This window comes from Halalkalibacter hemicellulosilyticusJCM 9152, from assembly GCF_000513115.1.
Classification (GTDB): domain Bacteria; phylum Bacillota; class Bacilli; order Bacillales; family Bacillaceae_D; genus Halalkalibacter; species Halalkalibacter hemicellulosilyticus.
The window spans coordinates 1-57,671 of the sequence record NZ_BAUU01000005.1 but is presented as its reverse complement, the minus strand read 5'-3'; the positions used below and the strand labels follow the sequence as shown (position 1 = coordinate 57,671).

48 protein-coding genes, 5 pseudogenes and 2 riboswitches (1 of these 55 running past the window's edge) are annotated in these 57,671 nt (G+C 40.7%); of the genes and pseudogenes, 4 read left to right on the top strand and 49 right to left on the bottom strand.

What is annotated here, in order from left to right; genetic code table 11:
- Window positions 1-1,573, top strand: partial view of a methyl-accepting chemotaxis protein gene (locus JCM9152_RS04060; RefSeq protein WP_052015546.1) — the 3' portion only. It extends 125 nt beyond the left edge of the window; 1,573 of the gene's 1,698 nt are visible here — the last part of the coding sequence; its start codon lies beyond the left edge, outside the window; it ends in the stop codon at window positions 1,571-1,573.
- A 70-nt stretch (window positions 1,574-1,643) separates the two neighbouring features.
- On the opposite strand, the gene JCM9152_RS04055 is transcribed toward JCM9152_RS04060, so the two are convergent.
- The 34 genes and pseudogenes from JCM9152_RS04055 to JCM9152_RS03895 form a co-directional block, all read right to left on the bottom strand.
- Window positions 1,644-2,945 (bottom strand): alpha-glucosidase/alpha-galactosidase, encoded by a 1,302-nt coding sequence (locus JCM9152_RS04055; RefSeq protein WP_035341256.1) that lies wholly within the window; start codon window positions 2,943-2,945, stop codon window positions 1,644-1,646.
- A 624-nt stretch (window positions 2,946-3,569) separates the two neighbouring features.
- A complete protein-coding gene (locus JCM9152_RS04050; RefSeq protein ID WP_035341459.1) occupies window positions 3,570-4,577 on the bottom strand; it encodes a LacI family DNA-binding transcriptional regulator in 1,008 nt (335 codons plus the stop codon).
- A gap of 207 nt (window positions 4,578-4,784) precedes the next feature.
- On the bottom strand, window positions 4,785-5,678 hold the full coding sequence (locus JCM9152_RS04045) for a diacylglycerol kinase (protein WP_035341254.1): 894 nt from the start codon (window positions 5,676-5,678) through the stop codon (window positions 4,785-4,787).
- Between the two features lie 342 nt (window positions 5,679-6,020).
- The gene (gene gatB / locus JCM9152_RS04040) at window positions 6,021-7,454 is read right to left on the bottom strand and encodes an Asp-tRNA(Asn)/Glu-tRNA(Gln) amidotransferase subunit GatB (RefSeq protein ID WP_035341251.1); all 1,434 of its coding nucleotides are present in this window, start codon (window positions 7,452-7,454) and stop codon (window positions 6,021-6,023) included.
- A gap of 16 nt (window positions 7,455-7,470) precedes the next feature.
- On the bottom strand, window positions 7,471-8,928 hold the full coding sequence (gatA, locus tag JCM9152_RS04035; RefSeq protein WP_035341248.1) for an Asp-tRNA(Asn)/Glu-tRNA(Gln) amidotransferase subunit GatA: 1,458 nt from the start codon (window positions 8,926-8,928) through the stop codon (window positions 7,471-7,473).
- 16 nt (window positions 8,929-8,944) lie between these two features.
- Window positions 8,945-9,235 carry an Asp-tRNA(Asn)/Glu-tRNA(Gln) amidotransferase subunit GatC gene (gene gatC, locus JCM9152_RS04030; RefSeq protein ID WP_035341245.1) on the bottom strand — a complete coding sequence of 97 codons (291 nt, stop codon included), beginning with the start codon at window positions 9,233-9,235 and terminating at the stop codon, window positions 8,945-8,947.
- Between the two features lie 330 nt (window positions 9,236-9,565).
- Window positions 9,566-10,780, bottom strand: coding sequence for a glycoside hydrolase domain-containing protein (locus tag JCM9152_RS04025; RefSeq protein WP_235715616.1), 1,215 nt, complete (start codon window positions 10,778-10,780; stop codon window positions 9,566-9,568).
- Window positions 10,781-11,026: 246 nt separating this feature from the next.
- A complete protein-coding gene (locus JCM9152_RS04020) occupies window positions 11,027-11,341 on the bottom strand; it encodes a nucleotidyltransferase family protein (protein ID WP_035341244.1) in 315 nt (104 codons plus the stop codon).
- Window position 11,342: 1 nt separating this feature from the next.
- Complete coding sequence (locus tag JCM9152_RS04015; RefSeq protein ID WP_035341242.1) at window positions 11,343-11,744, bottom strand: nucleotidyltransferase substrate binding protein; 402 nt, start codon at window positions 11,742-11,744, stop codon at window positions 11,343-11,345.
- 267 nt (window positions 11,745-12,011) lie between these two features.
- On the bottom strand, window positions 12,012-12,389 hold the full coding sequence (locus JCM9152_RS04010; RefSeq protein WP_035341240.1) for a DUF4234 domain-containing protein: 378 nt from the start codon (window positions 12,387-12,389) through the stop codon (window positions 12,012-12,014).
- A 15-nt stretch (window positions 12,390-12,404) separates the two neighbouring features.
- A complete protein-coding gene (locus JCM9152_RS22555; RefSeq protein ID WP_156314976.1) occupies window positions 12,405-12,575 on the bottom strand; it encodes a hypothetical protein in 171 nt (56 codons plus the stop codon).
- Window positions 12,576-12,790: 215 nt separating this feature from the next.
- On the bottom strand, window positions 12,791-13,333 hold the full coding sequence (locus JCM9152_RS04005; RefSeq protein ID WP_035341238.1) for a T6SS immunity protein Tdi1 domain-containing protein: 543 nt from the start codon (window positions 13,331-13,333) through the stop codon (window positions 12,791-12,793).
- Window positions 13,334-13,347: 14 nt separating this feature from the next.
- Complete coding sequence (locus tag JCM9152_RS04000) at window positions 13,348-13,980, bottom strand: polymorphic toxin type 15 domain-containing protein (protein WP_235715615.1); 633 nt, start codon at window positions 13,978-13,980, stop codon at window positions 13,348-13,350.
- Window positions 13,981-14,066: 86 nt separating this feature from the next.
- Window positions 14,067-14,249: pseudogene (locus JCM9152_RS23120) on the bottom strand (recombinase family protein); the annotation flags it as partial.
- Window positions 14,250-14,395: 146 nt separating this feature from the next.
- Window positions 14,396-14,869, bottom strand: coding sequence for an SMI1/KNR4 family protein (locus JCM9152_RS03995; protein ID WP_035341235.1), 474 nt, complete (start codon window positions 14,867-14,869; stop codon window positions 14,396-14,398).
- Window positions 14,870-14,890: 21 nt separating this feature from the next.
- Window positions 14,891-16,684, bottom strand: a complete 1,794-nt coding sequence (locus JCM9152_RS21725) for an HNH endonuclease signature motif containing protein (RefSeq protein ID WP_235715614.1) — start codon at window positions 16,682-16,684, stop codon at window positions 14,891-14,893.
- A gap of 2 nt (window positions 16,685-16,686) precedes the next feature.
- Complete coding sequence (locus tag JCM9152_RS03980; RefSeq protein WP_035341232.1) at window positions 16,687-17,013, bottom strand: hypothetical protein; 327 nt, start codon at window positions 17,011-17,013, stop codon at window positions 16,687-16,689.
- Window positions 17,014-17,721 (bottom strand): DUF5081 family protein, encoded by a 708-nt coding sequence (locus JCM9152_RS03975; protein WP_235715613.1) that lies wholly within the window; start codon window positions 17,719-17,721, stop codon window positions 17,014-17,016.
- Window positions 17,718-18,020 carry a hypothetical protein gene (locus JCM9152_RS03970; protein WP_035341229.1) on the bottom strand — a complete coding sequence of 101 codons (303 nt, stop codon included), beginning with the start codon at window positions 18,018-18,020 and terminating at the stop codon, window positions 17,718-17,720. The genes JCM9152_RS03975 and JCM9152_RS03970 overlap by 4 nt, the downstream gene beginning before the upstream one ends.
- A gap of 29 nt (window positions 18,021-18,049) precedes the next feature.
- Window positions 18,050-18,391 (bottom strand): EsxC family T7SS substrate, encoded by a 342-nt coding sequence (locus JCM9152_RS03965; protein ID WP_035341226.1) that lies wholly within the window; start codon window positions 18,389-18,391, stop codon window positions 18,050-18,052.
- Between the two features lie 490 nt (window positions 18,392-18,881).
- Window positions 18,882-19,844 (bottom strand): ABC transporter permease, encoded by a 963-nt coding sequence (locus JCM9152_RS03960; protein ID WP_035341223.1) that lies wholly within the window; start codon window positions 19,842-19,844, stop codon window positions 18,882-18,884.
- A pseudogene (locus JCM9152_RS03955) lies at window positions 19,845-20,902 on the bottom strand (ABC transporter permease).
- A complete protein-coding gene (locus JCM9152_RS03950) occupies window positions 20,895-22,412 on the bottom strand; it encodes an ABC transporter ATP-binding protein (RefSeq protein WP_035341447.1) in 1,518 nt (505 codons plus the stop codon). Before JCM9152_RS03950 ends, JCM9152_RS03955 begins: the two are co-directional and overlap by 8 nt.
- Before the next feature lie 114 nt (window positions 22,413-22,526).
- A complete protein-coding gene (locus tag JCM9152_RS03945) occupies window positions 22,527-23,654 on the bottom strand; it encodes a BMP family lipoprotein (RefSeq protein WP_035341220.1) in 1,128 nt (375 codons plus the stop codon).
- A 764-nt stretch (window positions 23,655-24,418) separates the two neighbouring features.
- The gene (locus tag JCM9152_RS03940) at window positions 24,419-25,597 is read right to left on the bottom strand and encodes a CamS family sex pheromone protein (protein ID WP_035341217.1); all 1,179 of its coding nucleotides are present in this window, start codon (window positions 25,595-25,597) and stop codon (window positions 24,419-24,421) included.
- A 23-nt stretch (window positions 25,598-25,620) separates the two neighbouring features.
- Entirely contained in the window at window positions 25,621-27,630 is a 2,010-nt protein-coding gene (gene ligA / locus JCM9152_RS03935; RefSeq protein WP_035341214.1) for an NAD-dependent DNA ligase LigA, read from the bottom strand.
- A 14-nt stretch (window positions 27,631-27,644) separates the two neighbouring features.
- Window positions 27,645-29,870 (bottom strand): DNA helicase PcrA, encoded by a 2,226-nt coding sequence (pcrA, locus tag JCM9152_RS03930; RefSeq protein ID WP_035341212.1) that lies wholly within the window; start codon window positions 29,868-29,870, stop codon window positions 27,645-27,647.
- Between the two features lie 61 nt (window positions 29,871-29,931).
- Window positions 29,932-30,618 carry a heptaprenylglyceryl phosphate synthase gene (pcrB, locus tag JCM9152_RS03925; RefSeq protein WP_035341210.1) on the bottom strand — a complete coding sequence of 229 codons (687 nt, stop codon included), beginning with the start codon at window positions 30,616-30,618 and terminating at the stop codon, window positions 29,932-29,934.
- Between the two features lie 263 nt (window positions 30,619-30,881).
- Entirely contained in the window at window positions 30,882-31,922 is a 1,041-nt protein-coding gene (locus JCM9152_RS03920; protein ID WP_035341208.1) for a ribonucleotide-diphosphate reductase subunit beta, read from the bottom strand.
- An 18-nt stretch (window positions 31,923-31,940) separates the two neighbouring features.
- Window positions 31,941-34,124, bottom strand: a complete 2,184-nt coding sequence (locus tag JCM9152_RS03915) for a ribonucleoside-diphosphate reductase subunit alpha (protein ID WP_035341205.1) — start codon at window positions 34,122-34,124, stop codon at window positions 31,941-31,943.
- A 166-nt stretch (window positions 34,125-34,290) separates the two neighbouring features.
- Window positions 34,291-34,489, bottom strand: a riboswitch (cobalamin riboswitch).
- A gap of 144 nt (window positions 34,490-34,633) precedes the next feature.
- Window positions 34,634-36,370 carry an adenine deaminase gene (gene ade / locus JCM9152_RS03910; RefSeq protein ID WP_035341203.1) on the bottom strand — a complete coding sequence of 579 codons (1,737 nt, stop codon included), beginning with the start codon at window positions 36,368-36,370 and terminating at the stop codon, window positions 34,634-34,636.
- A 581-nt stretch (window positions 36,371-36,951) separates the two neighbouring features.
- Entirely contained in the window at window positions 36,952-37,263 is a 312-nt protein-coding gene (locus tag JCM9152_RS03905) for a YerC/YecD family TrpR-related protein (protein ID WP_035341200.1), read from the bottom strand.
- 28 nt (window positions 37,264-37,291) lie between these two features.
- The gene (locus JCM9152_RS03900) at window positions 37,292-38,332 is read right to left on the bottom strand and encodes a DUF3048 domain-containing protein (protein WP_035341197.1); all 1,041 of its coding nucleotides are present in this window, start codon (window positions 38,330-38,332) and stop codon (window positions 37,292-37,294) included.
- Between the two features lie 54 nt (window positions 38,333-38,386).
- Entirely contained in the window at window positions 38,387-40,126 is a 1,740-nt protein-coding gene (locus JCM9152_RS03895; protein ID WP_035341445.1) for an adenine deaminase C-terminal domain-containing protein, read from the bottom strand.
- Window positions 40,127-40,254: 128 nt separating this feature from the next.
- On the opposite strand from JCM9152_RS03895, the gene JCM9152_RS03890 reads away from it, so the two are divergent.
- On the top strand, window positions 40,255-40,536 hold the full coding sequence (locus JCM9152_RS03890) for a YgaP family membrane protein (protein WP_035341194.1): 282 nt from the start codon (window positions 40,255-40,257) through the stop codon (window positions 40,534-40,536).
- 290 nt (window positions 40,537-40,826) lie between these two features.
- Window positions 40,827-40,937: an EYxxD motif small membrane protein gene (locus JCM9152_RS23910; RefSeq protein ID WP_369384516.1), complete on the top strand. Its 111-nt coding sequence runs from the start codon at window positions 40,827-40,829 to the stop codon at window positions 40,935-40,937.
- On the opposite strand, the gene purD is transcribed toward JCM9152_RS23910, so the two are convergent.
- The 15 genes and pseudogenes from purD to JCM9152_RS03815 form a co-directional block, all read right to left on the bottom strand.
- A complete protein-coding gene (purD, locus tag JCM9152_RS03885; protein WP_035341191.1) occupies window positions 40,912-42,183 on the bottom strand; it encodes a phosphoribosylamine--glycine ligase in 1,272 nt (423 codons plus the stop codon). The genes JCM9152_RS23910 and purD overlap by 26 nt on opposite strands.
- Before the next feature lie 24 nt (window positions 42,184-42,207).
- Complete coding sequence (gene purH / locus JCM9152_RS03880; RefSeq protein WP_035341188.1) at window positions 42,208-43,743, bottom strand: bifunctional phosphoribosylaminoimidazolecarboxamide formyltransferase/IMP cyclohydrolase; 1,536 nt, start codon at window positions 43,741-43,743, stop codon at window positions 42,208-42,210.
- Between the two features lie 36 nt (window positions 43,744-43,779).
- Window positions 43,780-44,355 carry a phosphoribosylglycinamide formyltransferase gene (gene purN / locus JCM9152_RS03875; protein WP_035341185.1) on the bottom strand — a complete coding sequence of 192 codons (576 nt, stop codon included), beginning with the start codon at window positions 44,353-44,355 and terminating at the stop codon, window positions 43,780-43,782.
- Window positions 44,352-45,389 carry a phosphoribosylformylglycinamidine cyclo-ligase gene (purM, locus tag JCM9152_RS03870; RefSeq protein ID WP_035341182.1) on the bottom strand — a complete coding sequence of 346 codons (1,038 nt, stop codon included), beginning with the start codon at window positions 45,387-45,389 and terminating at the stop codon, window positions 44,352-44,354. Before purM ends, purN begins: the two co-directional genes overlap by 4 nt.
- A gap of 21 nt (window positions 45,390-45,410) precedes the next feature.
- A pseudogene (gene purF / locus JCM9152_RS03865) lies at window positions 45,411-46,822 on the bottom strand (amidophosphoribosyltransferase).
- Window positions 46,798-49,022, bottom strand: a pseudogene (purL, locus tag JCM9152_RS03860) (phosphoribosylformylglycinamidine synthase subunit PurL). Before purL ends, purF begins: the two co-directional pseudogenes overlap by 25 nt.
- Window positions 49,006-49,689, bottom strand: coding sequence for a phosphoribosylformylglycinamidine synthase subunit PurQ (gene purQ / locus JCM9152_RS03855; protein ID WP_035341172.1), 684 nt, complete (start codon window positions 49,687-49,689; stop codon window positions 49,006-49,008). Before purQ ends, purL begins: the two are co-directional and overlap by 17 nt.
- Window positions 49,686-49,937, bottom strand: a complete 252-nt coding sequence (gene purS, locus JCM9152_RS03850; RefSeq protein ID WP_035341169.1) for a phosphoribosylformylglycinamidine synthase subunit PurS — start codon at window positions 49,935-49,937, stop codon at window positions 49,686-49,688. The genes purQ and purS overlap by 4 nt, the downstream gene beginning before the upstream one ends.
- A complete protein-coding gene (gene purC, locus JCM9152_RS03845) occupies window positions 49,925-50,647 on the bottom strand; it encodes a phosphoribosylaminoimidazolesuccinocarboxamide synthase (RefSeq protein ID WP_035341166.1) in 723 nt (240 codons plus the stop codon). Before purC ends, purS begins: the two co-directional genes overlap by 13 nt.
- Window positions 50,648-50,668: 21 nt before the next feature.
- Window positions 50,669-51,964 (bottom strand): annotated as a pseudogene (gene purB / locus JCM9152_RS03840) (adenylosuccinate lyase).
- 124 nt (window positions 51,965-52,088) lie between these two features.
- The gene (purK, locus tag JCM9152_RS03835; RefSeq protein WP_035341163.1) at window positions 52,089-53,210 is read right to left on the bottom strand and encodes a 5-(carboxyamino)imidazole ribonucleotide synthase; all 1,122 of its coding nucleotides are present in this window, start codon (window positions 53,208-53,210) and stop codon (window positions 52,089-52,091) included.
- Entirely contained in the window at window positions 53,207-53,692 is a 486-nt protein-coding gene (purE, locus tag JCM9152_RS03830; RefSeq protein WP_035341160.1) for a 5-(carboxyamino)imidazole ribonucleotide mutase, read from the bottom strand. The genes purK and purE overlap by 4 nt, the downstream gene beginning before the upstream one ends.
- 142 nt (window positions 53,693-53,834) lie before the next feature.
- Window positions 53,835-53,936, bottom strand: a riboswitch (purine riboswitch).
- Between the two features lie 75 nt (window positions 53,937-54,011).
- On the bottom strand, window positions 54,012-54,221 hold the full coding sequence (locus JCM9152_RS03825) for an NETI motif-containing protein (RefSeq protein ID WP_035341156.1): 210 nt from the start codon (window positions 54,219-54,221) through the stop codon (window positions 54,012-54,014).
- Between the two features lie 135 nt (window positions 54,222-54,356).
- Complete coding sequence (locus tag JCM9152_RS03820; RefSeq protein ID WP_035341153.1) at window positions 54,357-54,914, bottom strand: isoprenylcysteine carboxyl methyltransferase family protein; 558 nt, start codon at window positions 54,912-54,914, stop codon at window positions 54,357-54,359.
- Window positions 54,911-56,014, bottom strand: coding sequence for a type III polyketide synthase (locus JCM9152_RS03815; RefSeq protein WP_035341151.1), 1,104 nt, complete (start codon window positions 56,012-56,014; stop codon window positions 54,911-54,913). The genes JCM9152_RS03820 and JCM9152_RS03815 overlap by 4 nt, the downstream gene beginning before the upstream one ends.
- 196 nt (window positions 56,015-56,210) lie before the next feature.
- On the opposite strand from JCM9152_RS03815, the gene JCM9152_RS03810 reads away from it, so the two are divergent.
- Window positions 56,211-57,155 (top strand): agmatinase family protein, encoded by a 945-nt coding sequence (locus JCM9152_RS03810; RefSeq protein ID WP_035341148.1) that lies wholly within the window; start codon window positions 56,211-56,213, stop codon window positions 57,153-57,155.
- The last annotated feature ends 516 nt before the right edge of the window (window positions 57,156-57,671 follow it).

The following is a 57,671-nucleotide window of genomic DNA, read 5'->3' as shown; positions in this document are numbered from 1 at the left end:
CGCCATTGAGAAGGCGCGTGGTGACCTTCAACTTTCCTATCGGTACATCGATACAAAATATCCTGGCGAATGGGAGATCCGTGATGGTCAATTATACAAAGGAGATATATCATTAGAAGAAAACTTTGAAATTGTTGATGAAATCGGCGATGATACCGGTGATACTGTCACTATTTTCAGAGAGGATACTCGTGTTTCAACAAATGTCGTGGTTGATGGAGAGCGAGCAATCGGGACCAAAGTATCTGATGAGGTTGCACAAGTTGTTTTAGAACAAGGTGAGTATTATTTCGGTGAAGCGAACGTTGTTGGTCAAACGTATCAAACAGCCTATATGCCTCTTTACAATAGTCAAAATGAGCCTATTGGTATTTATTACGTAGGTGCTTCCCAAGAAACTATTCATGTGATTTTAACTGAGATATTGATTAAATTTATCATTGTACTCGTAATCGTAGTATTGCTTGCAATTACGTGTACGATGTTATTTACTCGACGATTAAAGTCACGTCTTTCCCATTTATCTACTTCATTAGAGGCAGCAGGCAATGGTGATTTTACATCAACTGTTACCGATGAAACTGGGGATGAGTTAACATCCTTAGCTACGAGCTTCAATAAGATGACAGCCAACTTAAAAGACATGATGGAGGAAGTCAAACAAACATCAGAGCACCTTGCTACATCATCAGAACAATTAACGGCAAGTGCTGCACAAACGAGTACAGCCACTGAAACCATTACAGAATCTATTCAGCATGTAGCAAGCGGGGCTGAATCCTCTACCGCTTCAATGGAAGAAGGCGTTAATACGTTGACAGAAGTCAACAAAGGTGTTCAGAACATAGCTGAAAATGCATCTCACATTTCGGAGGCGACGCTCGTGGCAAGTAAGAAAGCCAAGTCGGGTGAAAGCTATGTGAAAGAAACGGTACGTCAAATGGAGAAAATTAGTGAGTCCGTTGCAGAAAGTGGTCACGTCATTCAAATGTTAGACAAGCGTTCAAAGGAAATTGGTGAGATTACACAAGTTATTTCTGACATATCAGAACAAACGAACTTGCTTGCGTTAAATGCAGCAATTGAAGCCGCTCGTGCTGGTGAACATGGGAAAGGATTTGCAGTAGTCGCTGACGAAGTGCGTAAATTAGCGGAACAATCCCAGCAATCTACATCCGAAATTACATCATTGATCTCAACGATTCAAAAGGATATGGAGCAATCCACTCAATCCATTGATCATGTGTTCAATGATGTTCAAGGTGGTATGAAAATTACGCAAGAAACAGAAGGAAGCTTTAAAGAAATACTTGAACAACTTGAAAAGGTTGCTGGACAAGTCGATAATATGGCTGCGACTGCAGAAGAGATTTCAGCCAGTTCCGACGAGGTAACCAGTACTATTTCAACTGTTGCAGATAAGGCTGAGGATGCGGCATCCCATACACAAAATGTCGCAGCGTCAGCGGAAGAACAGCTTGCTTCAATGGAAGAAGTCTCTTCCTCTGCACAAGCCCTTTCTTTACTAGCTGATGATTTACAAGCATTAGTCAAGAAATTTAAAGTAGATTAATCATTACATCAAACAATAGGACGGCGTGTCAATAACCAATGACACACCGTCCTATTTTACATGCAACAGGTTACTTATACTTAGGCAACCAATCACCATGTGCTTCAATCAAATCATCACACAGTGCGATGATATCATCCATTGATAGTTCTGAATTTGTATGAGGATCAAGCATAGCTGCTTGGTAAATATGCTCCTTCTTCAATGTCATAGCTGCTTCAATCGTCAATAGTTGAGTATTAATATTCGTACGATTAAGTGCTGCAAGTTGTTCAGGTAAAGCACCGACATAGCATGGCATCACACCGCTACGATCAACAATACAAGGAACCTCAACACAAGCATTCGTTGGCAAGTTCGAAATGAGTCCACCTTCATTTAAGACATTACCACCAAATTTAAATGGCTTATTCGTCTCCATCGCTTCAATAATACGCGAGCCATACTCATGTGAACGTTCATGTGTGAGCTGTGTATTGTTAACCATATCTTCACGCATTTCTTCCCAGCCTTTAATTTGATTAATACAACGACGTGGATATTCATCCAATGGGATGTTAAAGCGATCAATTAATTCCGGGTAACGGCTCTTAATAAAATAAGGATGATATTCAGCATTATGCTCAGACGATTCTGTCACATAGTAACCGAACTTATCCATAAGTTCGAAGCGAACCATGTCACCATGCTTTTCTTTTTGCTTTTCCTTTGCTCGTCTTTTTATTTCTGGATACAGATTCTTACCATCCTTTTTTACTTCGAGCAACCATGCCATATGGTTAATCCCTGCAATTTTTTGTTCGATTCCGTCGTGTTCCATTTCTAATGCTTTGAAAAGATGATCAGTACAAATTTGTACACTATGACATAATCCAACTGTTTTAATATTTGTATAACGAAGCATCGTTCCTGTCAGCGCAGCCATTGGATTTGTATAATTAAGGAACAACGCATCTGGACAGACTTCCTCCATATCCTTTGCAAAGTCTAATAGTACCGGAATGGTTCGTAATGAACGGAAGAGTCCACCGATTCCAATCGTATCTGCAATCGTTTGTCGCAACCCGTACTTTTTGGGGATTTCAAAATCAATAACAGTACTCGGTTCATACCCACCAATTTGCACAGCATTAATCACATATTTCGCATTTCTTAATGCTTCCTTACGATTCGAATACGCTTTCACTTTAATGGATGGGTTATATTTGTTTGCTAGATTCAATAGCATCGTCTCTGAATCTTTTAATCTCGTTTCATCAATATCATGAAGGGCAAATTCAAAGCCATTTAACGCATCAACAAACATGCAATCCCCTAATACATTCTTCGCAAATACCGTACTCCCTGCCCCGATAAACGTAATCTTCGCCATAAATAGTCCTCCTCGGTTTCGTTTAGTAAATAAATATTTTTATTAACTAAAAGATAACTTAGTGAGTATTCCATGTCAATCTTTTTTAAGAAAAGATAACAACTTTTTATTTTCATGATGGAAAGAGAAATAACAACCACCTCTTCTGTCTATCGGAGAGACAACGAAGCACAAAAAAATAAAAGGAATCCTCATTCCTCTAAATCGGGGGAAACTCGCTGCCTGAGAAGTAAAAGGAATCCTCATTCCACTATTGAGCAAATTGAGACCAAAAGGGGCCATAAAAGCCTAAATAGAGGAATGAGGGAACCATAACGACATGCAAACGTAAAATAGAGGAATGAGGAATCGCATACAGCATGTGTCCTATACACCCCAGCTATGTCCATCTCTACACGTCCATTGGAAAGCCTTAAGGAAAACTGTTCGACTATCTTTTTCTTTATTCAGACGTATTGATCCGTTATAAAGGGGTTCAGTGTCTATGGAAATTGGCATCTCTCATAAATACGTGTAACGAGCGCATTCGCGTACTTCCACCTTGATTAAACGTTTAAACTTAATTCTTTTCTTCTCTTTCAAAAAAGCTCTCGCCAATTGACGAGAGCTTTACCTTGCCCAGACTTATCGGTATTCTTTCGCACTTTCTCTTATGACTAAGTTCGTTGGCAGCACCGCCTTAATCGGAATCGTTCGTCCATTTAACTGATCTAAAATAAGCTTAACAGCCGTTCGTCCCATTTCCTCTGTGTAGACTTTTACGGTTGTAATCGCTGGTTGAGTGAAAGCGGCCATTTCAACATCGTTAAAGCTAACAATACTTATATCACTAGGCACCTTCATCCCTGCTTCATGTGCAGCGCGTATGGCTCCAATAGCCATCGCATCACTAGCAACAAATAAAGCACTTGGCCGTTGTTCATTTCGAATTAATTGCTTCATGCATTCATAGCCATCGCTAACAAGAAAACGCGAGGAAAGAAAGATATACTCCTCCTTCAGTAACCCTTTTTCCTGCAAAATAGATTCAAACGCTCTCTGACGCAAGTCTTTTATTTCTTCTTCTCCTGTTTGGTGCATCCCCCCGATAAAACCAATTTTCGTATGCCCTAACATTAGTAAGTGTTCAATCGCTTGCTCGGTTGCCTTTTCGTAATCAAGAACAACATTATCATACTTTGGATTTTCCGTTGAATCGTTCACCAATACAACCGGACTCACCTTGTCCACTTTCGTTTCATCTTCTAACGCTCCAATGACAATTAATCCATCTAAATCCTCATAATTTTCACGCTTGTCCCGCCAATCATGCTTTAACTTTCTAAGAGTAATACCTCTTTCACTACACTCTTGCTCAATGCCTTTACGAATGGATAAGAAGTATGTATCTTCCCATTCGTATTCAGGTGCATACCACATTTCCAAACCAAAAATACGATTTATCGCTACCGACTCTTGATTTCTCTCCGTCTGTCTCTTTCGGACGGGCACGTAATTTAACTCGTTCGCAATACTAATAATTCGCTCTCGCGTTTCGTCTGTTACCGAAAGACTTTTGTCATGATTAAGTACTCTTGATACAGTCGCCGTTGATACATTTGCTTTCTCGGCAATTTCTTTAATTGTTGCCACGTTCATCCCCTCACTATCCACTACAGTGACGCCTCTTCATCGCGCCTAATCACTATTTGAATTGTAGCATGAACGACCGTAATAAGAAAATGGACACAGCCATTATAGATGACGAAGGAAGTATTCACCCTTGCCTAGCATGAAAAAGAAAAAGCCCTAAGGATTAAAAAGGCCTTAGGACCGTGAATCATTCCTGTTAGATTCGACTTACGAACGCTTCTCTGGCATAAGCATTTTGAAGTGCTGATATAAATTGACAAATTCAGCTGGAAGCGCTCCGCCATGCTCGCCGTCTAGGTTTAGCTGCATGTCACCCTCCACCTCGACCTTTATCCGATTGGCATGAACGTACATCACCTTCGGATGGTTAATATGTTCCCCGCGCATTGCTAACGTAACTAAGTGGAGAAATTCAGGGAAGGATAATTTTTTGACGATAATAAAATCAAACATCCCATCTTGTAATGACGCTTCAGGGGCGAGTTTTTCAAAACCACCTACCGAATTTGTATTCGATACAAGGAACATCATAATTTCACCTTCAAATAATTTACCATCATACTCAATGCGTACATGCTGTGGGGCAATTTGCGGCAGCTTCTCTATTCCTTTTAAGTAGTATGCTAGCTGACCAACCGCCGTCTTCAGCTTACTTGGCACCTCATATGTCAGCTCCGTTAACGTTCCACCCGCTGCAATATTAATAAAAAAGCGATCATCAATTTGACCAATGTCGATCGGTTCAACGTGCTTTCCACAAAGAACATCACATGCTTTTTCCACATCTCTTGGAATGTGTAGCGCACGCGCAAAATCATTTGTTGTCCCTGCTGGAATTAAGCCTAATGTTGGCCTTTCTTCTAAGTTCGCTAAACCATTCACAACTTCAAATATTGTCCCATCCCCACCTGCTGCAATAACGAGATCATATCCATTTTCCCCAGCCTTACGTGCCGCCTTCGCTGCACAGCCTTCACCTGTTGTCGCATGAGCCGATGTTTCATAGCCTGATTTTTCTAATCGCTCTAAAATATACGCTAAATTCTTTCTGATTTGTTCACGGCCTGATGTCGGATTATAAATCAATCGAGCTCGTTTCATCGTAGATCCCCTACTTTTTCTTTAAAATCACCAATTTTTGTCATGTTCTTAACATATTGTACCTTACATCTAATCTATAAGCAATGAACGTGGCTGAGATAATCTAATTCTCGAAATCTATAAATGTATGTGTTTTATGAACGGGAGAGATTATTATTTCCTCACTTAGATACTCTTTCTGGTGGTACCCTATCGACTTCCCCTTTGATTCTCTTCCAAAACTACATCACCCCTCCACCTGATTTACTTTCATAACGAATTTCCTCCCAAACCTGCACCTATTCCCTATAACAAAGCAGATCCTCACCTGCTCCTTGAGCAAATGAGGATCTTTTATCACTCTTAACGCTTTTTCACTTCTTCAAGTAGTAGCTTGTTGACCATTTGTGGATTCGCTTTTCCTTTTGATGCTTTCATCACTTGACCAACAAGGGAACCGATCGCTTTTTCTTTCCCATTTTTGTAATCATCGATAATTTTCGGATTTTGGTCGAGTACTTCTGTCACCATCTTCAGAAGCTCACCTTCGTCAGAAATTTGCACAAGTCCTTTTTCTTTAACGATCTGTTCAGCATTGCCACCGTTTTCTATTAATTCCTTGAACACCTTTTTGGCAATTTTAGAAGAGATTGTTCCTTTTTCAATGAGCTGTATCATGCCAGCTAAGCCTTCTGGTGTTAAAGCAACATCCTTTAACTCTTTCTGCTCTGCATTCAAATAGCCTAAAACTTCACCCATGAGCCAGTTCGATGCTTGCTTAGCACTTGCTCCTTGCTCAACTGTGCTTTCAAAGAAATCAGACATTTCCTTCGTTAATGTTAGGACAGCTGCATCGTATGCCGGTAATCCTAACTCATCGACATAGCGACGCTTTCGTGCATCTGGTAATTCTGGAATATCCGCACGAATGCGCTCCTTCCACTCATCATCAATATAGAGAGCAACTAGGTCAGGCTCAGGGAAATATCGATAATCATCTGATCCTTCCTTCACACGCATTAAAAGAGTTTTGTTTGCCGCTTCGTCATAGCGACGTGTTTCTTGTTCAATTACCCCTCCAGAAAGGAGTACCTGCTCTTGACGTTTCTCTTCATATTCTAATCCTTTGCGAACGAAGTTAAAAGAGTTTAAATTCTTTAGCTCTGTTTTTGTTCCGAATTTCTCTTGATCGATTGGACGAAGGGAAATATTCGCATCACAACGTAGAGAACCTTCCTCCATTTTACAATCAGAAACACCTGTATATTGTACGATTGCCTTCAACTTCTCCAAGTAGGCATACGCCTCATTCGGTGTACGAATGTCTGGCTCTGATACGATCTCAATTAACGGCGTCCCTTGACGGTTGTAGTCAACTAACGAATAGCCGTTTGGCGAATGCGTTAACTTTCCTGCATCTTCCTCAAGGTGAAGACGTGTAATCCCAATACGCTTCTTATAGCCATCCACTTCAATTTCAATCCAGCCGTTTTCTCCGATTGGCTGATCAAATTGCGAAATTTGATACGCCTTTGGATTATCTGGATAGAAATAATTCTTTCGATCAAACTTCGTGTCAGTCGCGACCTCACAATTAAGCGCCATCGCTGCCTTCATAGCAAATTCAACCGCCGAACGGTTTAAAACAGGCAAGACCCCAGGGTATCCTAGATCAATCACACTCGTGTTTGCATTCGGCTCTGATCCGAAGTGATTGGGACTTGCTGAGAAAATTTTCGAATCTGTTTCTAGCTCTACGTGGACCTCAAGTCCAATAATCGTTTCAAATTGACTCATCGACCTCATCCCTCCCTTACAATGTCGGCTTCTTCGTGTGATAGTCTGTTGCTTGTTCAAACGCATGAGCAACACGGTAAACCGTGCTTTCATCAAAGTGCTTTCCGATAATTTGCAAGCCAAGCGGCAATCCGTCCTGGAAGCCACAAGGTACTGAAATACCTGGTACCCCCGCAAGGTTTACTGGAATCGTCAAAATATCGTTCGCATACATCGTTAATGGATCCTTCGTGTTTTCACCAATTTTGAATGAAGGCGTCGGTGACGTCGGTCCAATAATGACATCATATTGATCAAAAATCTTCTCAAAGTCTTGTTTAATTAATGTACGAACTTGCTGTGCTTTCTTATAATAGGCATCATAATAGCCTGAGCTTAACGCAAACGTTCCTAGCATAATACGACGCTTCACTTCATCGCCAAACCCTTCTGCTCTCGTTTGCTTATACATATCGAGTAAGTTATCGGCATTGTCGGTACGATAGCCATAACGAACACCATCAAAGCGAGAAAGGTTGGCTGAAGCTTCTGAAGAAGACAATAAGTAATACGTTGCTAGTGCATATTTCGAATGTGGTAGCGAAACTTCCTCCCACGTAGCACCTTGTCCTTCAAGCACCTTCAACGCATCAAGAACCGATTGCTTAACTTCCTCCTGAACCCCTTCTCCTAAATACTCCTTAGGAACTGCAATCCTTAAGCCCTTCACATCACCGGTTAAAGCCGATAAAAAGTCAGGCACTTCAACATTGGCTGATGTTGCATCCATTGGATCAACACCGACAATTGATTGTAATAAGTACGCATTATCTTCAACCGTTTTCGTAACAGGTCCAATTTGATCCAAGGATGAAGCAAATGCCACTAGTCCAAATCGTGAAACACGACCATATGTAGGCTTCAAACCAACAACACCGCAATACGCAGCAGGCTGACGAATCGAACCTCCCGTATCTGAACCTAACGTAAACGGAACTTGTCCAGCCGCAACAGCTGCTGCTGATCCTCCACTTGACCCACCAGAAACATGATCTAAGTTCCAAGGATTCTTCGTTTCTTGGAATGCAGAGTTTTCTGTCGAAGACCCCATCGCAAACTCATCCATATTCAGCTTACCAATAGTCACCGCTTGTGCGTCAGCTAGCTTTTGCACAACAGTCGCATCATAAATCGGATCAAAGTTCTCTAAAATTCGACTTGAGCAAGTCGTTCGTAAGCCTTTTGTTACGATGTTATCCTTTACCCCAATCGGCATACCAAATAAAAGCCCGCGCTCGCTGTCTGAACCGAGTGCTTCGTCCAATTCTGCAGCATAGGCACGCGCTTTCTCTTCGTTTAACGTAACGAATGCTTTTACCTTGTCATCTGTTTCAGCAATACGCTTGTAAGACTGATCGACTAAATCAGAAACGCTAATTTCCTTCTTATGTAACATGTCATGAAGCTCTGACATTTTATGATCAAATAATGACATCTCGCTAACCTCCCAACTATTCGATAATGGATGGAACTTTAATTTGGCCATCCTCATGATCAGGCGCATTTTTCAATACTTCTTCTACTGGTAGCCCTTCACCCGCTTTATCCTCACGTAACACATTTTTCATATTTAAGACATGAGTCGTCGGCTCGACACCTGTTGTATCTAACTCATTTAATTGCTCTGCAAACGTAATAATCGCATCCAATTGCTCTGTAAACATCTTCGCTTCTTCCTCCGTAATCGCTAACCGTGCTAAGTTGGCGACATGCTTCACTTGCTCCTCTGAAATTCGAGACATTCTTGCTTCACCTCCAAAAAAAGTTCACACGTATTGACAATACTATTAATGATACCAAATTCCTTTAGTGTAGGCAATAAAGGGGGACAAACTTGCTATCTTCTAATTAGTTATTGACATTTCTTTTTTGTATGCTGTGTTACCAACATTGTTATTGTGTTTCTAACTTTTTTTCCAACGTCAGTACGGAATCATCATTTGTAGTGTTGGTTTACTCGTCTTACATTGAGACGTGTAAGAGTACATTAACTGTAGTGGGCTGCCATGGAGGAAGATCGTTCCTTTGGCAGCCCCTTCTTTTTGTCGTTTATTTAATGCTACATCCCTCTACTACCACAAGGCGTCAAACACATTACTGTCAAAGTGATTAGTATCAATGTTGCATGTTTGTGCATCAATTCCGTATTGCCAGCCAGCGATTAACGCTCCTTCAGGTGCTTCGGGATCGTATTCTGGTGCATTTTCTTCTGTTGTAATACCAATATTCGGTGAAGACGTCCACACATAATTGTTTTCTAGTAAGCTAGAATTCTCCTCGACAGCCGTTTCATAGGCCGTATACAGTTCACGATCGGGATGGAAAATTCCATACACACCGGATTCATACTCCGAATCTTCTAACGTATCGTACCAGCCTAGTAGGAAGTCAGCATCAATGGGATAGATCGGTTCCACATTAGCAAATATGGCTACCCCTTCTGGAATATCAAACTCCCTAGCCTTTTCAATCGCCGCTGTCGCTTCGCTTTGTCCTTTTTCATAACTAGTCGCATCCGTGAAGTGATTCCAAATAACCATAATATCAATATCATTTTCGTGCAAAAATTCCACTTCTTCGTGAGTCAATCCATAAGAAACCCCTTCTTTATCTCCTAAATATCTGGCCCATACTTGTGGGTCCCCGAAATTCTCGCGAACACATGAAAGCATGTCGTCTGTTGTCAAGCTTGCTGAGTCAACTCCCCAAACGGTATCAGGCATTTCACCATTAGAAGCTTCACCGTTCCCATTCTCTTCCTCACTGTCTGCTTCATCGCCGTTACCGTTGCCACTTCCATCCGTATCGTCTTCTCCATCGCCACCTTTTCCTTCTACGTGATTGACAATGTCATTTTCTACATGGACATCAACATTCACTTCTATGTTGTTCGTAATATGATTCGTAACCGTGTTGTTTGAACCTATAATATTATTTTTCACTTGATTATCAACGGTCGCATTGTCTCCGCTCAAGTGATTTTCAATATGATTACCTATATCACCATTTTCACTGTTAATAGTATTTTCAACGCTATTATTGATCTCACCATCGCTTACATTCACTTCATTGATGATGGAATTGTCAACATTTCCTGCATCAGCATTTACCTCATTCGTTATCGTATTACTTAAATCACTCTCTTCACCGTTGGATTGTTGTGAGTCATCTGAAGCAGTGACTGGATTTGTCCTATCGGCACTTCCATACATATAGAAGGTGAACGCAGTGACGACAATTAAGACGAAAGACAATACATATGGCAACATTTTATGCGTATATCTCACTCTCTTCCCTCCTTTACGTTCGTTATCATCGTACGTAAAGCAAGAAAGCTAAGTGAGTGCCATACAAATTTTTGGGCATTTGTCTAGTCGTGATGATAGTTACACTTTCATGAATGATACTCTCTTTGCATGTAGAGCCAAAATATAATAAGAGGTGTTCCAAAAGTTTTATAATAACCTTTTGAAACACCTCAATGTCGTTGCCTTAGATGACAAGGCTATACGTTCTTCTTTGTATTCACGCAGCTACTTCAACGAGCTCGCTTCGTATATGACTTTACCCTCTTTATCAATATGAGCTTTTATATTTTCATTAGTGATTGCTTCGTAGTGAAGCACATCGAAAAAATACGGTAAAGGATATTCCTCATTTAGTAAATCGGATAACTTATATAATGTCTCTGACGTAATTTCTTTTCCTTTTATAGCAAGATCGATATCAGATCCTTTTTTGTAATTACCCATTGCTCTACTTCCAAAAATAACCGCATATTCAATTTCACTAAATTCGCTTATGGCCCTATTTATATAGTCTAAATCACTCTCAATTAGTCCAAACATATCATCGTTCCTTTAATAATTTGTTATATAGGTTTCTAAGTAAAGGTACAAATTGTTCTTGTATTTCTTTCACTAACTTTTCCGCTAGCTCTTCATCATAAGTATGGCTTGTCAAATTCCGTTTAGCAAGCGCATCCATCCAAAGGTGCCCATCTTCAATCAACTCTATCTGAAAAGCTTGTTTAATGCATTCCCTGGGACTTTTTGCGATATAACCCTCTGACTCCAAATAATCCTTCAATACCTTCCACGCCAATTCAAAAGTAGTTTCAAAAAATTGAATCATACCTGCTTGTTCTAATTCTGTCGATATGGAGCTATTTGCGTATTTTTCTAGGAGTTTAAAAGACTTTTCAAAATTCTCAAACCTTTGTTTCCATCGAATACTTTTCATTTCATCCATGTTTTTTCACTCCATGTTTAGATTGGAATCTAACAGTCCTTGCAAAAGTCTTATACACTGATCTTATTATACATTAAACAATCATTCTTAAGAAACCATCTCGTCGTTTGATTAATAAAAACAACAAGGTGCTACAAGCGAAGTTTTAACAAAACACACTAGAAAGAACTACATAATAGGACACCTCTAAACAGTTACTCATAAAAATTGTCACCGTCAAATACACCTATGACCTAGGAGTATTTGACGGTGACCTTATGTCATTCCCTATTCGCCTGATACACTTAATTTCTTTCGACTCTCTAAAAAATGGAGCGTATTAATGTTTGTCTGAATAAGCCCCATCGAGATTAACCAACCACCGAAAGGGATTAAGCTACAAATGAGACAAAGAACCGATTGATCGCTTATTCCTTTGTATCCCTCCCATTGAGCATAATTATAGATTTCTTTAGCGGTTTTAAAGTTCCAATACACTAAATAAATACCGATTGTAATAATACCTAGAAACACAACCATTCCAGGAGTAGGTTTTTCCTCTTCCATATGTTTTGATGTCTCAAATACCCAATAGAAATAATAGATATTAAAGGTGAAAATGCATAGTAGGTACAACGTTAATAAATGTCTCTCTATTGTCTTCATTGCCTACTCCTTCTATCAATCAAACTTCGCTGCTTTTTCCATGAATTTCTTACCGCACTCATGGCATTGATATTGCATTTTATTCATACCAAATATCCCAGTCGTAATGGTCCATCCTCTTTTCTTTTTTGTTAGATCGCTGCTTTCACAATATGGGCACTTCGCTTGTTTTGTTTCTACTGTCATTTGGGTTCTCCTTTATTGTTAAATATGTAATTAATAGACTGAATGCTATGAGTCGATACTGTTTTAAAGATTAGTAAAGGTATAGTAGAGTTTCAGTACATACGTGATCCTTTAATCATTCCCATAACGTCATGATGCATATCCACGACTCTTTCAACAAGTCAAACCAATCTTAACCCATGGTAGTGGGTTAAATCCTAAATCGACTAACCAGATTATTCTATTGGCCCCATAAATTCAGTAATAATCATAATATGTTCTTTTAATTTGACTTTTTTTAAGTTTTCTACTTTTTCTGCTCCACCTAAACCTAGGAGGGGGGTGTAGCCGAAGCATTCGTCATAATCCAACTCATTATACTGTTTAATAGCTTCAGGATAAGGTTGCCAAGACAAATCTTCGTCTCTAAATTCCATATCTTCAATATTTTGAAAGAAGAATTCAAATGTAAACATAATTGTCTTTACTACACCATACCTGTAATTAAGGAGTCTAACATATCCATCTGACCAAATAACTAAGTCACCCATACCTGTAGCAAACAACACTACTGAATCCTTGTATCTTTCACTACTACCCTCCAAAATTTCTTTAAATTCCTCTGGATTTACACTTTTAAAATACCCTTGCATAAATGTACCAAATCCATAATTACTCCATAAATCTATCATTTCATTTGGTACCAGTTGTCTATATTTCCCAATGATTTCACTCGGAACTTTATTATGCAATTTAAAATCTTTTAAAAATTGTTCCATTTTAAACCCTCCCACTAATGTGTTAATTTCACTTTCAAATAAGTGTTTTTCAGTTGTTCTGGTGTCATACTTTTTGCTAATTCCTTGATTTGTTCATCAACAATATCAATCCTATACCGCCATTGACTACCTAATGATGAATTAATTCTTTTATCTCCCAAACCTCCTATTACTTCTGCCTTTCCACCTGCTATCTGGTCTGGGTTATGAAGTGCAGCTTGATTATCTAACCACTCCTTAGCTTGTTTCTTTGCTTTCGATAACGTTAATCCTTCTCTTTGTAGTTCATTTATCTTTTGTACATAAGCTTCTTCCCTAGCAGCTTGTTGAGCTGCATTTCCCTCTATTGCTCTACCTTCAGCAATATATTTTTCTCTATTTTTTAGATATTCGTCAACAGTTAGCTGGTTCATGCCTGTTTCTTGATCTTTTAATTGTCTCGCAAACTCTTGTTGGTTGTGCTTCGGATTTCTAGTAAAATTCACTTCAATTTCTTTTATTCTCGGTACGTCATCTAATTGTCTTCCCGTTCCAACAGGTACATTAACGCCACTACCACCAGAACCCACACTACTCTTCATCCAATTCGCCAATCCACTCGTCACATTTTCAAGCGTGTGGGCGTTTTCGGCTGGGATTCTTGACATTGTCCCCATCAAAGACAAAGCCAATTTACGGACAAATGATTTTTGGTGAATGGCTTAATGGAATTATTAGACCAATATCAACGTCTTGACCGCCATAATCGGCTTGTGTTCAGCACCACCACATAATCAAGTTTGACAGACGAAAGGTGAGCCAACATTTCCTGTTAGCCCACCCTGTCAATTTCTAATGCTTCTTCATTCGGTTTGGCGCCACTAATTCCCTCATCTCTAAAAATATGAATCAAGTTTAAGCCTTGTTCCTTACAATATGTTATGTCGTCCAAAGAATGGAATTTCCATAAAAAACTAAAAACACCTATTACCTATTAGACAATCAAGTGCTTTTAGTATATTAAATAAGTTTGACTGATTTACAAGCATTGGATCAAGGTATTGTTACTAACTTAACCAGTATCTATTCTGTTAACATATTTAGAAATTCTTCAAAGCTATTACTTATAATATATGTTACAGGATTTAAATCTGAAGACTCTTCATGATTCCAAACGCATACAATAGGCTCTTCAACATCGTTACGATAATCTAAGCAAACAAAGTCACCTGCAAATAAAACAGCTATTGGTAACAGTTCAGTACCAACTAAATTTTCATCAAAAACAATTCTTTCGTCTAATTGTGTTCTAACTACTCCTATATCATAATACTCATCTTCTCTTTCCCCGGTTACTTTTAAAATACATAAAAACCTATCAATCGCATAAATATGGTTATTATGCTTAAAACTATCCTTTATAGGCGTACCACCATTATATTTTTTTATAAATTCTTTATACGTCTCTGGTAAATTTATTCTCCACTTACCTTCCCTTTCAGAAAGCAAAGTATCGTCTGGTAAGGGATAAATTATTGATCCATCTTTAAAGTCCATTTCTATACCTCCTCAATATTATTATCTTGGAGCGTCGGCCCACATACCTTTTGTCCTTCCACCATTATGAGGTGTAATATTATGAATTCCAAAGGGGACTAGCTCCATTTTACCAGGAATCTCCGTATGATGCCATGTCATTCCTTTTCTTGTACCACCTATTTGTTCATCTAACCACTTAAACTGTTCTTTATCTGAAAATCTCCAAAATTTTTCGGGTAGCTGAACAGTTTCTTCTACAACACCCGCACTTGCAAAGTCGGCAAATCCATACCTCATACCATCTGCTTTAGTAACCTTTATTTCAGGAATATGTCCTTTCTCTATAGCCATTTCTTTTATCTTTCTTTTTTGAGCAGAAGACAAACTATCGCCAACAGGAATAGTATCATCCCAAGACCAAGGTTTGTTTAAATCAACATGTTCTTTATATACTTTTGCATAGTCTTCAATGACTTCATCAAATTTTTTATTGCCCTTTATAAAATCATCAATATTTCTTAAATTAGTTTCACTAACTCCCTTACCTTTAACCGTACCCTTACTACCAACCCCACTTCCCACACCATCCACTTTCCCCACACTACTCTTCATCCAATTCGCCAATCCACTCGTCGCATTTTCAAGCGTGTGAATGTTTTCGGCTGGGATTCTTGCCGAAGCGCCTATTCCATCAAGGGCCAATCCGTTTTGCGGGATGGCGTTCTTCATTGACGTGAGGCCTTTATCTCCTAATCTCGCCATATCCGTTACGCTATCAGCCACTCTCGTTACGGCATTCGCACCTTGGTCCTTCAGGAATTGGCCGGCGCTTCTTAAGCGCGCATCGGCTTGTTTGCCTGCGGTGACGACGACGTCTTGGACGGTGCGCATCTGTTGTTGCGCGGATGACGTTAGACGTGCTGTGAGAGCGGTACGTGTTCCTGCTTGGGCAAGGTCACTTCCAACATTGACAGTACGAGCGACCGTACTAAATCGTTTCACCGCACTTACACCTGGAATAATATCAAGCGGCGCCAGACCTCCACGGAGGAGACGTTCTCCTGTATCTATTTCTCGGCCTGATACCCAATCGGTTCCAGACACAGCACTGCTTAACTCTAACGTACCATAAGCTACGCCTAATGCCAATCCAGCAGGAGGACAAATGATTGCCGCCCCGATAATGACGACCGTTGCGGCGATGCTCACCCAAAACTCCTTCGTGATTTGCGAGTCTTTAATTGACGAGTATTCAAAGGCGTTCATATTCACAGCCGCAAGCTGGTAATCTTCATAGGTGATTTCTTCGTTTGACACTTGTCCTTGCCAGAGCTCATATTCAAGCTTCATTTGTTCGGCATAGAAGTTGTCACCGTTAAAGAGGTCCTCTAATCCAATTTCCTTTTTTTCGATGACATGTTCTTGCCGATAACCGCCATAATAGGAGATAATTGTATCCGTCGCGCCAATTCGATTGTCGGTCGTATAATGGGAGATCGATGCATCTCGCATTTTTTCAACGAATGAATCGATCTCCTTATGAAAAGGTTCATCTATCGTCTCATTCACCACTTTGCCGACGTCTTTCGAGAATTCCGTCAGCACTTTGAAATCCTCGAATAAATCTTGGTATTTGCTCTCTTGGTTTCGATGAGCCAACGAGATCACACCATCGCTATCAAACTTTGATAAATCAGACTCGACTTTATCCATCAGCTTGGACAGATCCTTCAAGTCATCAATGGCTCCTTTTCCCCACCTACCTAAGCCGATCAAGTCGCGCAATCCGCTATTCATTTGTTCCCAGTCTGCTTGCTTAAATTTTACATCCATCGTTAAACCTCCAACGCTGCAATGATTTGTTCTGCAATCGCTTCGTCGGTTTCGATCATTGTCACTAGTATGTCTACAACGAGAGTCGACGCCCGGACATAGTTATCGAGAAGATCCTGAAATTTCTCATTCGCCTCTGGATAGACTTCCATCGCCTCGATCGCTTCGCCCGATTCATAGAAGCGAAGACGACTAAGCTCCTTAATCGCTGGTAAAGCTTCACTTTCAAGCTCAACAATAATATCAGCTAACTGATTGTATACAGACGTGATAACATCCGGATCAACCGTAATACCAGCTGATGCTCCATGAGCAGGTAAATGCGCCATCTATTGACCCTCCTTATATGGGAATTCGAGCTCATCGAATAACACCTTCATCAAATAATATTGACTTGCATAATAGTAGGTTTTAGTCACCGTATCGACCATAATTAACTGATCTTGTTTCGTAAAAATAAGCCATTGCTGATAGTGCGCTATATTCGTGATCACACGCGGAATTTCATTCAGATGGAAAACTTCTAGGTTCATGATTTCTTCGTTAGGTTCATATTGTTCAAGCTCGATTCGTTCTTTTTCTGGTACTTTTTCTTTAAGAAATGTTCGTTCCTTCTCTTGAGGGACTCTTGAAATAACCGGGAGCTTCTCGGCTAACATTTTTAATACAAATGGTTTGGCCATGACCATTAGTTTATAAGTCTTTTGCTCTTCTACTTCAAGGAGTAGGATCACATCATCCTTTGGCTCTTCTTGAAACGCAAACATCGCATTATGAATGCGGACAAATTTTTTACTATTATAATAGGTTTGTAGAGTTTGAATGATGATCGCTCCGCTTTTTGTTAACTTTCCTTCCTCTGATAAAATGCCTTTTTCCTTTAAAGCGACATGAGCTTCTTTAAAAGGTCCCTCTCCTTGTAATTGATACCTCTTCTTATCTGGCAAGCCAAAAAGGGCTTGACCCCCAAAGGCTGACGCTAATAAATAAAGCTCAGGTACACGAAATGTATCCGTATCTGTTTGGGTACTCATCATAACCGCTTCACTTTCCTTACAAGAGCATGATGACGAAAATTATTTTTATAGCTATCAATATTTTCCAACGCTTGCGTTTGTAACGGAGCCGCCTCTTTTAATTCCGCGTGGTATTGTTTAATGATGTCTAAATAGCTCAGAAAGCTATCGCGTGCACTTCCCTTCCAATTCGCTGATTGAACAAAGGAATGGAGCGTTTCGCATTTCGAATAAGCTCGATCAATTGATCGTTCTAGCTTTCTCGCCTCTGCTTGTGCTGTTTGTAATCGGCGATCATGAATGATCGTATCCTTTGACATCGGTTTTCCCTCCTATTGCCAGAATATCATTATTTTTTCGCTTCTTGTTCCTCCCTAATGGCTTGGTTTCGGTAGTGCAAATACTGATCATATGCTCGATTAATTGCGCGAACAAGGTCTGTTCGTTTCGCCTTTTCGTCATTTAAATACTGATTAAAATCGTCATTTAAGCGACGACGAGCAGGAGTGAAATCATTTGACGGAATCACATTTTCAGATAAAAAAGGAACAGCGTTACGATAGCTGGAATAGGCAGATTCTGCATCTCTCACTATGCGATCGTGGTCATTCTTCGCATCCTGTAATCGTTCATACAGCTTCCAATACTCATCTCTTTTTATCTCAGTATCTGTTTTAAACCAATTAAACAATCTCAATCACCCCTTTTAAAACACCACTTACCGTTTCATTTTCGTCCCAATAAATAGACAGTTTTTCACAAGAATAGATTACCTTATAGGCCTTTTTTTAACAAATAGTTATGAACAGTTTTATGAAAGAGTTTATAATTAAAACAGAACTTTTGGCACTGTATCCATTCATACAGCCAAAAAAACAAACCGATATTCTCATGACTTATGATCCAAACCCTACTTTCTCATTCTGTATATCTCCTCTATAAATGCTCAAAAGGACAATTCACCTATTTTTTTTGATACTTTCACATAAAGTACAAAACTACGCATTATTTTACTCGATGTCTCAGTCCATTCATCATACTAGTTTTCATATTTTTTTATCATCACAAATTATATATACAACAAATAACCCACTCCGCTTTTAGACACATGGAGTGAGTTATTTTGATAGACATTTAGCGTATTATATTGCGGATAAAAATGTCCCCAAAGATTGGATCACTTACCTCGATCCTTTAATATAAGGTTTTCCGATTGCCTTCGGTGTATCAGCGCGACCGACAAAGCCTGCGAGTGCGAGAATCGTCAGGACATAAGGAGCAATATGCAGAAATACAGTTGGGACGTTAGCGAATAATGGGATTTGCTGTCCAGTAATGCTTAGTGCTTGTGCAAGCCCGAAGAACAGGGCCGCCCCTAGTACGCCAAGTGGGTGCCACTTCCCGAAGATCAAAACGGCTAATGCCATAAACCCTTGTCCGACTATCGTATTTGCTGAGAAATTCCCTGATATCGTCACAGCATACACACCGCCACCTAGTCCACCTAATGCTCCACTTAACATCACTCCGATATAGCGCATACGATTAACTCGAATTCCCATCGTATCAGCTGCCATCGGATGTTCACCTACAGACCGGAGCCGTAATCCAAAAGGAGTATGGTAAACAACATAGAGGACGACAAATACGAGTGCAATAGCTATGATTGATGTCAAATACGTCCTCGAAAAGAACAGCGGTCCAACGACTGGAATATCGCTTAACCAAGGAATATCGAAACGATATAATCGATTTTGTATAAAATCGGTTTGCCCCTTTTGATAGAAGAGACGAACGAGAAAGACGCTTAAGCCAATCGCTAAGAAATTTAACGCGACACCACTCACAACCTGATCAGCTCGAAATTGTATCGAGGCCACCGCATGAAATAAAGAGAAGATGGCACCAAATAAAACCGCAACGAGTAACGCTAGCCACGTTGAAATGGCGCCGAGCCCCATTTGCTCTAACGTTAATGTCATCACAATCGCCGTGAAAGCCCTCATTACCATTAACCCTTCAAGTCCAATATTTACAACACCTGAACGCTCACTAAATAGCCCACCAAGTGCTGTTAGCATCAACGGAGCTGCAGCATAAATTGCTGCCGGAATGATTAATGCTAATATTTGCATGACATCCACTTAAATCCCCTCCTTTTTCACACGGTTAATGATCCAATAAATGAGATAGCTTGAGGCGACAAAGAAAATGATGAGCGCAATAATAATATCAATCAACTCCGCAGGAATTCCTGCCTGTGACTGCATCGTAAGCGCTCCTATTTGTAAGCCTCCAAACAAAAAGGACGATAGAAATACGCCAATGGCAGTATTTGCTCCTAATAAGGCGACTGCAATTCCATCAAAGCCCACGCCTGTAAAACCAGACATAATATTCATATAACCGTATGTTCCTAGTCCTTCCATTGAACCAGCCACGCCTGCAAAGCTGCCGGCAATCACCATCGAAAGGGTAATATTCCTTTGAACATTCATCCCTGAATACCGAGATGAATGTTGATTAAAGCCAACCGCTCTTAGCTCAAAGCCTGTAGTCGTTCGCCATAAAATAAACCACATAAGCACACACAATGAAACGGCAATAATAATGCATAATGCAAGCGAGAATAGTCGGTTAACTCCTTCAAAAAAGTAGAAGCTAAAGACGCACTAGGAGCAATGGTATCCGTTCGTTCTCCAGGCACAATTAAATAAGCACGAATTAAATAATTCACCGAATAAAGAGCGATATAATTCATCATAATGGTCACGATAACTTCATGAACATGATAGCGCGCCTTTAAAAAACCTGGAATAAAGCCCCATAGCGCTCCTGCAACGGCTCCCGCTAATATAGCAAGTGGTAGGTGAATAATCATAGGTAGATCTAACACAAGACCAACATAGACTGAAGCAAGCCAACCGACAATGAGCTGCCCTTCTACTCCGATATTAAATAAACCTGTTCGAAAGGCGAAGGCTACAGATAATCCTGCTAATATAAGCGGAGTCATCGAACGAATCGTTTCACCGATATAATAAGGATCACTGAAGATGCCTCGTAGCAACGCTTGATAGCCAACGAGTGGATTATAACCACTAATGACCATCACAATCGCTCCAATCACAAGACCTAATAAGACCGCTATGATTGGAACAGATAACGACAATAGACGTGAAGAGGGTAACCATTTATTCATGACTTAGCTCCACCTCTTTCTTTTTTTGTCCTCCTGCCATTAAGAAACCCAGCTCCTGCTCATTCGTTTTTTCTGCATCAACTATATCAACAATCTTCCCTTCATATATAACCGCAATTCGATCACTAACATTTAATATTTCATCAAGCTCTAATGACATGAGAAGGACGGCTTTTCCTTTATCTCGCTCCACAATTAACCTTCGATGAATCGCTTCAATCGCCCCAACATCTAAACCACGAGTTGGCTGTGCAGCTATAAGTAAATCAGGTGAACGATCCACTTCACGGGCAATGATGGCCTTTTGTTGATTCCCACCAGATAACGCACGAGCTTGTGTATATTCACTTGGCGTTCGAACATCGTAATCCTCAATGAGCGCCCTCGCTTTTTTGTAAATTTCCGGGTAGTTTAATACACCTCGTTTAGAGTATGGCTTTTGGTAATACGTTTGCAGAACGATGTTTTCCCCGATTGAAAAATCGAGTACAAGCCCATGCTTATGTCGATCCTCTGGAATATGTCCAACTCCCGATTCTGTTACTTTTCTAACGGGTAAGTTTGTAATATCACGATCATTCAATGCTATTCGACCTGCTTCTACTTTTCGTAGCCCAGTAATCGCTTCAATTAACTCGCTTTGGCCATTTCCATCCACTCCTGCAAGCCCGACAATTTCCCCTGCTTTTAATTCAAGAGAAAGTTTACTCACTACTTCAATACCTCTAGCATCCTTCACAGACACATTGGAAAGAGATAAGATTGTTTGCTTCGGTTCTGCTCGTGTTTTTTCGACAAAAAAGTTTACATCCCGTCCAACCATCATCGCCGCTAACTGATCAGGATTTGTCTCCCTCACTTCAACCGTGCCAACGCCTCTCCCTTTTCGGATTACGGTACAGCGATCGCAAATGGCCATGATCTCCTTTAACTTATGTGTAATGAGAATAATCGATTTCCCTTCCTGAACAAGCATCTTCATTATGGATATTAATTCTTGAATTTCTTGTGGAGTTAGAACAGCAGTTGGTTCATCTAGTATTAAAATGTCTGTTCCACGATATAACGTCTTCAAAATTTCAACTCGTTGTTGCATCCCAACCGAAATCGATTCAATCTTGGCATATGGATCAACACGGAGTCCATAGCGATCTGAAAGTGCCTGAATCTCTTTAGCTGCTTTATCTAAGTGAATACGCCCCATTTTTTTCGGCTCATGACCAAGTATAATGTTCTCAGTGACCGTAAATGACTCAATGAGCATAAAATGTTGGTGCACCATCCCAATACCTAGTTGATCGGCCACATTTGGATCTGTAATATGTACATGCTCACCTCTTACTCGAATCTCACCTTTTTCTGGTTGATACAAGCCAAATAAGACGTTCATTAACGTCGATTTCCCAGCTCCATTTTCTCCTAACAACGCATGAATCTCACCTTTTTGTACTTGGAGCGTAATGTTATCGTTTGCCACAATCCCAGGAAACTCCTTACGAATTCCATTCATCTCAATCACATAATCTTTCACATAGCAGCCCCCCTAAAGAAAACACACTAGATCTTCTTTCAACAAAGCCGCCCGTCTATTTTCCAGAACGGACGGCTCTAATAATCATTTTGACTAAAGCGAGTCTAAGTATTGCTCGTATTCCTCATCCGTTTCAGGGACGTCGATGCTACCATCTAATATGTCTTGAATGTAATCTTCAATTGCGTTTAAAGCTTCCTCAGACATATTATCTGTTGTTGGAGCAATCCCAATGGCATCATCATCTAATCCGTACTCAAGAATTTCTCCACCAGGGAAATTCCCATTCATTGTCTGTTCAGAAACAAGGTACACGGCACGGTCAACCCGTTTAACCATTGACGTGAGCGTAACAGATTGATCACCTTCATAAATTCCTTCTTCGTGCTGATCACGATCCACTCCAATAACCCAAACGTCTTCACCATTACGTACACGATTAATCGCTTCATTAAATACCCCGTAGCCTGTTGCGCCAGCTGCATGATAAATAATATCAGCACCTTGGCTATACATCGTATTGGCAATTTGGGCACCAATCGTGTCATCATTAAAGCTTTCGGCATATTGAACCGTGATTTCTGCATCTGGATTAACAGCTTTCACTCCTGCTTTAAATCCATTTTCAAATTTTTTTATTAGTTCACTTTCAACACCACCGACAAACCCAACACGATTTGTTTCAGTTTGTAAACCAGCGGCTACCCCAACAAGAAAGGAACCCTCATGCTCTTTAAACGTCACATTTGCGACATTATCAATCGGATTATCATCATCACCTGTCACAACCGAATCAACTATAGCTAATTGAGCATCTTGATTTTGTTCAGCTACAGCTTTAATCGCATCATTCATAAGAAATCCAATTCCCCATACTAAATCAACATCTTCTCTTACTAAATTGCGAATGTTTGGTTCAAAGTCGGCCAAATCGCCAGATTGTACATAACGATATGCCGTTCCTTGTTCCAAGTCAAATTCTTCACCAAACTCTCTTAGCCCTTCCCAAGCTGACTGATTGAATGACTTATCATCAATACCACCAACATCTGTAACCATTCCAACAGTAAAGTCTTCTGCTGCTACTTCGCCTTGTTGTTCCTCAGCTGAATCATCTCCAGGTGTATCTTCAGCTATTGGCTCGTCTTCTCCAGTTCCACAGCCTGTTACCATAATCAAGCCTAGAGCTATAACACCAATTGCTTCCATCCATTTCTTCATCTTATTAACCCCCTTGACAGTAAATAAATCATTGTCCAATCTCTTATTTAGAATGTCGCAAAAAAAGGTCATTATACATGCTGTCTCCAACTGTTCCATTTCTTACAATATACACGAAACGGTTACATACTCTGCATAACTCCCCTTAAATGAACTTACTCCTCAAAAAGATCTCTAAATAAGAATTAATATGTAAAGAGTTCCATTTGAGGCACACATTATAAAGACGTTAAAATGACGCGTGAATTGGCACGCGTCATTTTGTTGTTTTAACACCTAAATGCAAGGATTTCCAATGATAACAATATTGATTCTACAATAAAAATCTGTTGTTGTATAGTACAAAATAAAACTAAGAAAACGCGACAGCGAGAGCACAGAAAAAGTCCTTTCTAGTAACTCAAAGAAGAGTAATGGCTCCGCTCGTTGCGCGCCTTGATTTGAGAAACCCACTCATATCAAGGCTTCAAAATCGGGCAACGGCTACGCACATTACTTAAAGGCCACTGAAAAAGTGAAAATCGCACTTTTTCAGTGGCCTCGCGACAGCGTCTTTTCGTTAAAGCGGCGCTCGCAACCGTTACAGCGGTTTTCAGTTCTTCTGAAATTGGGATTCTTTCAGAAGAACGTGTAACGTGCACTGAGCCGTCTCTCTGCTTTGAGTTTGCCTACACCTTCTATGCTTTTCCCACATGTCTCTCTTGAATTTTATACATTCTTATCTTTGAACAAATCCGACAGAGTCGCCCCCCCAAAACAAACCATTAAAATATATGAATGACTGGTTCTTCATTCGGATTCACAATGACGACACTCTCAACGTTTCCAGAAATGGATGTAACTTCAAGTGTGATTTTGTAGCCTTCATCAAAGCGTTGTTGAATTTGATTAGCGGCAAATTGCGTTATCGCAACAATTTCTGCTGTTCCTTGATAACGGATAGGAACCTCAATCGTTAGCTCTTGAATCTGGTTATCTAAATAACGACCTGTTCCAACTACACCGACATACGTATCAAAGAAGCCTTGAATATCATCACTGAAACGTTGAAATTGATCTGCCTCATTACGAACATTATTATTGGCGTCACGTGATGGGAATAAATAATACGTTTCATCAATTCGTTGCCAGCGATCAATACCGCTATTCGGGTCTGCTTTCGCCATTGCGATAAAGCGCCCAGGGATAGCTGAGTCACGCGGCTCTTCTTGAAACAGCGCAAATACAATCGGTATATCGTTAAAAGCTCCCTCTTCAAAATTCTCTGAACGGATACGCTCAAGCACACGCTCAGCTAGCTCTTGCCCTTCATTTTCGATCACATCATCTGGAATGTCCGTTTCGTAAAAATAATAGAGTCCTTCTTCATCTTCCACTCGGAAATTGTAGACGCTATTGAGCGATAGTCCAATGACAATTCCACCTAAATTAAATTGCCCATTTGAATTTTCTACTAAATAATTGTGCTCTAAAATATGTGATAACACACGCGGCTGTTCTTCCTCCTGCGCTCTTAAATCATCTCCATCTCCAAGTGGTGGATTCAAACCAGTAGGGTTATCTTCTTCATCATACCGCATCAACCATGCATTAAGTTGGCTCCGACGAATAAACTGCCCTTCACGAAAGAAGTACTCCTCTGGTTCAAAATACTCTTGTGCGATTCGCTGTAAACCAATTTCTAACTTGTCTAAGTCCAATCGGTTATACACAACCGAATTCCCAAATCCACGCGACTCTCCGTGAAGATAAGCACCATCATATAAGACACTACGATAATAGTTATCCGGCGTTACTAAGTGTGGTACAACCTCTACGACTTGTTCATCTGGATCTGTTACCTCTTCTCTCTCCCCTTCTTCATCTTCAGGAAATAATGAAAGACATCCTGACAAGATGATAGCTTGTAAGACAATCATCAAAATCCACAACGGCTTCTTCATGACCGTTTCCCCCTCTCCCTACTTTATTGTAAATGTTTGAGCATCTGCTCCTCATCCCAAATCTCAATCTGTAATTGTTCTGCCTTTTTCTTTTTCGAACCTGCCGCTTCACCTGCTATGACAAGGTCGGTCTTCTTACTTACGCTTCCTGTAATCTTGCCACCGAGTGCTTCAATCTTTTCCTTCGCTTCCTCTCGTGTTAACTGCTCTAGCTTTCCTGTTAAGACGACCGTCTTACCAGCAAACGGACTATCACTCTGTTCACTATCAACACTTTGTCGTTTAGGTCCTTTGTATGCAAGATTGACACCTAATTTTCTTAATTCTTCAAGTAGCTCTAACACTTCTGGCTTTTGGAAATAGCGGCGAATAGAAGCAGCCATTTTCTCACCAATTTCATTAACCGCCTCAAGCTCTTCTTCTGTCGCTTGAACAAGCTGATCAATCGTTTCAAATTCAATTGCTAGTGTCTTTGCCGCCTTTGCCCCAACAAAACGAATACCAAGCCCGAATAACAAACGTTCTAATGAATTTTCTTTAGACTTATCGATCGCTTTCAATAAATTATCAACGGATTTTTCACCCATTCGTTCAAGCTCCAGTAATGTGTCACGCTCAAGCTTATACAGATCAGCAACATCGCGAACGAGTTCATGTTCAAACAATTGTACAATAATTCGTTCACCTAGCCCATCAATGTTCATTGCATTTCTAGAAACGTAATGGATGAGTCCTTCTTTTATTTGAGCAGGGCATTGTGGGTTAATACATCGAAGAGCGACCTCTCCTTCTAATCGAACAAGCTCACTTCCACAATCAGGACAATGAGTTGGCATCGAAAAGTCCTGTTCCGTTCCATCACGACGCTCTGCTAAGACGTTCACGACTTCTGGAATAATATCTCCTGCCTTTTTAATAACAACAAAATCACCCAGCTTTAAGTCCTTCTCACGAATCAAGTCCTCATTATGCAAGGACGCTCGCTTCACAGTTGTCCCCGCAACCGTTACCGGTGATAAAAGGGCTGTTGGTGTAACAACACCTGTCCGACCTACACTTAGCTCAATATCCTCAAGCTTCGTTACGACCTCCTCAGCAGGAAACTTAAATGCCGTTGCCCAACGAGGACTTTTCGCTGTAAAGCCTAGCTTTTCCTGTAAGGCCAATTGATCGACTTTAATAACAATACCGTCAATTTCATAAGGGAGATCTGCACGTTTTTCAACCCATTCCTCTGTATAGTGAATCACTTCTTCAATCGTCTCACATCGTTTACTCTCACGATTAACACGAAAGCCAAGCTCCTGTAAATAATCAAGACCTTCACTGTGAGATTGAATCTCTTTTCCTTCAATCGAGCCAATGGCATACGTAAACATCGACAAATTCCGTTTAGAAGCAAGCTTCGGATCGAGCTGTCGTAATGAACCTGCTGCTGCATTACGAGGATTGGCGAACTTTTCGTCTCCCGATTTTTCCTTTGCTTCATTGAGCTTTTCGAATGAAGGCTTAGGCATGTAGGCTTCACCACGTACTTCAATCGTTACAGCTTCCTTCAGTTTTAGTGGAATCGCAGCGATCGTTTTTAAGTTTTCGGTAATATCCTCACCTATCGTTCCATCGCCTCGTGTTGCTCCACGAACGAAGCGACCTTCTTCATACTGAAGAGAAATGGCTAATCCATCAATTTTCAATTCACACGTATATCTAACAGAATCCCCGACCAATTGGCGTACTCTACGATCAAAATCGGATAAGTCATCAGCTGAGAATGCATTACCTAAGCTCAACATCGGAATGCGATGCTCTACTTTTTTAAAATGAGGTAGAGGCTCACCTCCGACACGTACAGTCGGAGAATCCTCTGTACGTAAGTCAGGAAATTCAGTCTCTATTTTTAATAGTTCGTGAAAAAATTGATCATATTCAGCGTCAGAAACGAGTGGTTGATCCAACACATAATAATGGTAACCATATTCCTCCACTATTGCTCGCAGCTCTTCCACACGTTTTTTGGCATCCTGTCGCTCCATTCTCTTCGCCCTCTCTATATTTTCGTAATGGGTGCAAACTTAGCAAATAATCGTTTTACACCAGTCGGATTCGGAAATGCAATGTCCAGCTCAAGCGCGTCATCGTTCCCTTTTATACTAACAACGGTACCAACGCCCCACTTTTTATGCTCGGCTTTGTCACCGACACTCCAAGAGAATTGGTCGCCACCTGTTGTCGATACGGTTGCTCTTGCTTGCATTACAGGAGGACGAGTTGCTGGCTTTGGCTTAGATGTATGTAACCAAGTCGGCTCCTCCTTCACCTCATGCAATGGCTCTATGCAAAGATCTGGGATTTCGGAGATAAATCGCGATGGAGGATTAGTGTTCGTTCGACCATATAACGTCCTCATTCGGGCATTTGTCATATAGAGCTGTTGCTCTGCTCGTGTAATACCTACGTAAGCGAGGCGACGCTCTTCCTCCATTTCATCCTGTTCAAATAGAGAGCGACTATGAGGAAATACGCCTTCCTCCATCCCAATAAGAAAGACTAGTGGAAACTCTAACCCTTTCGCTGAATGAAGCGTCATTAATGTAACTGCCTCTCTCGGTTTACCTTCGACATCTTCATCTAACTGATCAATATCAGCCACTAATGCGAGATCTGTTAAGAAGTTAATGAGCGATTTATCCTCATTTCGCGTTTCAAATTCATTCGTCACCGTTAGAAACTCGTCAATATTTTCTAACCGACTTTGTGCTTCAATCGTTTGTTCATTCTTTAGCATATCACGATAACCCGTGCGTTCAAGCAGTTCTTCAACAAGCTCTGTCACAGATAAATACTCTTGCATTTGCACCCAATGACTCACTTGCTCTGAAAAGTCCTTTAATTTGTTTGCTGTACGAGCTGGTAATCCCATTTGCTCGACTTCCTGTAATGCGGCAAAGAGAGATAAGCCTTGGTTCACAGCGTAATCCGCAACTTTATCAACAGTCGTTGCACCAATCCCACGCTTCGGCACATTAATAACTCGTTGTAAGCTAATATCATCATCCGGATTTGCTATTAGCCTTAAATAAGCAAGGACATCTTTAATTTCTTTACGATCATAGAATTTAGTGCCGCCGACCATCGTATAATCGATATTTGATTTCACAAAAAACTCCTCAATCACACGAGATTGCGCATTCGTTCGATACAAAATTGCAATGTCAGATTCCTTAAAGCCTTTCTCACGTACCGCTTCCCGAATCATTTCGACGACAAATTGAGCCTCTGACTGTTCAGAATCAGCCGCAAAATAGCCAATTTTGTTGCCTTCTTCATTATCCGTCCATAGCTTCTTCGGTTTACGATTACGATTATTTTCAATGACGTAATTAGCCGCTTGAAGAATTATTTTACTCGACCGATAATTTTGTTCAAGTAAAATAACAGTGGCATCAGGATAGTCCTCCTCAAACGATAAAATATTAGCAATATCAGCACCACGCCAGCGATAAATCGACTGATCCGAGTCCCCGACGACACAAATATTTTTATAACGATCAGCCAATAGATTCACTAGTACATATTGTGCACGGTTCGTATCTTGGTACTCATCGACATGAATATATTGAAATTTACGTTGGTAAAATTCAAGAACCTCTGGAACAATATGAAATAGCTCAATGGTTTTCATGATAAGATCATCGAAATCAAGCGCATGATTCTTTTGTAATTGCTTTTGATAGTCAATGTAGACATCAGCAGCGGTTTGCTCGAAAGGCCCTTGAGCAACAGCTGCATACTGATCGGGCTTTTTTAGCTCATTCTTTGCACTACTAATCATCCCAAGAATGCTTCGTGCATCAAATTTCTTCGGATCAATATTTTGCTTCTTTAATATTTGTTTAATAACGGATAACTGATCTGTCGAATCCAAAATAGTAAAGTTGCGATTATAGCCAATCCGATCTATATCACGTCGCAAAATACGTACACACATCGAGTGAAAGGTCGACATCCAAATATCTTCGGCAATCGGCCCTACTAATCCTGCAACACGTTCCTTCATTTCTCGTGCTGCTTTGTTCGTAAATGTAATCGCCAGTACACTCCATGGAGCAACTGCCTTCTCACGTATCAAATACGCAATTCGATGCGTTAGTACACGTGTTTTCCCACTACCCGCTCCAGCCATTAATAGTAACGGGCCCTCTGTATGGGTCACAGCCTGCCTTTGTTCCGGGTTTAAACCAGCGAGCATTTTTTCAATGATATTTGCTTGCATACTCCCACCACCAAACGAATGTTCTTATTTTTATCTTAACTCGTTATTCTGATTCAATCAATCATTGTTTCACAGCTTGAACGGTTTTCAGTGCCGCATCTAAATCATCATAGATGAAATTACCGACAACAATCACATCTGCAGCTTGAGCCATTTCCTTAGCTTGTTCAAGCGAACGAATGCCACCACCATAAAAAAGCTTTGTCTCGTTTAACACACTCGCAACTTCCTTCACAAGCGAAGCATCCCCATATCTTCCACTATATTCAATATAAAAAATCGGCATTCTGTAGAGGTTTTCAGCCATTCTCGCATATGCGACCACATCGTCTGTTGACAGCTGTGCATTCGCTTCTGTTAGCTTGGCCACCTTAGACTCCTCATTTAACACACAATATCCTTCAACGACGATTTCATCCCAATTCATAATCGCTCCATATTCCTTAACAGCTGCATGATGGTAGCCCGTAATCCACTTAACATGAGGGCTATTCAATACCGACGGAATGAAAAAATAATCAAAGCCTGGCGTAATCGCTTCAAGATCAGATACTTCTAACGCACAGGAAATCGGGTAACGCCTTACACGTGCTAATAAGTGTAACGTATTGTCTAACGTTACACCATCACTCCCACCGATAATAATGCCATCTGTACCTGATTCACAAACCTTTTCTAACGCTTCATCTGTTATGTCTTTATTCGGATCAAGCTTAAAAACATGGCGCCATTCCTGATACTCAAGCAAAACATTCAACTCCGTTTCTACTACATCTAAGCCTTCATTATATCAAATAAGCAAAACGTTGTCGTCTATTTAAGAAGAAAACACAAGTAGCATATTTTTGAAGTATTCAGCTAAAAAAAACGCATAACGTGCCAACGCTCTTCATTGAGTTAGCCCACTCTCTTCTTCAGTTCTTCTCACATTTCCTCGAATTTTACACTTTCTTACCTTCAAAAAAAGCCAATGAGGCTTATTGCAACCTCATTGGCTTTTTATTCCCATGACTATAATTCATCAAATCCATTATCACTTGAAACTTTTGCATATTGTCGTGATTTTTGTTCAAAGAAATCACTTTTTGCCATATTTACATCTTCGTATGCTTTAATCCAACGCATCGTATTCGTGCGGTGCTCAGGATAAATATGGTCGTATCCTAATTGCTTCACACGCTTATTGGCGATAAATTTTAAATACGATTCCATTTCTTCAGGGTTAATCCCTTCTAGACGGTCACCAATAATGTAACGGAACCAATTAATCTCAAGCTCAGTTGCCTTTTTGAAGGCATCTTCAACAAACTGCTTCATTTCCTCATTATCAAGCTCAGAATTTTCCTTCAGCAGCTCTTTGAAAATATTCGCAAATAGGTGAACATGAAGCTGTTCATCTCGATTAATATAATTAATCATCGTTGATGTCGAAACCATTTTTTGATGACGCGCTAAATTGTAGAAGAAGGCAAAGCCTGAATAGAAATTCAACCCTTCTAAAATCACATCATAGACAATTGATTTCGCTAATGACTCTGGCGTTGGATTACCGACAAATTCCTCATAACCATCTACAATAAATTCGTTTCTTTCTCTTAGAACTTCATCTTTCTTCCAATATTCATAGATCTCATCTTGCACAGACTTTGGTACAAGACTTGATAACACATACGAATAGCTTTGGTTATGGACAACCTCTTGGAATGACAACACACTCATTAGCGCCGCCATACTTGAATCTGTTAAATAATCGGCTACTCGTAACGTGTAATCGGTTTGAATACTATCTAAAAAAGCAAGAAGTCCAATAATTTTCTTGAACGCCTCTTGTTCATCATCGGTTAAATTCGGAAATTGCTTCGCATCATGGGTCATATTAATTTCAAAAGGTGTCCAAAAGTTTGCGAGCATATTTTTATATAATGGATATGCCCAAGAAAAACGTACATCATCCCAGTTTAGAACGTTAGAGCTTTCTCCATTAATAATCCCTGTTGATGCATTCGGTGCATGAATATCATATAACTTTCGTTGCTTCATTGTATCTACCATAACCGCTCTCTCCTCTCTTTAGCTTGAACAACTCTCACAATCTTCAACTGTTGAAGAAGTAGATCGAACATAATAAGTCGTTTTCAGCCCTTCCTGCCATGCGAGCATATGCAATTCAAGTAGGTCCTTCGCTCGAACATTATTCGGAACATAAATATTAAAAGAAATCCCTTGATCGACATGACGTTGTCTTCTACCATTTTGACGAATACTCCATTTTTGATCGATTAGGTGAGCAGCTTTATAAAGCCATGTCGTTTCTGAATTTAGCTCGGGTGCTACGACTGGAATACGATAATTCTTCTTCTCCTCCATATAGAGCTTCGAGAAAATCGGATCAATTGAAGCAGTTGATCCGGCAATTAGAGCCGTCGTTGCATTTGGTGCTACCGCTAACAAGTAACCATTACGGATACCGTGCTCCTTCACTTCAGATTGTAGTTCCTGCCATTGTGGTGTATTGTAATCACGCTTATTGAAATAAGCACCTGTTTCCCATTCAGATCCTTTGAATTTCGGATAAGCTCCCTTTTCCTTCGCTAAAGACAAGCTTGCCTTAATCGCAGCATAATTGATCTTCTCATAGACACGCTCAACCTCTTCTACCGCTTCCTCTGATTCCCACTTAATACCATTACGTGCTAAATGATGATGCCATCCATACGTCCCGCCACCAATTGCACGATACGTTTGGTTTGTTAGCTCAGCCTGCTTCACATCCAGCTTATTAATATCAATAACATTATCGAGCATCCGAATTTGAATTGTAATAACACGATCTAAGACGTCATCCTTTAACACATTCGCAATTGATAATGAGCTTAAATTACACACTACATAGTCACCAGGCTTCTTTGTAATACGAATTGTCCCATCCTCAAGTGCTTCTTCTGTGACAACTGTTGAACTCATATTTTGCATAATTTCTGTACATAAATTAGAGCCATAAATCATACCATTATGAGAGTTAGGATTTAAGCGATTCGCTGTATCACGATAGAACATGTACGGAGTTCCTGTTTCAAGCTGTGAAATCATGACTCGTTTCATAATTTCAATCGCTGGAACCTCCTCCTTCGATAGCAACGGATGATTGACACATTGCTCATATCGTTCACGGAAGGATCCGGCACCCTTTTCTTCATCATAATGATCTTCTAATGAGAAGCCCATCACTTCTCTCACTTCATGAGGATCGAACAGATACCAGTTATCACGATTGTCTACCGCCTCCATGAATACATCTGGTACAGAGACCGCCGTAAATAAATCATGTGTTCGTTGACGCTCATCTCCATTGTTCAGCTTCGCATCTAAGAATGAAAAGATATCCTTATGCCAAACATCTAAATAAACGGCAATTGCACCTTGACGCTGACCAAGCTGATCCACACTAACGGCAACGTTATTTAATTGCTTCATCCACGGAATAACACCAGAAGAAACCCCTTTGAAGCCACGAATGCTTGAGCCCTTTGCTCGGATCTTTCCAAGGTATACACCAAGACCTCCACCGTTCTTACTAACCGTTGCTGCATCTGTACAACTATCAAAGATTGAACGCAAATCATCCTCAACCGTATCGATGAAACAGCTCGAAAGCTGACCGCCTTTCTTTCCCGCATTCGCAAGTGTTGGCGTTGCAACTGTCATGTAAAGGTGAGATAGCGCCCAGTAACTCTCCTTAACAAGCTCGACACGCTTTTCAACTGGTTCATTGACCATAAGCATCATCGAAATGACCATCCATCTCTCTTGTGGAAGCTCTAATAACGTTCCATCAAAGTCACGAGCTAAATAACGGTCTGCTAAAGTCTTAATGCCAACATACGTGAAGCGCTCGTCCTCATTCCCTTGAAATGCAGCTTCTAGCTCATGAAGCTCGTCTCTTGTATACGCCTTTAACCGTTCATCATAAATCCCTTTTTCAACTAGTTCTTCAATTAATGCTGAAAACTGTGTGTACTCTTCATCAATTTGACGTGTTGCTTGTACTTGCTCATACAAACCATTTAAATAACATCTAGCGGCAACATATGTCCAGTCAGGCTGATCCATATCTAGTTCAGTTAACGCACTTAATGCACGATTATCCCACGTATCGTTTTCCTTCCACTTATTCATCCACTGCTCAACATTCAAATGAGGAAATCCAGCTACTAAAGCTTCCTGAAATGATTTCTTTTCAAGAGTTTGATTCATTTCGATACACTCTCCCTTAAACGACACAATTATTTAAATGAGAAAACAACTATGAAGGTGCAAAAAGCGCCCTTTCTCACATGTGGGAAAGAGCGCGAAACGGCATATGTATTCAGACTAATACATTATGTAAAATAGGCCGTCTCACTTCTTACACCCCGAAGATAGCTGACTTTGGAATACGGCAGGTCTCCTGACTCGTGCTTCGCTCTACTCTGATCCTTCCCATGCAAAAACTAGCTCATTCTAGTCGCTTACACAGTGGATTTTTCATTTCGTCCACACTTACAGTTGCGGGGGCAGCTCTGGAATTTCACCAGATTCCCTATTAAGTAGTACATACACCGGCATTCCGCAAAAATCAATATATAGTTGTTTAATTCACTTTTCATTACGATATATAGTATATGGTACAGAATACCACTATTTTTTGCAAGCATATTTTTTTGAACGTTTTCGTCAAATTTGCCCAACATGAGCCAGTACGCCTGTTTCATTACAAAAAAAATTTACACGTCATTCACTCCAACGTCAATATGAGAAAAGGAACGAACATCGAATAAACCTAAATCCGTTAATTTCAATTCCGGGATAACAGGTAACGCCAAAAAAGATAAAGTCAAAAATGGGTTCCATTTTTCATCAAATCCAATTTTTCCTAAAGACTCTTCCAGTGCACTCAATGTCCGGTAAACAGTCGAATAAGATTCAAGTGACATTAATCCTGCCAAAGGTAACGATACATCGGCCAACACTTCTCCTTCTGACACAACAGCAATACCACCCTTTAGCTCAGCAACATGTGAGATCGCCTTATATATACTAAGGTCATCTGTCCCACATGTAACAATATTGTGTGAGTCATGAGCAATCGAAGCGACAATGGCACCGTTTTTGATCGGAAAGCCTTTCACAACCCCTACTCCAACATGCCCTAATCGATGATGCCTTTCTGCAACAACAAGCTTCAATTGGTTTTGTTTAACAGATGGAACAAATTGACCATTTTCCACCGTGACTTCCTCGACCAACGCTTTTGTCACAATAGAGCCAGGTGTAACAGCGATCACGTTGGCCTTTTGAGACTCCTCAAGTTTTAACTGAAGCGATTCTTTTTTCAATGTCATATGAACACTATCTAATAAATAAGCTGGAGGTGCTACGTATTCACGAAGCGATTGAACAAGCTTCCCATTTTGGGCGACACATTCTCCTTTTACAAAAACAGACTGAATTGTTAATTGTTGCAGATCCTCAATAAATAAAAAGCTCGCTTCGTAGCCTGGTGCTATTGCTCCTTTTTCTGTTAGCTTGAAGCATTCTGCAGCATTGAGACTGGCCATTTGGATCGCCTGAAGAGGTTCTACACCTAATCGAATAGCTTTACGAATAGAGGCGTCAATACTTCCTTCATCAACTAAATCATCTAAATGCTTATCATCTGTTGCAAACACACACCGTCTCGCATTAGAAGATGTTAAGATCGGTAGTAGCGCCTCGATATCTTTCGCAGCTGTTCCTTCTCTCATTAGTACGTACATGCCACGCCGAATCCGGTCCAATGCTTCTTCAGCTGTTACGGCTTCATGATCATTCTCAATTCCAGCGACTCGATATGCATTAATTCCCACTGTATCTAAGCCCGCTGCATGACCATCAATCGGCTTATGACGTTTCTTTGCCGCACTAATTTTTGCAAGCATTTCCTTCTGAGCAGAAAAGACAGAGGGATAGTCCATCACCTCAGCTAATCCATACGCTTCCGTTTCTTCGAATAATGTCTCAACTTCTTCTGCTGTAAGACTTGCTCCACTATTTTCAAAAGACGTGGCAGGAACTGATGACGGAACCATCACCTTCACATCAAGTGGAAGCCCCTTAGCAGCTTCAATCATGTAACGAACTGCTTCTATTCCACCAACGTTGGCAATCTCATGAGGGTCGGCCATAACCGTGGTGACTCCTTTTGGAACAACAATGCGTGCGAATTCCTCAGGTGGAACCATTGCTGATTCGATATGCACATGTCCATCAATAAAAGGAGGCGAAATATACGCACCTTTTGCATCAATCACTTCATTTCCTTCATATTCACCAATTCCAATAATAACGCCATCAGTAATCGCTATATCAGCTTCATATATCGTTAATGTAAAAACATCGATTATCTTCCCATTTTTAATGACGACTTCTGCTTTCTCAGCCTTTGTTGCTGCTTTTAACCTTGCTTCCATTTTTGCAAACATTTCGTACACCTCTTTTTTAACATCGATCTTATTCTTGAGGAATATCGTATCTTAATTATCTGAGAAAAGAAAGTCTAAGAAAAACGCGATAGCTTTTTTTCTTAACTTTGTCGTTCTGATCCCTTACAAAGGAGAGCTTTTCTGAACCTCCTCGCGGTCCACTGAAGTAAGACACAACGAATGCCACAAAAAGCGAAGGGAATCCTCATTCCACTAAAGCAGGGAAATCACACTTATTAAGAAGAAAAAGGAATCCTCATTCCGCTATTTGAGCTAAATGAGGCCAACAGAAGCCATAAAAGCCAAAATAGAGGCATGAGGAACCCTTACGGTATGAAAAAGTGAAATAAAGTAAAAATAGAGGCATGAGGAACCGCATACAGCACAACATGCGCGCAGCCGAAAGCTCCTGTTAATCGCTACTTCCTCATTAAGTTTTCCTACACTGCCCTTGATTAACTTCTCAATATTCTTTTCATTAAGATGCTTTATTTAACTTATAAAAAACAAACGGGCACGGAAAAAGATTGGTTTTAACCTTTTTCCGTGCCCGTTTGATCCACCTATAGTTTTCATCTCATCTACGCTTCTGCATTTTCATCAAGTTCCTTTACACGATCTAATGTCATCTTATAGCCATCATTACCATAATTAAGGCAACGTTTCACTCGGGAAATCGTTGCTGTGCTCGCACCTGTTTCGGTTTCAATCTTATGGTACGTATAGCCATTTTGCAGCATTCTCGCCACTTCTAACCGTTGCGCTAACGATTGAATTTCATTAATTGTGCATAAATCATCAAAGAATTCATAGCATTCTTCCAAATCCTTCAATGAAAGGATCGCTTTAAATAATTGGTCGAGCTCTTTCCCTCTTAGCTTGTCTATTTGCATTTTTTCACATCCTTCTGACATCCAAACATTAATAACTAATATGCTGATCTATTCCCATCGGAATGACATTCACCCATGTTTGCCCTGGTACGAGCGGGACAACATTACCATCTTTAACAGGTGTAATAATTCCATCTTGGTTTTCCCAATCAACTGATTGTACTTTCCCATCCTGAAACAGAAGAGCTTGTCCACCAGAGTTTAAATCAATTACACGACGTCCTTGTTCATCAACAACTTGATGAGACGTTTCGACTACAAATAAATTCTCAATCAACTGTGGTTCACCTGTTTCATGATCTACAGTTTGTAGTTCACCGTTAGCTCTTGTATAACCTGATAGTTCCACATTGAATTCGTAATTAATTCGATGACCGCTTGAATATTGAACAACAATACTCTCAGCGTTCTCACCTTCTATTTCATATTCCTCATCTAGACTATAAAACTCAAAAGTAGGAACATCACCCGCACGCTCATATCCCTCTTGTTCAATCCCTTGATAAATATGTTCAGCAGTAATGTAAGAATTGTGTGGCGCTACACGATCTGATGATCGCTGAAATAACGTACCATCGTACTTCATACCACTAATATAATCCAATTCTCTATTGATCGTTAGTCGTTGCTCTGCTTCAGGACTCCAGCCATGAGTAACAAAAATACTGTTATAGCCCTTTAATAAATCAATATGGTAAGTCCTGGAGCTGCGAACAGGACCAATTTTTTCGGGAAGTATACTATGGTACAACGCAACAAATCGAGTAATATTTCCCTCTGCTAATAATTCATAAACAATATCTGCGTCCACGAGCCCTGTTTGCGGACGAGCTCGTGGATCGTTATTGATCGTTACACCGATTATTCGATTTCCACTTTCCTCCTCTGCTTCTAACCCAGTTAACGGATAAGTAAATAGCGAAGAAGGTTCTAGTTCCTTTTCTTCAGCAGGTTCCTCTACCGCATCGTCAGGTACTTCTTCCGGCAATTTAGTTTCTTCGGTATTTGAACACCCTGCTATCATAATCCCACTTGCTAGTAGTACCGTTAGGATTTTCATTCCGTTCATCTGTCGCACAACCTTTTTTCCTTTAACTTAGTAACGCTTTCCTCTACGTCTAGTTTAACGCATAATCGCAGGAAAGAGTATCGTTTTCTTCTTCACATCATAAATTCCTTGCTGTGTTACTCGAATATACGGCAAATGAGTCGATGAAAAGAAAAGCATACTATAAATTGGATCTTCATGCTTATAGCCGCGCTCTCGCAGGAGAGAAACAAATTTTTCTTCTTCTGGAATTAAATCCTCCATGGCTTTCTTAGAGAGCATCCCAAATATTTCGAGCGGAATCCGTCCAATGACTTCATTGCTTTCAACAAGCGCTAATCCTCCACCTTGTTCCTTCAATGCATTAAATGCACGAACCATATCAGGAACACTCTTCCCAATAAGTATAATATCACCTGTAACCGTAAATGTACTAGCAAAGCCTTGCACATGTGTAGCAAAGCCTTTAATCATCGTTGTTATCTGCCACTTCCCATGCCGGTCAATCATCACAAAGAAGCTCTCATCATGACCATTTCTTATAGTAGAATGTGAACCTTCAACAGAGATCCTATAAGGCTTTAAAATAACTGAGTTAACCATTTCAATTCCCATAGGCATTGAAAAGTGCAACTCATCCTCCTTTAAGTCCCAGTCAATATGAAACGGTTCTGTCTCATATTGATCCCATGAAAATTGATCAAATGTTACACATCTTTTCTTGTCCTTTAACACCCATTGTCCTTTGGCGATGACCGACATAGGGGTAGGGTGGAATTCATCTTGAATGATATTTAAATGAGCAATACGCCCAGGAGCAATCATTCCAAGCTTATGATCAAGCTGATAATATACAGCTGGATTATAACTAGCCATTAAGTATGCATCAATCGGAGTAACGCCACTTTCAATCGCTATCGCAATTAGTTTATCCATTACACCATCTTTATAAAATGACGGTGGTGAACCATCAGTCGTTAATAAGCAACGATCAAATCGATCAATACCGATCGTTTTCATTTCTTTTAAAATCCTTGCAAGGTCAGGTCGTATTGATGAATGGCGCAGTGATGTGACATATCCTAAGTCTAATCTCCTCACAGCCTCTTCACCTGTCATCGCCTCATGATCAGCCGTAACACCTAACAAAGCCAGTTGAGATAAGGTCTTATTTGAAGCACCTGGTAAATGTCCCTCAATTCGTTTCCGTAAACGAGTCGTCTCCTGCATCCAATGTAGAGTCGCATCGTCTCCTTCTAACACTTTTGGCCATGCCGTAAGCTCCCCTCCTTGAATGACTAGCGGATGATCTAGCCATTCCTTCATCTTCGAATTTGAGAAGGCATCATCATTCAAAAGCTCAGTCTGGGCATCATAACGTGCCCACCAAAACATTGATACAGGTAGCTCATCCAACTCTTCAATGAACGTAAGCGCTTTCTTTTTTTCTAGATGTAAAAAGAGCATCATATTGTCATTAAGTAATGTTGTTGTTCCTGTCATCGCTGCATATTTCGCAAATGTATGGGGATTATACAACTGAAAAGGATGTGCATGATGCTCCATATAGCCAGGCACAATTTTCATATTTTGACAATCCACTATTTCTGTATCGTAAACCATATTTGGTAATTCACTGCCGACATAGACAATTCGATCATCAGAAACCCAGATGTTGCCCTGAACCCATTTCCTTCTTGCTACATTGAGATAAGTAGCATTCTTGAGCACAAGTGACGGAGAGCGTTCTCCTCTCACTACTTCAAGCTGTTGACGCATTCGTTTCTTTGTCCATCGATATAAGCGTTCTGGCATCGTCATCACTACTTTCATTTCTATAAGTCTTTAGCATTACTTTAACATAACTTTGTTACTCAAATAATAAAAGATGTTAAAAATGTTCACGAACTTTCTGTGAAGAATTTGTAAAGGAGCTAACTAACATGAAACCAAACATTTCTCTAATTGACTCTCTATGTCGAATTACTGCTGGACTAACTATTCTCGCATGGTCAACAGCTCAATTGACAAAGAGACAATCATCATCAGCACCAATTCTAATAGCGATGCTAGGCAGTATGAAAGTAGCTGAAGGGATTACACGCTTTTGTCCATTAGTATATATGGCAAAACAGAAGATCCACCATGTAGTTGAGGAGGAAAATAGTAAACCTCAACCAACTAATGATCATTCCACAACACCTTACCAACAGTCATTTCAGTAAACAACTACCTTATGGGAGGCAAGACCCTCTCATAAGGCTTTTCTTGCTACAATTATTATACTGTAAGGATAAGCTTTTCCCTTCTTACATTTATTTTACATAAGCAAAAACATTTGTAACAAACCTGTAAGGAATAATTATTAGAGCTTCCTGTAACGAGCGTAGCCGACGCTTTTCCTTGCCTGTCAAAAAAGAAACAACTTATGGTTATTCTTCCATAAGTTGTTTCTTATAAGCATTATAAAATATAAACAAACCGGTCACATTAAAACAAAGGAGAGTGAGACAATATGTTTGATTTTACTGAATTTGCACTCGACACATTATTTGTATATGCAATGGTTATTGGGACGATTGTCGCCATTGTTTATTTGTTTATGAAGAAGCGAGGCGCGAAATAGCACGGTAGCCAATATCGGTTCGATAAAATAAGCCTTCTTTTCCTAATAATTCAGCCTGTTCATACACTCGTTTTTGTGCATCTTGCAAATGAGGCTGTCTAGAAGCAATGAGAAACACACGACCACCATTTGTTTTCCATTGACCCTCTTCCTTCTTCGTTCCAGCATGGAAGACAAGTATATCAGAGTCGAGCTTATCTATACCTTCGATGACCGTCCCTTTAGGGTATGAGCCTGGGTAGCCTTCCGTCGCAAAAACAACGCCAATGACCGCATCATCTGACCAATTCAGTTCTGGCTTCTTCCCATCAAGCAGATCGATACAAACCTGAACAAGGTCAGAATCAAGTCTCGGTAGAATGACCTGTGTTTCAGGATCACCGAAGCGAACATTAAACTCAATCACTTTCGGGCCCGCTGCTGTCATCATTAAGCCAGCATACAAGAATCCTGTGAAGGGCGTCCCTTCTGAGATAAGAGCATCTGCCGCTGGCTGTAATACTTTATCAACAGCTTCTTGAACATCTTCTTGTGTAAATTGTGGCACTGGAGAATACGACCCCATCCCACCTGTATTCGGCCCTTTATCACCATCAAACGCTCGCTTATGGTCTTGTGCACCAACCATAGGAATAACTGTATTATGATGAACAAACGCCATTAGAGATAGCTCTTCACCTTCAAGATACTCTTCAATGACGACTTGTGCACTTGCTTCACCAAAGGCTCCGTCATTTAACATTGAATCTAATGCTTGAATCGCCTCTTCTTCTGTCATTGCAACAGTCACGCCTTTTCCTGCGGCAAGACCGTCTGCTTTAATGACAATAGGAGCTCCTTGTTCTTTCACATAAGCTACTGCTTGTTCATAATTCGTGAATACTTCATATCCACCTGTTGGAATGCTATACTTTTTCATCAATGATTTCGCAAACGATTTGCTTCCTTCAAGCAGGGCTGCATTTTTTTTCGGTCCAAACACGCGTAAACCAGCCTCTTCAAATCGATCAACAACACCAGCCAACAAAGGTACTTCAGGACCAACAATCGTAAGCGCAACTTCCTTTTCTTTCGCGAAAGCCACAAGCCCTTCATGATCACCTTCTGCAATCGCGACAGGTGTCGCTACATCTATCATTCCATCATTACCAGGGGCAACGAAGACTTCCTTAACTTGCTCGCTTTGCGCCGCTTTCCATGCTAATGCATGCTCGCGTCCGCCACTACCAATAATTAGAACGTTCACCGCTTATGCACTCCTTCTTTTGTCTTAATGTTTAAAATGACGTACGCCTGTCATAACCATTGCAATGCCATATTTATTGGCCATATCAATCGATTCCTGATCCTTAATAGAACCTCCTGGTTGAATAACAGCTGTGACCCCTGCCTTACCAGCAAGCTCTACTGTATCGCCCATCGGGAAGAAAGCATCTGATCCCATCACCGCACCTTTAATACGATCATTAGCTTGAGCAATCGCAATATCTGCGGCACCAACACGGTTCATCTGACCTGCTCCTACTCCAACCGTCATTTGACCATTCGTTAATACGATCGCATTAGATTTCACATGTTTGACAACCTTCCATGCTAGCTTCAATGCTTCCCATTCTTCTTCCGTCGGCTGGCGCTCTGTCACTACTTCAATATTTGCATCTTCAAAGCCATACGTATCCTCATCTTGAACAAGAAGACCTCCATGAATCGATGTAAGCATCGCCTCAGGCTTCGATTGTTTCTTCACATCAACAGTAAGTAAACGCAAATTTTTCTTCGCTGTTAACACATCAATCGCTTCTGGCGTAAAGGAAGGAGCAATAATAATCTCTAAGAAAATCTCCTTCATCTTTAATGCTGTTACTTGATCAATTTCACGGTTAGCCGCAACAATCCCACCGAAGATGGAAACCGAATCAGCTTCGTATGCACGACTGTACGCTTCTTCAATCGTTTGACCTGTCCCCACCCCACATGGATTCATATGTTTCACTGCGACAACAGCCGGCTCACTAAATTCCTTCACAATCGCTAACGCCGCATCCGCATCATGAATGTTATTATACGATAACTCTTTTCCATGTAGCTGCTTTGCACTAGCAATAGAGGCATGATCAGCTAATGGCTTCTTATAAAATGTCGCTTGTTGATGCGGATTTTCACCGTAACGCAAACCTTGTTGACGCTCATATGTTACTGTGAACGTCTCTGGCTCCGTCTCTTCAACTGCATCTGTTAAGTATTCAGCAATTAACGCATCATAAGCTGCTGTATGACGGAACACTTTCGCTGCAAGGCGACGCTTCGTTTCAATAGTCACATTATCACCTGATTTTAGCTCAGACAAAACCGTTTCATAATCAGCAGGATCTACAACAACTGTTACGTGCTGATGGTTCTTTGCTGCAGCACGAAGCATACTCGGACCACCAATATCAATATTTTCAATTGCGTCAGCAAACGTACAATCCGGCTTTGCAATCGTTTCTTTAAATGGATATAAATTAACGACTACTAGATCAATCGGTGTAATATTATGCTCTTGTAATTGCTTTTGGTGTTCCTCGCGTTCTCTCATCGCTAATAGACCACTATGAATATTCGGATGTAGTGTTTTCACACGACCATCTAAAATTTCAGGAAAATGGGTCACTTCAGAAATGCCGATAACAGGTACACCTGCATCTTGTAATGCTTTTTTCGTTCCACCTGTTGAAACGACCTCAAACCCTTGATCAACAAGTTGTTGAACAAATTCAACGATTCCATCTTTATTTGAAACGCTCACTAATGCGCGCTTGCTCATATCTATTCCGCCCTTTCAAATAAAATTAATATCAACTTAATTGTGCTCTTTACTTGTAAAAAGCTGCTGCAATGTTTCTGGGTATAACGTGTGCTCTATCGCTTGTACCTTTTGACGCAGCGTCTCAATTGTATCATTCTCCTCAATTCGAACAGACTCTTGTGCAATAATAGGTCCCGAATCCATTCCAGAATCGACATAATGAATCGTGACACCTGTGATTTTCACCTTAGCCTCAAACGCCTGACCAATCGCATCCAACCCAGGGAAAGAAGGAAGCAATGAAGGGTGAATGTTCACCATCCGCCCTTCATAGCCTTCCAATAATGTCTCACCAACGAGACGCATATAACCAGCAAGAACAAGAAAGGAGATGTCATACTTCTTTAGCTTAGAAACGATGTCCTGTTCAAACGCAGCTTTGCCATTATAATCCTTTGGAGAAAAAGCAAACACATCGATGCCGTATGATTGTGCTCGCTCAACTACCTTCGCGCCTGGCTTGTCTGTAACGACGAGGGCAACCTCTGCATCTAATGTTCCTTTTTTTGTTGCTTGAATTATAGCTTCAGCATTACTTCCACTACCTGAAGCGAACACTGCTATTCTCATTCGTTAATGCCTCCGATCGTTACTCCTTCACCCTTTATGACCTTCCCGATTAAGTAAGCCTCTTCTCCTTGCTCATTAAACAGTTCAATCGCACGAGCTGCTTCCTCTTTAGGTACAACCACTGCCATGCCAATCCCCATATTAAACGTAGAGAAAAGCTCCTCATCCGTTAGTTTACCGTATGATTGTAGGGCATGAAAAATTGGCAATACAGGCCAAGAACCATGATCAATGTGAATACCTAAGCCGTAAGGAAGCATTCTCGGTATATTTTCATAGAAACCTCCACCAGTTATATGAGCCATTCCGCGAACGTCTACTTCCTTCATACATGCTAGCAATGGTTTGACGTAAATTTTTGTTGGCGTTAATAATTCCTCACCTAACGATTTCCCTAGCTCATCGACTGTATCTTTAAGTGTAAATCCATGATCTTTTAGGAAGATTTTGCGAACAAGAGAAAAACCATTACTATGAACACCACTTGAGGCAATACCAATGACAGCATTCCCTTCTTCAATCTCATCTCCTGTAATCATTTCTTTCTTCTCAACAGCTCCAACAGCAAAGCCAGCTATATCATAATCATCTTCACTATACATCCCAGGCATTTCTGCCGTTTCACCACCGACAAGAGCGCAGCCCGCTTGTTCACAGCCATCTGCTACTCCCTTAACAATCGCTTCTAAACGCTCTGGAACGGCTTTCCCACATGCAATATAATCAAGGAAGTAAAGAGGTTCTGCCCCTTGAACGACAATGTCATTCACACACATTGCCACAGCGTCAATTCCAATCGTGTCATGCTTATCCATCATAAAAGCAAGCATCAGCTTCGTTCCTACTCCATCTGTACCAGAAACGAGAACAGGCTCCTTTAAATTTAAAGAGGACAGGTCAAACATTCCTCCAAAGCCTCCAAGTCCACCCATCACACCATGACGCTTCGTACGATTCACGTGGCTTTTCATTCTCTCTACTGCTTCATAGCCAGCTTCTAAGCTGACACCTGCTTTCTTATATGCTTCTGACATCAATTCAGGCTCCCTTCTCTTCTAAACCTTCGCATAAGGATGTAACGTATCCGGATAAATCTCTGTAGGATAACTCCCGGTGAAACATGCTAAACATTGACCACAGTTCGGTGAATCATCAGAACGACCGATCCCTTCCATCAGTCCGTCCGTTGAAAGGAACGCCAAAGAATCAGCTCCCATCATTTCACGCATTTCTTCTAATGAATGATTCGCCGCAATTAATTCACCTGAAGTCGATGTATCAATTCCATAGAAACAAGGGTGCTTAATAGGTGGGGAGCTAATTCGTACATGGACTTCAGTAGCTCCAGCATCTCGTAGCATATTCACAATTCGCTTACTCGTTGTTCCACGTACAATCGAATCATCAATCATGACGACACGTTTCCCTTCAACAACTCCACGAACAGGAGAAAGCTTCATCTTCACCCCTTGCTCTCGTAGCTCTTGGGAAGGCTGGATAAATGTTCGACCAACATAACGGTTCTTAATCATCCCTAATTCATATGGAATACCAGACTGTTCAGCATAACCAATCGCAGCTGAAATACTAGAGTCTGGCACACCTGTGACAACGTCCGCCTCAACAGGTGACTCCATAGCAAGCTGTTTCCCTAAATTCTTTCTCGATGTATGAACGTTAATCTCATCAAGATTGCTATCTGGTCGAGCAAAATAAATATATTCCATGCTACAAATCGCGCGGTTAGATGTACCCGAAAAGCGTTGAGATCGTAAACCATCTTCATCTATGACGATTAACTCACCTGGCTCAACTTCTCGAACATACTCAGCACCGATAATATCAAATGCACACGTTTCAGATGCTACAACATACGCATCACCTAAACGGCCGAGGGATAATGGACGTAAGCCATTCGGATCAAGAGCAATCATTAATTGCTGCTCATTCATGACCGCCAACGCATAGGCACCCTTTAGCATCGTTAACGCATTACGAAACTGCTCTTCAAGCGAAGCAAAGCCACTTCGCTTAATTAAGTGTGCAACAACCTCCGTATCAGATGTCGATTGAAAAATACTCCCTTGACCTTCTAACTGATGCTTCATGCTTGTCGCATTGACAAGATTTCCGTTATGAGCGATCGCAATGCTCCCTGTTTGCGAGCGGAACATTAGAGGCTGCACATTGGCAAAGCCTCCTCCTCCCGCAGTGCATAACGAACATGACCGATTGCTGCATGGCCACTTAATTCTTTGAAATCATTCGGGCTAAATACGTCATTTACAAGCCCGAGACCTTTGTGAATCGTTAATTGTTCACCATCTGATACGACGATACCCGCTCCCTCTTGACCGCGATGCTGTAAACTATGAAGACCATAATACGTTAGTTGAGCTGCATCTTTATGTCCCCAAATCGCAAACACACCACATTCTTCATTTAAGCCTTTGATTTCAGCAAACATGGAATGGCTCCTTTCCAAGCCTCGACAATTTCTTCTTGAGTTGCTTCAAGTATCACTTGTTGTTCTTCATCTTTCACCGTTAACACAGCTGTATCTGTTACAACCCCAATCTTAGTACCCGAAACCACTGATTCGAAATCAGCTACTTGACTCGGGTTAACCGTAACGACAAATCTAGATTGCGATTCAGCAAATAGCGCAGAAACAGCTTCACCTGATACTGCTACATCGGCACCTAACGACCCAGACGTCATACATTCTGCCAACGCAACACTTAGTCCACCTTCAGCGACGTCATGCGCTGATTGAACGAGACCATTTTGAATAGCTGCTAATAGTTGCTCTTGACGTTGCTTTTCCTCTTCAAGATCAAGCACTGGTGCTTTACCAGATAACTCACCATCCACTAGCTTTTGCAGCTCACTACCACCAAACTCCGACTTCGTTTCACCTAAAAGATAAATCACATCCCCAGCTTGTTTAAACGCTTGGGTCGTAATATGATCGACATCCTCAACTAGTCCAACCATCCCGATAACAGGTGTTGGATAAATGGCTACACCGTGCGACTCATTATATAACGAAACGTTTCCACCAATAACAGGTGTATTTAACACACGACATGCCTCGCTCATCCCGTCTGTTGATTTCTCTAATTGCCAGAAGATTTCTGGCTTTTCAGGACTACCATAATTCAAGCCATCTGTTAATCCAAGTGGCTTCGCTCCTGAGCAAATAATATTTCGTGCAGCCTCTGCAACGGCAATCTGACCACCTACTTCAGGATCAAGGTAAATATAACGAGAATTACAATCTGTCGTCATCGCAAGCGCTTTGCGGGTACCACGCACACGCAGTACGGCTGCATCAGAACCAGGCTCAACAACTGTATTCGTCTGCACCATATAATCATACTGATCGTAAACCCATTCTTTGTTCGCAATCGTTGGCTGCTTTAACAATTGCAGAAAGGTTTCTTTCGTATCTTGAATAACAGGTACGTTATTTTCCATCTGTTGAAACTTCTTATAATACTCTGCTACCTTTGACGGCTTATGATAAACAGGAGCTTCTTCAGCAAGAGCATCAACTGGCAAATCTGCAACGACTTCACCTTTATGAAGCAGACGTAGACGCTTATCGTCTGTCACATGACCAACCTCTGCTGAAAGCAAACCCCATCGGTCAAAGATCTCCTTAATCTCTTGCTCACGACCTTTTTTCACGACAATTAACATACGCTCTTGAGATTCGGAAAGCATCATCTCGTAAGGAGTCATTCCTTTTTCACGTTGTGGAATTAAGTCTAAATTCATCTCAATTCCAGAGCCTGCTTTACTTGCCATCTCTGCAGATGAAGACGTTAAACCTGCAGCTCCCATGTCTTGAATACCAACTAACGCATCATTTTGAATAAGCTCTAAACATGCTTCAAGTAATAGCTTTTCCATGAACGGATCGCCAACTTGAACAGCAGGACGCTTCTCATCGGCATCTTCTCCAAGCTCCTCAGAGGCAAAGGTTGCACCGTGAATACCATCACGTCCCGTACTAGCACCGACATACATGACGGTATTACCAACACCTTTGGCTTGACCTTTTTGAATATCTTTATGATCAATTAAACCGACACACATCGCATTAACTAGTGGATTCGCTTCATAGCATGGATCGAATTGAATCTCACCACCAACAGTTGGAACGCCCATACAGTTCCATAACCAGCAATCCCTGCAACAACTTCCTCAAATAAATATTTCACACGCTCGGATTCAAGCTCACCAAAGCGTAACGAATTCAATAATGCAATCGGACGTGCGCCCATTGAAAAAACATCACGCAAAATCCCACCAACACCTGTAGCGGCACCTTGGAATGGTTCAATTGCTGATGGATGATTATGACTTTCTACCTTAAACACAACCGCCTGTCCATCACCAATATCAATAATTCCCGCACCTTCTCCAGGCCCTTGCAACACTTGCTCTCCTTCAGTTGGGAATTTCTTTAAGACGACTTTGGAATTTTTATAACTACAATGCTCCGACCACATAACAGAGAAAATGCCCGTTTCCGTATAATTCGGGGTACGTCCAAGAATACCCTCAACCATCGCAAATTCTTCATCTGTAAGACCCATTCCACGGTATAGCTTTTCCTCTTTCACACGCTCAGCTGTTGGTTCAAGAAGTAGTGACATGAGATTCCCTCCAATTTTTCACAATCGATTGAAAAAGTCTTAATCCATCTTCACGGCCAAGCAATGCATCAACCGCTCGTTCAGGATGTGGCATCATTCCTAATACGTTACCACCTTCGTTTACAATTCCAGCAATGTTCGCTTTCGATCCGTTAATTGGCTGCTCATAACGGAATACGACTTGCTTCTGCTCTTCAAGCTTCGTTAACGTTTCCTCATCACACTCATAGTTCCCTTCACCATGTGCAACTGGAATATTAATAACTTCACCTTGCTCATAATTAGAAGTAAACTTCGTCTCATTATTTTCAACGACTAAATTCGTAGGTCGACAAATAAATTTCAGCCCATCATTACGTTTCATCGCTCCTGGTAACAGACCAACTTCTAGAAGCACTTGGAAGCCATTACATACGCCTAATACTGGCTTTCCTGCCTCTGCAAAAGCAACAACCTCATCCATAATCGGTGCAAAGCGAGCAATCGCACCAGAACGAAGATAGTCACCATAAGAGAATCCCCCTGGGAGTAATACGCCATCAAAGCCTTCGAGCGACGTTTCATCGTAGCGTACATATTCCACTTCTTCACCTATACCATCACGAATCGCGTGATACATATCAGAATCACAATTTGATCCTGGGAAGACAATCACTGCAAATTTCATGAAGTAACACCCTCCTCAATTTCGTAGCGATAGTCTTCAATAACGGTATTCGCAAGTAACTTAGAACACATTTCATCAATTCGCTTCTCAACATCAGACGTGTCTGTTAATGTCAATTCCATGTATTTACCGATTCTTACTTCTTCTACTTCCTTGTAGCCTTTCGTGTGAAGAGCACGCTTCACTGCTCCTCCTTGTGGATCAAGAACACTTTCTCTTAACGTAACGTATACTTTTACTTTGTACATGATGCGCCTCCTAAGCGTGATAAGATTTCTTCATATCCTTCTTGTAAACTTCCAATATTTCGTCTAAATAAATCTTTATCAAATCGTTGATTCGTTTCTTTATCCCAAAGTCTACAAGTATCAGGAGAGATTTCATCAGCTAGTAAAATATCTCCCTCTTTCGTACGACCAAACTCCAGCTTAAAATCAACTAACCGAACATTTAACGTATCAAACAATGTGATTAAATGCTTATTCACTTCCTGTCCCTTTTCACGTAGAACGAGTAAATCTTCCGGTGTCGCAACATCTAAAATCGCAATATGATCCTCTGTTACGAGTGGATCACCTAAGTCATCATCCTTGTAGTAGAATTCCACTATCGGCGTCTGTAGCTGCGTCCCCTCTTCCATTCCAAGACGCTTTGATAAGCTTCCTGCTACGACATTTCGGACAACAACTTCAAGAGGAATAATCTCTACTTCCTTCACGTGCTGCTCTGTTTCAGAGAGACGTTTAATGAAATGACTTTTCACACCATTCTTTTGTAAATAATCAAAGATCAAGGTCGTAATTTCGTTATTTAAACGTGCCTTTCCAGCTAATGTTTCCTTTTTCTCTCCATTGAATGCAGTCGCTGAATCCTTATACTCAATCCAAAGTTCAGCAGGCTTGTCCGTTTTGTAGATCTTCTTCGCTTTTCCTTCGTAAAGCAAGTCGCCTTTTTTCATGAGATCGAACCTCCGAATTTATTAGTCTTCTAATCCTACTCTTCTAAAGATCGTATCAACATGCCTCATATGATGTTCATAGTTAAAGCATTCTTCAATTTCAGCAGGTGATAGTACACTCGTAATACGCTCCTCCGCTTCGACTAGTTCACGGAATTGAACACCCTTCTCCCACGCTTCCATCGCTTTCGGCTGGACAAGGTCATATGCTTCCTCACGTACCATCTTTATTAATAAGGGTGAGCAGAACACGCTGTGAGTAAATTAATCCATACGTGCGTGTCATATTACGCTTCATGTTCTCAGGGAATACCGTCAAGTTCTTCACGATATTTCCGAAACGATTTAGCATATAATTCAAGGCAATCGTTGCATCAGGTAGAATGATCCGTTCAGCAGATGAATGAGAAATATCACGCTCATGCCATAAAGGTACATTTTCATAGGCCGTTAACATATGTCCACGAACAACTCTTGCAAGACCTGTCATATTTTCTGAGCCGATTGGATTTCGCTTATGTGGCATAGCTGACGAACCTTTTTGTCCTTTTGCAAAAAATTCCTCTACCTCACGCGTTTCACTCTTTTGTAAGCCGCGAATTTCTACTGCGAACTTTTCAATCGATGTCGCAATTAAAGCAAGTGCTCCCATATATTCAGCGTGGCGATCACGTTGTAACGTTTGTGTTGAAATAGGCGCTGCTTGAAGTCCTAGCTTTTTACAAACAAATTCTTCAATTGCAGGATCAATATTCGCAAATGTACCAACAGCTCCTGATAATTTACCAACGCGAACACCTTCTGCTGCATGCTTAAAACGCTCTAGGTTACGCTTCATTTCTTCATACCAAAGGGCAAGCTTCAATCCGAACGTTGTCGCTCAGCATGAACTCCATGAGTACGCCCCATCATAATCGTAAATTTATGCTCTAGCGCTTTGTTTTTCAAAATGTCAATAAACCGTTCGATATCGGCAAGTAAAATGTCATTAGCCTGCTTTAATAAATAAGAAAGAGCCGTATCGACCACATCGGTTGACGTTAAGCCATAATGAACCCACTTTCGCTCTTCACCCAATGTTTCAGAAACCGCACGAGTAAATGCGACAACGTCATGACGAGTCTCTTCTTCAATTTCAAGTATGCGTTTCACATCAAAGCTAGCATTTTCTCTAATTTTCTGCACATCTTCCTTTGGAATCTCTCCAAGCTCAGCCCATGCCTCACATGCAACAATTTCAACTTCAAGCCACGCTTGATAACGATTTTCCTCAGTCCAGATTGATCCCATTTCAGGTCGCGTATAACGTTCGATCATAGGTTCATAGCCTCCACATGTTTATATTTATAAGTTCTTAATTACATTTCCCCGACAACTTCTTCGGTTCTTCTCACACTGCCTGCCTCGAATTTTATGCTTTCTTATTTTTTAACAAATCGTGCTATTCCTTCATAACACGCTCAAGCTGTCTTTCTGCTTCTTCTAATGACTCCGCTGTCACTGTTAGATGACCCATCTTTCGTTTTTCCTTTGCTTCAGCTTTCCCATATAAGTGGAGCTTTGCTTCGCTCAGCTTAGGCAACCCCTGCATAATCATTTCAACATGCTCTCCAAGGATGTTCTCCATAATGACTGGTCGTAGTAGATCAGTTGACCCAAGTGGCAATCCGCAGACAGCACGTATATGCTGCTCAAACTGTGATGTCACACAAGCCTCAATGGAATAGTGACCAGAATTATGTGGTCTCGGCGCTAATTCATTGACATATAATCTGCCATCCTCAAGCATGAAAAGTTCCACCGCCAATGTCCCAACGACATTTAATTCCGTCACAAGTGTCAGAGCGATTCTCTTTGCTTCTTCAATCACCTGATCATTCACTCGTGCTGGTACGTATGAACGGTGTAAAATATTATCCTTATGGTCATTCTCCGCTACTGGAAAAACAGCTGTTTCTCCATTTCTTGACCGCGTTACGATCACTGACAGCTCAAGAGAGAACGGAATCCACGCTTCAAGTACACATTCTGATTGATTCAATAGCTCACTTGCTGCTTCGGTTAATTGCTTCTCATCTTTCACAACTCGTTGACCTTTTCCGTCGTATCCTCCACGACAGGTTTTTAAAACAGCAGGGAAGCCGATCTCTTCTATAGCACCTTCAACATCTTCAATCGAATGAATGGCATGAAAAGGGGCAACTGGAATGCCTACCGATTGAATCGTTTCCTTTTCGAGTAGACGATGCTGAGTAAATCGTAATACGTCTGCTCCTTGAGGGAAATCTGCCTCCTCCGTAAGCCATGTTGCCGTTTCACTATCAATATTTTCAAATTCATACGTGATGACATCTGAGATCTTGGCCAGCTTCTTCGCTGCCTCACGATCATCATATGGTGCTTCTATAACATAATCAGCGACCTGCCCACAGGGCGAATCTTGACCTGGCTCTAAGACAGCAATGCGATAACCCATTTGCTTAGCTGCCATCGCCATCATTCGCCCAAGCTGTCCCCCACCAATAATACCAATCGTTTGTCCGGGTTTTATCATTCGTGTCATAGTTGTTCACTGCTTTCAATGACAGCTTGTCTCGTCTTCTCTCGCCGTTCTTCTAAACGCTGGTGAACCTCTGGTTGAAAGGCTCCTAATAATTGCGCTGCAAGTAACCCCGCATTTGTCGCGCCTGCCTTTCCAATAGCAACCGTTGCTACTGGAACTCCACCCGGCATTTGAACGATCGATAATAAAGAATCAAGCCCCTGTAACGCTCTTGATTGTACAGGCACGCCAATAACAGGCAACGTCGTTTTCGCTGCAACCATACCTGGAAGGTGAGCAGCTCCTCCTGCGCCTGCTATAATGACTTTTATCCCTCGTTCTCTTGCCTTTTCTGCATATTCAAACATTAAATCCGGTGTCCGGTGAGCCGAAACAACCTTTTTCTCATAGGCAACCTCTAGCTCATCTAACACGTCACATGCCGCTTTCATTGTATCCCAATCAGATGTACTTCCCATTATGACGCCCACTTCTGGATTCACGTTCTAATCGCCCCTTTCCTTCTGAGATGTTTTCATGAATAATCACTTTTTTTAAAATCACATAAAAAAGCATAGAAAAAGCTTACTTTACCACTCTATATTCGAGAGAAAGGAAGCAACTTCTACGCTTTCATAGTTCCAAAGTGCAACGACCTTTCCTCATAGTCCAGTCATTTACGGTAACTGGGTAGAAACTTTTGGACCCTATCTCCAATGATATATGAGGTTTATTTCGCTTTTTTCAATCATCTAGCTACATCTTACAAGGAACAGCTCATTATGTCAATAAAATGTCGAACATTAAGAAAACCATTTCCTTCTATTGTTCGTTTTCTGTCAAAACCCCTTCAAACACAATCTTCTGACGAACCGGTACGTATTCTTTCGTTGATCGCTCAGTTCGTTCTTCAAATATCGGCTTCTCTAACCTTCTCATCGGCTGGTACCCTTCCTTTTTCATACGATCTAAGCACTGCTCTATCGTTTCTCCTGATTCTACTTCAAATTTCTTTTTCCGTTGTTTTGTCAATCCAAGTCCATTCCTTCCCTATGTATATATCTGAATTGCTCAATAGCTTATCATTAATATGGTGGAATGAAAAGATATACATACAAGAACACCGAAAAAGGAATAACCAAACTTTTTCAGCGCCCTTCTAACTACTCATTTATCTGTTTTTGGGACAAATCGTTTCTTATGTGTAAATTGTACATCATAGTCGGTCACGTCACGTAAGGCTTGCTCCTCTTCGTTAATCCGAATCGATAACACCCATCCATTAAGAACGGTAAAAACCACGGCCGTTACATAGGCTTGAAACATAAGTGGAAGCATAAGCAGCTCTGTAATGACGATTAAATAGTTAGGATGACGTATAAACCGATAAGGCCCCTTGACCTTCACCTTTGCTCCTGGTAAAACGATAATTCTCGTATTCCAAAAGCGCCCTAATGAAGATAAAGCCCACCCTCTAAATAGTTGAGCTACGATGAAGAAACAAAAAGGAATAATCGACCATACGAAAAATTGCGGAGGTCGTACAGTGACCTCGAGTAAAAGTGAGACAAAAAACATCACATGTACAATGACAATGTAAATATAATGTTTCCTTCCTACTTCATAGCCTCCTTGTTCTTTCATCCATCGTTCATTGTTCTTAGCGATGATAACTTCTACTACACGTTGGGCGATAATAAAAAAAATGAATATGTATACAATCATCCTTCGTTCATCCCTCTCCATTGCATGAGTACCATCTCGGAGCAAAATCCTGGACCTAATGAAGCCATCAATCCATATTCACCTTCTTGATGATCCTTTTTCATTATTCTTTCAAGTACATATAAAACAGTCGGCGAAGACATATTACCATGCTTCCTCAAAACGTCTTTAGACTCTGTCAATAACACTTCATTAATATGTAAACACTCAATATAAGCATCTAGTACTTTTTTTCCACCAGGATGGGCAATAAACTCCGAAATATCTTCTATCTTCAAATCTACTTTGTCCAAAAAAGAGAAGACCGTTGGCTGTAGCCATTGACGAATAATAGCTGGAATACTTCTCGAAAACACAACGTGTAAACCAGAATCCTTCACATCCCACCCCATCACATCTTCAGAATGTGGCATTAACGTTGATTCTGTTGAGATAACAAAAGGGATTTGTTTTTGATTAAGGTCACTCGCCACATTTGAGTCATCACCACAAATCAATGTACATGCAATACCATCAGCAAATAAGGACGTTCCAACGAGATTACTTTTTGATCGATCCTTCCTTTGAAACGTTAAGCTACAGAGCTCGACGCATACGACGAGAACATTTTGCTCAGGAAAAGCACGACAATACTCATACGCTCGACTAACACCTGCCGTCCCTCCGGCACAACCTAAGCCCCATAACGGAATTCGTTTCGTATGTGGTGAAAAAGGTAGATGATTCATAATCCTCGCATCCAAACTAGGGGTAGACATTCCGGAGCTCGTGACACACACAATCGCATCAATACGCTCATACTCAATCGTTTTTTTAAAGAAAAAGGGTTGATTTAAACATTTTTCAATAGCTTTAACTGAATATTGCGTCGCCAATTGTATATAGAGATCATTTCGTTCCTTTAAAGAGTGTTCTTTTTGAAACCAATCAATCGGTACGGCAAATTGTCGCTGATCGATTTGTCCATTTTGGAAAACAGTTAACAATCGCTCGATGTCTTGATAATCTTCTTGAAACAATTCACGAGCAAATTCAGTCGTCGTATCTTGGTTTAATGTATATTCAGGCTCAAATCGACTAACAGAAGCAACAAATGGCATATTCCCACCCCTAGAAAAAATAGATAAAGGTAGTATCACCTAGCAACTGGTAAAATATTCATTAAGCACGGCTTCGAATATTCTTAAGAACACCAATAAAAGTTAAAACCAAACATTTTCAGTACCGTTATTCTTGTTTGATTCTCTTCATTTCGGGAAAAGTAACACAAAACGAATGATTTGAAAGGAGATTTCTATGAGTTCGATGTTATATGGCAATACACCACCTTTTTTAGGTGCAGAAATCGCAAACGAGCAATCTTTCAAAGATGCAGATGTGCTTATTTATGGTGTTCCTTGGGAAGGGGCCGTTACATGGGGAGATTATACAGGCTGTGAACTAGGTCCAAAGGTGATGCGCTTATGTTCTGCTCGTTACAGTGGCTACTTGCCTGAATTAGACGACATTGATGTGTTTGAGCATTTATCATTAGCTGACCTTGGTGATGTTGACGTTGTACCTGCTAATGTGGAAGAAACGATGAATCGGATTGAAACATTTGCCTCACGTATATGGAAAACGAACAAATTCCCACTAGCTCTTGGTGGGGACCATGGCATTACGTATCCTATTGTAAAAGCATTAACCGAAACAACGAACAAAAAGGTAGGTATGATCCATTTAGATGCCCATTATGATAATATGCCCCACCATGAGGGGGATCAATATGCTCGTTCAACCCCTTTTGCTAGGTTGTATGAGCTTGATGGTGTAGTAAATGAAAGCTTGATCCATACCGGTATTCACGGACCAAGAAATAAACCTGAGAGTGGTCGGTTCGCAAAAGAAGCTGGTGCAAAAACGTTCACTATTAATCACATCCGTGAAACACCTAACATAAGAAATCTTGCTGAATCGATCTATGACCTAGCAAGTCACAATACGGATATGATTTATTTAAGTGTATGTAGTGACGTGCTTGATTTCGCTTTTAACCCGGGAGGACCCGTTGACGGAAATGGGCTAACCTCTTTTGAACTTCTAACACTCATTTATGAATTTACAAAACGGGGAATTATCGGAATGGATTTTGTAGAAGTCTATCCACAACAAGACCCAACTGATTTATCCTCACACTTTGCATCCACTATTGCGTTGTATGCATTTGCTGGACATATTAGGAGTAAAGAAAGTAGCTAGTATGTGAATGACGATCTAATATGAGAAGCTTTTCAACATGTTGAAAAGCTTCTATATGATTTGAAGAACACATTCTTTTCCTTTTGTACACATAAGAAAAAACGGGCAAAAACCGCCCGGTCTATTTTGAAAGTATTGCGTGGTCCCGTTACAACATCCTGGTTCTTTCATAAAACGGGTAACGAGTGAAGTCCATACCACCCGAAATTCAGCCTAATTTTTCCCTCCGCTGTCCATCGGAGAGATAACAGAAGCGCACAAAGAACAAGTGGAATCCATATTCCTCTAAATCGGAAAAAACCGTTTTCTAAGCAGAAAAAGGAATCCTCATTCCTCTATTTGTGCTAAATGAGGCCATAAGGAGCAAAAAAATTAAAATAGAGGAATGAGAAACCGTAACGGACATGAAAAAGGAAATAGAGGTGAAATAGAGGCATGAAGAACCGCATACAGCAAGTATTACCTATCTGCGCCTCGTGCTTGACCATTTGTACACATAAAAAAGCACAATCCTAC

Bases quoted from the DNA above. Each gene is read 5' to 3' on its own strand.
- purS (WP_035341169.1), bottom strand. From the start codon at position 49,937: ATGTACAAAGTAAAAGTATACGTTACGTTAAGAGAAAGTGTTCTTGAT.
- JCM9152_RS03945 (WP_035341220.1), bottom strand. From the start codon at position 23,654: ATGAAGAAATGGATGGAAGCAATTGGTGTTATAGCTCTAGGCTTGATT.
- JCM9152_RS04020 (WP_035341244.1), bottom strand. From the start codon at position 11,341: ATGTTTGGACTAATTGAGAGTGATTTAGACTATATAAATAGGGCCATA.
- purN (WP_035341185.1), bottom strand. From the start codon at position 44,355: ATGAGAATAGCAGTGTTCGCTTCAGGTAGTGGAAGTAATGCTGAAGCT.
- pcrA (WP_035341212.1), bottom strand. From the start codon at position 29,870: ATGCAAGCAAATATCATTGAAAAAATGCTCGCTGGTTTAAACCCGGAA.
- JCM9152_RS03905 (WP_035341200.1), bottom strand. From the start codon at position 37,263: ATGCAAATAGACAAGCTAAGAGGGAAAGAGCTCGACCAATTATTTAAA.
- gatB (WP_035341251.1), bottom strand. From the start codon at position 7,454: ATGAGTCAATTTGAAACGATTATTGGACTTGAGGTCCACGTAGAGCTA.
- JCM9152_RS04015 (WP_035341242.1), bottom strand. From the start codon at position 11,744: ATGGATGAAATGAAAAGTATTCGATGGAAACAAAGGTTTGAGAATTTT.
- JCM9152_RS03975 (WP_235715613.1), bottom strand. From the start codon at position 17,721: ATGATGAGTACCCAAACAGATACGGATACATTTCGTGTACCTGAGCTT.
- purQ (WP_035341172.1), bottom strand. From the start codon at position 49,689: ATGAAATTTGCAGTGATTGTCTTCCCAGGATCAAATTGTGATTCTGAT.
- JCM9152_RS03940 (WP_035341217.1), bottom strand. From the start codon at position 25,597: ATGAAGAAGCCGTTGTGGATTTTGATGATTGTCTTACAAGCTATCATC.
- JCM9152_RS04045 (WP_035341254.1), bottom strand. From the start codon at position 5,678: ATGAAACGAGCTCGATTGATTTATAATCCGACATCAGGCCGTGAACAA.
- purM (WP_035341182.1), bottom strand. From the start codon at position 45,389: ATGTCAGAAGCATATAAGAAAGCAGGTGTCAGCTTAGAAGCTGGCTAT.
- gatA (WP_035341248.1), bottom strand. From the start codon at position 8,928: ATGTCATTATTTGATCATAAAATGTCAGAGCTTCATGACATGTTACAT.
- purK (WP_035341163.1), bottom strand. From the start codon at position 53,210: ATGACACGAATGATAAAACCCGGACAAACGATTGGTATTATTGGTGGG.
- purC (WP_035341166.1), bottom strand. From the start codon at position 50,647: ATGAAAAAAGGCGACTTGCTTTACGAAGGAAAAGCGAAGAAGATCTAC.
- JCM9152_RS03950 (WP_035341447.1), bottom strand. From the start codon at position 22,412: ATGAATGGAATTCGTAAGGAGTTTCCTGGGATTGTGGCAAACGATAAC.
- JCM9152_RS03900 (WP_035341197.1), bottom strand. From the start codon at position 38,332: ATGAACGGAATGAAAATCCTAACGGTACTACTAGCAAGTGGGATTATG.
- JCM9152_RS03810 (WP_035341148.1), top strand. From the start codon at position 56,211: ATGAGTTCGATGTTATATGGCAATACACCACCTTTTTTAGGTGCAGAA.
- JCM9152_RS04055 (WP_035341256.1), bottom strand. From the start codon at position 2,945: ATGGCGAAGATTACGTTTATCGGGGCAGGGAGTACGGTATTTGCGAAG.
- JCM9152_RS21725 (WP_235715614.1), bottom strand. From the start codon at position 16,684: ATGGATGTAAAATTTAAGCAAGCAGACTGGGAACAAATGAATAGCGGA.
- JCM9152_RS04010 (WP_035341240.1), bottom strand. From the start codon at position 12,389: ATGAAGACAATAGAGAGACATTTATTAACGTTGTACCTACTATGCATT.
- JCM9152_RS03820 (WP_035341153.1), bottom strand. From the start codon at position 54,914: ATGATTGTATACATATTCATTTTTTTTATTATCGCCCAACGTGTAGTA.
- ade (WP_035341203.1), bottom strand. From the start codon at position 36,370: ATGTTTGCAAAAATGGAAGCAAGGTTAAAAGCAGCAACAAAGGCTGAG.
- JCM9152_RS03915 (WP_035341205.1), bottom strand. From the start codon at position 34,124: ATGAATCAAACTCTTGAAAAGAAATCATTTCAGGAAGCTTTAGTAGCT.
- JCM9152_RS03920 (WP_035341208.1), bottom strand. From the start codon at position 31,922: ATGGTAGATACAATGAAGCAACGAAAGTTATATGATATTCATGCACCG.
- JCM9152_RS04000 (WP_235715615.1), bottom strand. From the start codon at position 13,980: ATGTCAAGAATCCCAGCCGAAAACGCCCACACGCTTGAAAATGTGACG.
- JCM9152_RS03895 (WP_035341445.1), bottom strand. From the start codon at position 40,126: ATGCCAGAACGCTTATATCGATGGACAAAGAAACGAATGCGTCAACAG.
- JCM9152_RS03970 (WP_035341229.1), bottom strand. From the start codon at position 18,020: ATGTCAAAGGATACGATCATTCATGATCGCCGATTACAAACAGCACAA.
- JCM9152_RS04005 (WP_035341238.1), bottom strand. From the start codon at position 13,333: ATGGAACAATTTTTAAAAGATTTTAAATTGCATAATAAAGTTCCGAGT.
- purH (WP_035341188.1), bottom strand. From the start codon at position 43,743: ATGAGCAAGCGCGCATTAGTGAGCGTTTCAAATAAAGATGGAATCGTT.
- ligA (WP_035341214.1), bottom strand. From the start codon at position 27,630: ATGGAGCGACAGGATGCCAAAAAACGTGTGGAAGAGCTGCGAGCAATA.
- JCM9152_RS03890 (WP_035341194.1), top strand. From the start codon at position 40,255: ATGAAACCAAACATTTCTCTAATTGACTCTCTATGTCGAATTACTGCT.
- gatC (WP_035341245.1), bottom strand. From the start codon at position 9,235: ATGTCTCGAATTTCAGAGGAGCAAGTGAAGCATGTCGCCAACTTAGCA.
- JCM9152_RS22555 (WP_156314976.1), bottom strand. From the start codon at position 12,575: ATGACAGTAGAAACAAAACAAGCGAAGTGCCCATATTGTGAAAGCAGC.
- JCM9152_RS03995 (WP_035341235.1), bottom strand. From the start codon at position 14,869: ATGGACTTTAAAGATGGATCAATAATTTATCCCTTACCAGACGATACT.
- JCM9152_RS03980 (WP_035341232.1), bottom strand. From the start codon at position 17,013: ATGGCGCATTTACCTGCTCATGGAGCATCAGCTGGTATTACGGTTGAT.
- JCM9152_RS23910 (WP_369384516.1), top strand. From the start codon at position 40,827: ATGTTTGATTTTACTGAATTTGCACTCGACACATTATTTGTATATGCA.
- JCM9152_RS03815 (WP_035341151.1), bottom strand. From the start codon at position 56,014: ATGCCATTTGTTGCTTCTGTTAGTCGATTTGAGCCTGAATATACATTA.